Below are 53,976 nucleotides of genomic sequence, written 5' to 3' on the forward strand. Positions count from 1 at the left end.
GTTCTATCAATGTATGAACGTGGTACTTGAAGTAATATTAGATGAAGAACTAGAGCTTGAAGACTACCTGACTAACTTCCGCCGTATGTTTGGTGACACACGAATGGATGCGGTATTAGGTTCTGTCGACGGTAGCGTTCGTTTCTATGGTTTAACGCCAACAAGCATGAAACTAGAAGGGCTTGATCGCCATTTACGTCTAATTGAGAGTTATAAAAAATTGCATGCAGCTCGTGCTAAAGCGGTAGCGATGTAATTTAAGAAACTAAATAAAAAAGCCTATTTTTAAATAGGCTTTTTTTATAAAACAACTTGCTAGTTTAGGCAGAGGCTTTCGTGATCTCTATGGTTTCTTCCGTTATTGGATAGTCTGGTTGTTCATCCAAAGTGTGTTTAGCCGGAATATAAGACATTGCACGTTCTGCTAGAGCAGTAATGGTTAAACTTGGGTTTACACCTAAATTGGCACCCAACATAGAGCCATCTACAACATATAAATTTTTATAGTTAAACACACGATTTTTGCCATCGACTACACCTTGTTCTGGGCTAGATGCAATCGCGCAGCCTCCCATACAGTGAGCAGTAAAAGGCACATTAAATAAAATTTCGGTAATGGTCGTTATTGGATGACCATTAAACATTTTGGCGACTTTTTCAGTAAAGGTATTGGCTTGTGGAATATAAACAGGAAGCTTTTTTCCTTCACTCGACAAAACCTTGCCAAAAGGCCAGAACCAATTGCGTTTTAAACGCATGTTAATTGAAGCATCGGCAGTTTGCATTACTAAGAAAATTAAGGTTTGACGTGCAAAACCAACAGGGTTGCTCATACGTAAGAATATAAGTGGATGGCTAATGAGTACCCATAACCAATAAAAAATACGTGTCCAACCTGGTTTACCTTTTGCCATATACGTACACATGAGACCCATAGCATCGGAACCACTTTGGTAGCGTGTCGCTTCAATATGAGTATCATGGTCAATATAGATGCTTGAACCAATTGCAACGCCCTTACTCATATCGACATCTTTATCAAAGAAACGGACTCCTAAGATAGACTCCGCATTGGTACGTACCCGATTACCCAAATCATCAGAAATATTTGGTAGAGAACCAGATTGTTTTAAGCGGAATAGCATTTCTTGGGTGCCCAAAGAAGATGCCGAGAAAATTACGTTACGAACCCGCCAAGTACGACGTTGTTTGTTAAACCATGAGCTTGAGCATTCAGTCGTGACTTCATAACCATCACTACCATCGACTTTGCCATTGAGTGGTTTAACATCAACCACTTTGGTTTCTTCATAAACCTTGGCGCCATTTTTTTCGGCAAAGTACAAATAATTTTTATCTAGAGTATTTTTTGCATTGTGTTTACAACCTGTCATACAGCCACCACATGCTGTACAGGTGCCACGATCTGGTCCTTCACCGTTAAAATAAGGGTCTGGATAAGTCTTTCCACCTTCTTCGCCTTCGGGAGGAAAAAAGGTTGCAACACGAGTCGGTTTAAAGGTATGGCCTACACCTACCGCTTCACCCATTTTCTTTAACATGTGATCGGCAGGGCCAAGTATTTTATTGTCAGTCACTCCAAGCATACGTTCTGCTTCGGCATAGTGCTGCGGCATTTCATTTTTCCAGTCCGCAGCATCTGCCCAAGTGCCTTCATCCCAAATGTGTTCGGGTGGAACGAGCAGGGTATTGGCATAGGTAATTGAGCCACCGCCTACGGCATTACCGCAAATAATAGTGACATGGCGAAAAAAACGCATATTGAAATAACCAAAAAGTTTCATACCCGGACGCCAGATCCAGCGGCGTGTGTTCCAGTTATTTTTAGCAAAATCTTCAGCTTTCCAACGACGCCCCATTTCCATTACAGCAACTGAGTAGCCTTTTTCGGTGAGACGGCAGGCAGAAACACTACCGCCAAAGCCTGAACCAATGATGAGATAATCATAGTCATAATTGTTTGATGCCATGCCAAAGGCTCCTGTCTAGTGATATTTTTTATATTGACTGCATGTGTTTATCAATGAATTGTCCAATGCGCTTAATTGAGTCATCGGATTCTTTTAGTATACCTGCATGGAATTGAAAAACGTGCCCAACTTTGTCATAAATCTTAAATGTGGTCGGAATACCGCATTTCTCGGCTTGTTCTGCAAGACGTTTCGCATCATCTAATAAAACTTCTTCGGTACCAACATGGATCAGAACCGGTGGTAATCCGGTTAAGTCAGCATAAAGTGGGGAGCAGGTCGGATCGGTTGCCGATTTTTGGCCGCAATAGTTTTTTGCACACCAAACTAACCAGTCTTCTGAGAGCATTGCATCTTGAACAGCATGAGTTTTCAGCGTGCTTCCTGAAAGACTTAAGTCAACCCAAGGTGAAAGTAAAACTAATGCCGCTGGTAAAGGTAAACCTGCGTTCCTTAGCGCAATAACTGTACTTAAGCTCAGGCCGCCACCAGCGGAGTCACCAGCAATCACAAGTTTTTTGGGATCTTGTCCTTGAGCAAGTAAAGCCTTATAGACTGCAATGCTATCTTCAATAGCAGCAGGGCTTGGATGTTCTGGGGCTAAACGATATTCAGCTAACCAGACTTGTGCCTGAGCTGCATGTCCGATCTGAGCTGCAAGCTTCGTGTGACTTTTTGAGCTACCCACTACATAGCCACCGCCATGCAAATACAAAATGCCGAGCCCTGATTTGGTCGTTTTAGGCTGAATATGAACTGTCGGTACTTGAGCAATATTTTGCTTTTTAGTTTGATAACCACGTGGCCCAAGCACAATAGCACTGGCCGCATCGCTACAAAAACGTTGTAATTTCACTGGCGTTTTAGGAGATAAAGCTGGGCGTAGTGTGGTACGAATGGTCCATGCGAGAAGTTGCTTCATGATAAGCACTCATACTAAGCAGGTGAGATTAGTCAGCATCTCTGAAAATCAAGAGTATGCTGACCACTATTTTTATTTTGCTGACTTATTAAGTAGTCGAGTTTGCCAAGCAGTCGCGGTTGCAAAGATCTTTTGGTAGCCTTGCGGAAGAATACGCTGAATTACATCAACGGCTTTTGCATCGGCTCCAATAAGTAAACGGCGACGGTTCTTACGAACAGCCTCCAAAATTTGCTGAGCTGCATCATCAGCAGGAGTGCGAAGTAATTTATCGAAAGCGTCTTGGCTTTTTAGCGGGTCCATTCCTAAAGACTGGACGCTATTGTTCATACGTGCAGCTTTGGCAATATTGGTACGAATACCACCCGGATGCACACAAGTCGCGCTCACACCAGCATTTTGCATATCAAGTTCTTGGCGCAATGATTCAGTAAAACCACGAACGGCAAATTTACTGGCGTTATAAGCACTTTGGGTCGGTTGAGCTGTTAAGCCAAACATACTGGAAATATTAATAATATGCCCATCACCACTTTGCTTTAAGTAAGGCAAAAATTCTTTGGTGCCATAAACCACGCCCCAAAAATTAATACCAATGAGCCATTCAAGATCTTCATAGCTCACACCTTCCGCTGTACTACCAATCGCGACACCAGCATTATTAAAAATCAGGTTAACTTGGCCATGTTCATCTACAACTGCTTTTGCCCAAGTTGCAACGTCATCACGTTTAGCGACATCAACTTTTTGAGTGGTGACTTTGACAGAGTAGGGCGCTAACAGCTCGACTGTTTTGGCTAACCCAGCTTCACTAATATCAGAAAGTGCCAGGTGACAGCCTTGTTTAGCGAGTGCTATGGCAATTGCTTGTCCAATACCTGAACCCGCACCTGTCACAGCTGCGACTTTATTTTTAAAAGACTTCATAAAATTCTCCGTTTATTTTTCTCATTTCCTATGGCGAAGCTTATTTAAGAAATAGCCGACACCTGAGTGTAGTTTTCAATGTCAAAGCGACGAGTGCGTTGACGATATTCAAGAGTGAAACCCGGCCAGTTATTGGTATTTTTACCATCAGCAGTTTGGTACCAACTGGTACAGCCTTGCGCCCACACCGTTTTTTTCATTTTCTCTTGAATATCTTGATTAAATTCGTGTTGAATTTCGGCACGAATGTTGGTGAACAGCAGGTTATTTTTCAAAGTAGTGCGCAGCGCATCTAAAATATAATTTACTTGGCTTTCAATCATATAAACAATTGAGTTATGCCCGAGGTTGGTATTTGGCCCATACAGCATAAAGAAGTTAGGGAATCCGTTTACTGTCAGGCCTAAATAAGCTTCAGCACCATCTTTCCATGTTTCTTTTAAGGTGCGACCATCAAGTCCAGTAATTTGCATTGGCGCCATAAATTCAGTCGCCGTAAAACCTGTACCGTAAATAATGGCATCAACTTCACGTAGATTTCCTTCCGTGTCTAAAATGCCATGTTCGGTAATTTCTTGAATGCCTGTATCAATCACATCAACATGAGGTTGAGTCAGTGTTTCATACCAGTGGTTAGAAATTAAAATACGTTTACAACCAATTGGATAATCTGGCATTAAGCGGTGACGTAACTTTCCATCTTTAACAACTTTTCGAATGTGGCGCTGAAATAAATATTCCACCAAAGGCATTTCATTGAGTGAAGTTGTAAAAGCAAGTAGGCGAATTTCATGATGACCATATTGCAAGGCACGGTCTAGACTTTGCAAGATCGGCAGTTTACGGAAAGCTTTTTTCTCTAAAGGTTGATAAACCCGATCTGGTTTAGGAATGACATACGGTGCCGAGCGTTGATAAACGTCTAGGTGAGCCACTTGTTTTGCAATTTCAGGTACAAACTGAATCGCACTTGCGCCTGTACCAATGACTGCAACACGTTTGCCAGTTAAGTCATAGTCATGGTCCCAGCGTGCTGAGTGAAATGCCTTACCTTTGAAATTTTCAATGTCTTTAAGTTTTGGATAGGCAGGACGGTTGAGCTGGCCTACCGCGCCCACTAAAAATTCTGCTTCAAACTGTTCACCAGCCGTACTTTGGATATGCCATACGCCTTGCAAAGCATCAAATTCGGCGCTGGCTATTTCAGTATTAAATTTGATGTGCGGACGAAGATCATATTTATCGGCACAGTGACGCAAATATTGATAAATCTCTTGAGATGTCCCGTAGCGATTTTTCCAACCAAGTTCCTGTTCAAAAGAAAAAGAATAAAGATGCGACGGCACATCACATGCAGCACCCGGATAAGTATTGTCACGCCAGACACCACCTACATCGGCAGCTTTTTCAAATAGAGTAAATTGTTCAAAACCTGCTTGTTTGAGACGAATGGCAAGTCCTAGACCACCAAAGCCAGTGCCAATAATGGCGATGCGTACATTTTTATTTGAATTAGACGACGAATTAAACATAGGCTGCTCTAAAATCCTTAAAAACAGTGAGCGAAAAAAACGCAATTTCCTGTATGCAGAATAGACGTTTATTAACTTGATTTAGAGGATGGATGAGGACAAAATATTGTGATTCGAGGACATTCTGAGCGATACAGTGAAGTATGCATGGGCATTTGAACGCAGTGTACATAGTGTTCGGTTAATGGCTGATTTCGCGATGGAATCAGGCATTTCTTATCAGACGATTTTAAAAGGGACTGGACTTAGCCAACAACAATTACTTGATCCTAATATGGTGGTGACAGGCCATCAGGAATTACAGTTGATTCATAACTTGGTTGAGCAACTAGGAGACAGACCGACATTAGGCTTAGAAGTGGGCACACGCTATCATTTCACCACATTTGGGCCATTAGGCATGGCTCTGATGAGTAGCGCCAGCATTCGCGAAGCACTAGATTTGGCTTTAACCTATTTCACGTTAACTTTTGCTTTTACTCGCTTTGAGGTATCGGATACACCAGAAGGAATCCGTATCGAAATTGATGAGCAAGATATTCCCTTATCAGTTCGTCAATTCATTATTGAACGAGATGCGGCTGCGCTCATTACGGTACAGCGAGATTTGGTGCAGGATAATTTTTGCCAATATTTGGCTTTTTCTTTTCAACCTAAAGGCGATGTAGAGCCTTATCGGAATTTATTTGGGGTTATGCCGGAATTTGGCGCAGCCAAAAGTTTTGTGATTCTTGATCCGCAAAAAGTAGACCAGAAGCTACTTATGGCAAATGATCTAGTTTTACATACAGCCGAAGAACAATGTCGTCAAATATTAGAAAAACGCCAATCACAAAATAAATTTACAAACTTAGTGCAACAACAGCTAATGAGTACGCGTGGGGAAATGCCATCTATGGAAATAGTCGCTGATCGGCTGCATTTAAATACAAGAACCCTGCGCCGCCATTTGGCATTAGAGGGAATGACTTTTATCCAAATTCGTGAAGAGGTTAGACAGGTTTTAGCAGAGCAATATTTGGCGTTACCAAAAGCTTCGGTTGAGCAAATTGCCGAATGGTTAGGTTATGCAGAGCCTGCCAGCTTTATTCATGCTTATAAAAGATGGCATGGGAAAACACCTCATGCCATGCGGTTAAATAACCGATAACCCAAGTATCTTTATTTTTTTAAACGCAAATGCAATAAGCGCGTCGCTGATGTATGGCGTATATTGTCGGCACGCTTATAAAAATAACGTTCAGTAATAGCTTCACCAGACAAATCTTCAACCACTTCAAAGCCCATGTTTTTAACAGCATTGTGTAAATCTGAAGGTTTAAATTGGCCTAATAAAGGTTCTTTCAGTAAATGGGTAAACTGTGCAACACCGATACTCCCGAGTCGCTCAATGCCGTTTAGCTCCTGAAAATCGGTTGAATAGTCGAGTACTACTTCGCTACCGTTTGCAGCAAACTCAGCAATACTTTTTAAAGTTTGCAGTGTAGTATCCGGTTTTAAATAATGAGTAGTACCCAACCAAGAAAAGAAAGCCGGAGCTTTTCGTACATAGTGACTCCGGGCAAGCGCCTCAGAGATAGATTCTTTTTCAAAGTTAATAGCAACAAATTCAACAGTAGTAGGAATATTTCCTAGTTTTTTGAGTTTGGATTGTTTCGCAGCTTGAGTATCAGGATGGTCGACCTCAAAAATTTTTAAAGTTGGGTAATGTTGTGACTCACGTAATACAAAAGAGTCTAAACCCGCTCCAACCAAAACATATTGTTCAATATTGTGTTGAACAGCCTGATTAAGTAAGTCTTCAGCATAACGTGATCGGCACACAACCTGCCCACTCAATAAACCTAAGGTGCGGTTTAAAAGGGGAGAATTCATTAATTTAACAATGAGCGGAGTAGATAAAAGCTTTTTCCAACCCTTACTGGTCATTTCAAAAGCATAGGGGTCTGAAAATACAGGGTTTGTCGTATTTTTAAAGTGATTTGCGCGTAAGGCAGCGGCGGCTTCGGCAGTACGGCTTGATTGACCTTCTTTCATTTTTAACCTGTTCTTTTATTTCTTGAAGATATAATGAAAAAGGCAGTGTATTTTATCAAAAACAAAAATACACTGCCTATTACTTACAACTGATTTGGTCAAAATTACAAATTAATGTGTTTTTGACGTTTGATATATGACGTCATAATCTTTCAAATCTAGTTTTTTCAAGCGTTGTTTCAGCTTTTTCAATGACCACGGCCATGCTGCAAAGTTGCGACCGTTAGCATCAAGGTAATAACTCTTACAGCCACCACTATTAAATACAGTGGTTTGCAGATGCTTTTGTACCAAGTCGTTGTGCTTTTTAATCACATCAGACTTAACGTTTAGTTTGCTAATCCCTTTGTTTTTAATTTTTAGCAAGCCATCTACAATATAGTCGAGCTGTGCTTCTGCCAAGCCAATAAACGAGTCATAAACCAGTACGTTTGGTCCCAAAACTAAGAATGCATTTGGTACATTTTCAATGTTGGTTCCTAAGTAAGCTTCTGGTGAAGTGTTTTTCCATAAATCATTTAAACGTTGTCCTTTTTCATTAAACACACGTTTACCGATTGGCGGGTGAGATACTTCAAACCCGGTGCCCCAAATAATCACATCAACTTCGTGGCGTTCACCATTGGCAGCAATCACCGTATTTCCTTCAACCTTCACTAAACCATGTGGAATAAGCGTGGTATTCGGTGCTTGTAGTGCAGGGTAGTAATTGTTAGCAAACAAAATACGTTTACAACCAATATCAAAATTAGGCGTTACGTTTTTACGTAACTCAGGGTCTGCAATTTGAAGTTTAAGTAATTGCTTGCCGAGTACATTTACTGGTTTTAGCGCAAGTGGGTTACGTAAACCAAAGTTAATTGCATTCAACGTTAGCGCTACACTTTTACGCCAGCTTGCCTGAATCGCTGGATATTTGGCAATGACGGATTTACTCAACTCGCCCAAGTCGGTATCTGGTTTTGGCAGTACCCAAGGTGCTGTACGTTGGAACACAAATAGCTCTTTTGCTTTGGGTTGAATTTGTGGCACAAACTGAATAGCAGATGCACCAGTACCAATTACAGCAATGCGTTTTCCAGTTAAGTCATAGTCATGGTTCCATTTTGCCGAATGGAACATTTCACCAGTAAAGGTATCTAAACCTTCAAGACGTGGAATTTGTGCTTCGGTAATTGGACCTGTTGCAAAAATAACAGTTCGCGATAGATATTGACCACTAGTTGTATCAAGTACCCATAAATGGCGTGTTTCGTCCCAAGCAGCATTGAGCAGTTCGTTGTTAAACTCAATTTTAGACGTGATATTAAACTCGTTACTTACATCTTCTAAGTAACTTAAAATTTCCGGTTGGCGTGCAAATAAGTGACTCCATTTTGCACTTGGGGCAAACGAGTATGAATACAGAGCTGAAGGTACATCGCAGCCACAGCCCGGATACGTGTTTTCACGCCAAGTACCACCTACACGTGCTGCTTTTTCAATAATTTTGTAGTTGGTATAGCCCACTTGGTCGAGACGAATTGCTGCGGCAATACCGGAAATTCCGGCACCCACAATAAAGGTATCGTAAATATGGCTAGGCGAATTGACAGCTTTTTTTGCTGATGTATTTGTTTTCATTTGAGCAGTCATATGGGTACTACCTATAAAATTTCTTATTTAAATAATTTGTACGATGTACCAAGGAATTTGGTATACAAGCTTGGAGATGCACGTTTCATGAGCCAGAACAACTTCGCGTCGATTTGAGGAATGGTATAAAGCTCATCCTGATCAAGACGGTTAAGTGTGAGTTTGGCGACATCGTCACTTGTGGTGAGTGCGTAGTTCATGAGTGCATGGTCTGCAAGCTTGGAATAGCGGCCCGGAATACGACCATTTTTAATGATATTGGTGGGTACCAAAGTCGGGCAGAGCACATTGACTTTAATGTTAAATTTACGAAGTTCAGCCGAAAGTGTTTCAGACAGCGCACGAACACCCGCTTTCGTTACGTTATAAGCAGTCATTTCTGGAGCAGCCGTGTACGATGCCGCCGAAGCCACATTAATAATCGCGCCATAACCTAGTTTTTTGAACTTTGGCACAAATGCATGACAACCATGAATAACGCCCCAAAGGTTAATATTCATGACCCAGTTCCAGTCTTCTAGACTGAGTTCGTCAAACTTACCGCCTAATCCCACACCTGCATTATTAATGACAAGGGTCACAGGGTGACCAAGTAAAATTTCAGCAGTTTCAGCTAGGTGGTTCACTTGTTCTGCATTACCCACATCGCAGCGCATGGCAAAAGCTTTTGCGCCTTCTTGTTCAAGAAGCTTTACCGTTTCTTCTGCGGCTTCTAAATTAATATCTGCACACACTACGCTACCACCACGTTTTGCCAGTTCAAGTGCAAAACTCCGCCCAATTCCACTGCCTGCGCCAGTCACAACGGCATAAGCTTTTTGGCTTGGTTTAACTTTCTTTTTACCAAATAAAATCATGATTCATCCCGAAATAGATTTAAGGAAAACCAGCCATTGAGTGACTGGTTGCAAGCCAGTTAAGACAAGCGTACAGGCGGAGTAAATTCCTTCACAAAGTAAGGCGCAATTGCACCTCCTTCCTTCAGTAATTTGTCTTTGTAGTACTCTAGATATTCAGTGGTATCATGATCATTTGGGTGGAAGTCAGGGCGTAAGTAATCGAAAATCTGGCCAATCGTGCTACCGAATACGCCATCTTTTGGACCAAAGATAAGTCCGACACCACGGCGAGCGTCTTTCCAGAATTTTCTAGTCAGCATTTCCTGTGGTTTTCTTAAAACAGGAATAAACAAGGTAGTTGCTGGGATTAGACCTAAAATAGTAAAGAAAGCTAAGAAGAAGCCAGAAGCTCGTAGTGGGTAGCTACCATTGAGTAATTGATAAACATCATAGGCAATATCTTTATGCTCAGATTCTTCAAGCATATGCCACATCCATAGCGCACGGCTTTTGGCATCGTCTGAATAGTAGAAATTCTTCTCATGTTTCATCATGTATTCGGCAAGTACAGCCGTAAAATGCTCAATACCAGCCATCATTGATAATTTAAGCGGTTGCGGAAATTTCAAAAACACATATTTAAAGAAGTTCTCGCCCAAGAAACGGTATAAATCGACCGGATATTCAACATCTTTAAGTGCATCGTTATATTCATTATGCAACTTAGAGTGAATCGCTTCTTGACCAATAAGGGAAGTAACACGCTGTTTTAACACTGGGTCTTGAATAAATTCACGGTGGTGACGGGCAGTCTCGATCACCAAATCTTCACCATAGGTTAGAAATACTGAAAGCGTAGCAAAAAACAAGGTGGCAAATTGATTGTTCATATAGAATTCAACATCAATCTCTTTACCATCAAACCCGATATTTAAATGACGGATTGGAATAGATCCTTTACTGGCAAAATCTGGTAACTCGATTTCACGGTAAAATTTGAGTTTGTTTAGTGATTTTTTAACTGTGGTCGAGATCATGGCGACACCTTCAGATCAATCAGTGATAGTGCAGCTACGTCGAAAACCAAAAGCTTTGATTTCCAACAGGGCACTGTAAATTCCATTTTCAAAAAGCATTTTGTCTGCTTACTGACTACGGTGATGTTGCTCCGTTATTTGTTTGATTATTTGACTGAATAACGGAAAAAGAGGGGAACTTGATAAAATGAATCAACCTCTTTTTGGATTTTTTCATGTTAATCTGAGTTTATGTTCGGATTCAATTCGGGTAACTTTTTAAGTTTTATAAGCTCCCATCTAATGCATGAATAGAATAAAAAAATAGTTTTTTAATTTATTAATATATTGATTTTTATTTAAATAATTTAAATTTATTTAAAAATAATTACCTAATAATAAAAGAGCTCATAAGTATGTTTAGCCATGCTCCTATAAAAATTACTCTATGAAATTTGACAACTATTCGGATTTTGTTTTTTTATTAGGGTGGGGCTAAATTACATGCTAACCTGAGCTTATGTTCGGATTATTAATAAGAAAATATGTCTACGCGAAAACCCCGTCAGGCACGAGCCAAAGTCACGGTCGATACCATTATTGAAGCAGGTTTTATTGCCGTAGCTTTGCATGGACCAAGTGGTACCACCACACGTCATATTGCGGAAATTGCAGGGGTGAGTGTGGGGTCTCTCTATGAGTATTTTAAAAATAAAGAAGAAATTTATGATGCGATGAATCACTACTTTGTGAGTGAAATTCTCGACATGATTAAAGAGCTAACCCCTACAATTTTAGAGTTGGAATTAGAGCCTGTCATTGAAATGATTTTTTATACGTTCAGTGATTTATTAAAGAAAAATAATGACCGTTACTTAACCGTTTTACGTTACGCAGGTGAGTTGCAATACGACAAATATATTCCAAAAATTGAACAGGCTTTAATGGAAGTCATCATGAAATATATGATGCATAATCCTAAATATTTAAAAATTAATAATTTACCTGTAATTACCTATATTTGTATTAATAGCGGTATTTTTAACGTAGCAAGGCATCTTATTTTACCTAACCCATTTATTAGTTTTGATGAAATGGTGCAAGGGTTAACAACTATGATCATGAGTTATATCAACACTGAAATGGCACGCTCGGAAGACCATTCATAATTTTTCTTTTTAATAAACATAAAAAAACACCTGCGTATATTTCGCAGGTGTTTTTTGTTGATTATGGCATGGTTGGAATTTCTTCCGGACGCATATCAAAAATCAGAATTTCGGCGTTGTCACCATTAGTAAATGATAACTTGCCTCCATCACGAATTCGTGCAGCATCACCTGTATTAAAGGTTTTACCGTTTACATCAATACGGCCTTTTGCCACATGTAGGTAAACATAACGACCTTCTGGAATTGCAAATTCTGCTGTTTCTTCACCATCAAAAAGACCTGAATAAATATTAATATCTTGTTTGATGGATAAAGTTTTTTCGCCACCTTTTGGTGAAATCATCAAGTGCAATTTACCGCGTTTGTCTTCCTCGGAAATATGCAATTGTTGATAGCCTGGTGTTGTGTTCACTTCATTTGGAACCACCCAAATTTGCAAGAAGTGCACGTTTTCTTGAGCAGAGTGATTAAATTCACTATGTGCAACCCCACGGCCTGCGCTCATTAACTGAATATCACCAGGCACAATAACCGAACCTGTACCCATTGAATCTTTATGTTCTAACGCACCTTCAAGCACATAAGAAATAATTTCCATGTTACGGTGAGGGTGAGTACCAAAGCCTTTTGATGGAGCAACCGTATCGTCATTAATCACAAGCAAATCTGAAAAGCCGACTTGTTTCGGGTCCCAATAATTTGCAAATGAAAACGTGTGTTTTGACTGTAACCAGCCATGATGTGCTGCACCACGCTCATGAGATAAACGCATATCAAACATGATTTATTCTCCTCATCCAATTTTTTTCTCTGAATGCAGTTTATCGTTTTCATTTATGCAATAAAGCTCTAAAAACAGAAAGCTTAGTGTGATTTTTGGAACGCTGAAATTTTGATATGAGATGCGAGGAAGGGTAGGCATAATATTTCATTTTTTATCTTTTAAAGCCATATTTTTATCATTTTAGGACAAATGTATTTTATTTAAATAATTATGAATAAGAGTAGGTTATATAAGTTGTTTGAAATAATCAAAAAATATTTAAGTTGGCAAAAAGTTTCAAAGTAGGTTGGCTTTTTTTGTCCTTGTTCGAGTGGTACATCAAGCGCACTATTTAATCTGATTTGGTGAACTTAACAACACTTAGGTTCATAAAACATGGCAAGGCAGATGTATTCGAGCAAATTTTTGTTCTAGAGCAGTTAAAGATTGCAAGAAATAATCTAAAGACAACTTTACCTGTTTGATTCGACGCTGCCTTGTATTTAACAAATTTTATAGGGTGTCAAAAATGGTCGCTCAAGCTATCCGAAATATTATTTCTCCTAAATCAGTTATAGCTCAGTATCAAAAGATAGATTTCTCAAATAAAGGAACTATCCCAATTCGCCATTTAAATATCGGATTTGATGGTAAAGAAATTGATATCGAGTTTTACGTCAACAACCAGTTTGCAACATTGTTCTTTGCAACGCTTTCGGTTTTCTTGACCTATGGTGAAGATTTGGTGATTGAAACAGCTCGTCACCACCGTGAATTTATTCAAGACCCGATTTTAAAACAGCGAGTTACTTCCCTTATTGGTCAAGAAGCCATCCATTCAAAATTGCATAATGAGTTCAATGATGCAATTAAAGAGCTGGAATATCCGGTCGATTTTTATCGTTTCTTAGGTGAAAACTTCTTTAAATATGTGTTTTTAAAATTCCCACAGCCGTTAAAGCTTTCACTTATGGCGGGTATTGAGCACTTTACGGCAGTACTTGCCGAATACATGATGAAGCATGAAAAGAATTTCTATTATACCGACGATGCCAAAAGCCGTGCTTTATGGATGTGGCATATGCTTGAAGAATCTGAGCATAAAGATATTGCTTATGATGTCTATCAGGTTTTAAACGGTAATTATCCGTTACGTGCAACCGGCTTTTTAATGGCTTTCATCACTATTTTAGGACTTATTCCAACAGCAACTTTATTTGTACCCGTACTACGTAAACCACAAGAAATGCTAACTAAGAAATTCTGGAAAGATGCACGTCGTGGCGTCAACTTAATTTTTAGTCCAAAAGATGGTGTATTTGGTAGCACTATTGGCCAGATTTTTGATTACTTACGTCCTAACTTCCACCCAAATGATCATGACACGACCGAATACCTTGAGTACTACAAAAACAAATTACTTAACGAGGGCGGTGCTATAGCGCCTTACTTTGTGAAGGAATTTACACCACCAGTTCGTGCAGTTTCATAAGCGTATTAGTCATGGCAGTAATACGAAAATTACTGCCGTCTACCTAAAGTTTTTTAGGATTTACTATGATTTTATTTGGTAAGAAAGACCAGCCTAGCCGAAACGCATATGCGGTCGTAACTGGGGCAGGCAGTGGAATTGGTCGTAGCTTTGCAGTTGAACTAGCGAAGCGCGGTGGCAACGTAGTATGTGCAGATATTAATTTAGAAGCTGCAAAAGAAACTGTAAAGTTAATTGAACAGCTTGGACAAAAAGCATTTGCAGTCCAGTGTGATGTTGGGCAAGCAGAACAAGTACAGGCTTTGGCTGATCAAGCAGAACAGTTACTTGATCATCCAGTAACACTCATCATTAATAATGCCGGCGTAGGGCTAGGCGGCAAATTTGATGAAATGAGTTTGGAAGACTGGAAATGGTGTATGCATGTAAACCTATGGGGTGTTATTCATGGTTGTCATGCATTTGTGCCAAAGCTCAAAAAACTAGGTTACGGTGCAATTATTAATGTAGCTTCTGCGGCGTCTTATACCGCAGCACCAGAAATGAGTGTCTACAATGTAACGAAAGCCGGTGTATTGGCATTATCAGAAACCCTTTCAGCCGAGCTACGCAAATTCAATATTAAGGTCAATGTGCTGTGCCCAACTTTGGTACCTACCAATATCATTAAAAATGGTCGGATTCCGGGCCGTTATTCCAAGCTTGCAGACCATGCACTCATGAACTATGCCATGACAACCAGTGACGCAGTTGCGGCTTTAACATTGAATCGATTAGATCGAGGGCAGCTGTATACCACGCCACAGATCGACGCCAAATTATTCTGGCTTATGAAAAGAACGTCTCCAACCCTATATGCAAAGTTCCTTGGGCTTTCGTATCAGCTATTTAAATAAAATTTTGTATAGGCAGAAAAATTATGGTCACTAAACCTAGAACAAATACACGCACACGTAAAACCCAAGAAGTTGCACATGTTTATGACACTTTTATTGTCGGTGCAGGTATTTCTGGCTTAGCTGCAGCAATTAAGCTAAACGAAGCAGGCTTAACCAATTTTAAAATTATTGAAAAAGCCAGCCGCGTCGGTGGCACTTGGCGTGAAAATACCTATCCGGGCTGTGGTTGTGATGTACCGTCGTCACTTTATTCTTACTCCTTTGCCCCAAGTGCAAAATGGAGCCATTTATTTGCACGCCAACCGGAAATTTTAAGTTATTTAGAAGATGTTAGTCGTGAGTTTGATATTGAGTCCTTAATCGAATTCAATACCGAATTATTAAAAGCAGAGTGGGATAACCAAAAAAATATCTGGAAGCTAGAGACAAGCTCTGGTTTGTATATCGCTAAAACAGTTTTATTTGCTACAGGTCCAATTACCGAAGCACAAATTCCACGTCTTGAAGGTTTAGATACCTTTACTGGTGAAATGTTCCATTCGGCAAAATGGAACCATGACTATGACTTAACTGGAAAACGCATTGCTGTAATTGGTACTGGTGCATCTGCTATTCAGTTTGTGCCACAAATTCAACCTAAAGCCAAAGAGTTGTTTGTATTCCAACGTACAGCACCTTGGGTACTACCGAAGCCCGATACGGACTTGGGCGAGTTGAGTAAATCTGTCATTGCCAAATATCCAGCTATTCAAGCGACTTGGCGACAGACTGTGGCGGGTACTTTAAATGTCATTAATTTTGGCCTACGCAACCCAAAAGCTTTAAAGCCTGTCAATTTTGCTGCAAAACAATTGTTAAAGCTGCAAATCAAAGATCCAGTCTTGCGTAAAAACGTAACGCCTAATTTCGATATTGGCTGTAAGCGTATTTTGTTTGCCAATAACTATTATCCAGCGTTACAGGCACCTAACACTACGCTTATTCCACATGGTCTAGTTAAAGTCGAAGGCAATACGGTGATTGCAGCTAATGGTGAACGCCACGAAGTTGATGTGATTATTTGGGGTACTGGATTTGAAGTGTCTCATCCCCCTATTGGTAAACGTGTACATAACGAAAAAGGGGAATGTTTGGCTGAGCTTTGGAAAGACTCCTCACCAGAAGCTTATTTAGGAACCAATATTGAAAATGTACCTAATGCATTTCTTATGCTTGGGCCAAATGTTTTGGTCTATGACTCATTTATTGGTCTTGCCGAAGCACAACTGCAATATATTATAGATGGTTTGCTACAAATGAAGGCAAAAGGTATTGCTAAGCTTTCAGTGAAATCAGAAGTGATTAAAAAGCACAACGACTTGGTACAAAAACATCTACAAACCACAGTATTCAATAGCGGGGGATGTAAAAGTTACTATCTCGATGCAAATGGTCGCAACTTCGCGGCATGGCCATGGTCGTTAAAAAAGCTTAAACAGCGTTTACATCATTTAAAGTTAGAAGAATATGATGTGGTTTATGAAGCTGATTTGATAAAAGCAAAACCTAAAGCTGAAGAAGTTGCTGGTTAATGACTTTATAAAAGCCCATTTTAATTTATTGAAATGGGCTTTTTATTATTGAACGGATTGAACAATAATTTAATGAAGTTAAATTGAAAAATAAATTTAAATATACTTAAAAATAAAAGTAGGTGAATAAGGCTATATAAGTTTTTGTTAAAAAAATATAGTTATTTTTAAAAATGAATTTTTAAGTGAAAAGTATTATTTTTACTCTTTTTTAAAATTGCAAATTAGAAAACATTTTTTATATCAATAGATTGAGTGATTAATAATTATTGTAAATAAATGTGAAAATATTCACAAACTGGTTATTTTTTGTTAAGATCATTAACATTAAAAACATAGAGATAATAATAATGATCAATAAAGTATTAATAGTGTTGTGTGTGAGTATCGTGTTTGTACTAGGGTACTGGGCGTATTTAGATACCCAAAATAAAAGACATCAAGAGCTCATGAGGATTATTCAGGAAGCTGAAAAAAATTTGCAAACAATTGAGCGAAATCCTAATCGTATTAGTCATAGCAATTTAGCTTCATATAATTTGCAAAAATATATCAGCGATAAAAAAGTGTTTTTCTAAGCAAAGTAGTCATTATTATTTGATTTAAAAACTGTGCCATTGATCATATCTTTTCATAAATTTTGATCATGTTGCTTTTGAATCTGTTAAACTTATTGAACGTATAGTAAAAAAGCTGCATAGGGGTTATGCAGCTTTTTTGTGTTTCAAGAGGGGCTGTGGCTATTTTCTGTGTATGACAGCAGAAATCGAATGAGTGGCATATTTGTTGCTTCGTCTATTGAAGATTTTTGTCTAGAGATCTGATCAGAAAAACAAGATTGCTCAGATACCTACATAGAAGTACATATTCCACAGCTCAGATTTTGCATAGAGGCTACTTATGGCGGCGCCCAATTCTTCGGCAGGCTGGTTAGAGCGTTTATTTAAGTTAAGCGACAATAAAACCACGTTTCGAACAGAAGTTCTTGCTGGTGTAACTACGTTTTTAACGATGTGTTACATCATCATTGTCAATCCACTCATTTTATCTGAAACCGGCATGGATCATGGCGCCGTATTCGTTGCGACCTGTTTGGCAGCAGCAATCGGTTGTTTAGTGATGGGTATTATTGCCAATTATCCAATCGCCTTAGCACCGGGCATGGGGCTTAATGCTTATTTTACCTATTCGGTATGTATGGGTATGGGGGTGCCATGGCAGACAGCTTTAGCTGCTGTTTTTGTTTCAGGCGTTGTATTTCTTGCAATCAGCTTCTTTAAAGTTCGTGAAGCGATTGTTAATGCAATTCCAATGTCGCTTAAATTTGCGATAGGTGGTGGTATTGGCTTATTCCTGGCGCTTATTGCGCTAAAAAATGCCGGAATTATTGTTGCAAATAAAGCAACATTAGTGGGTTTGGGCGATATTAAACAACCTACTGTACTACTGGCTTTATTTGGCTTTTTACTTATTGTTGTTTTACATCAGCTTAAAGTCCGTGGTGCCATCATTATTAGTATTTTGGTGGTGACAGCAATTGCGACTGCTTTAGGTTTAAATGAATTTAAAGGTGTAGTAGGGCAGATTCCTTCAATTGCACCAACATTTATGCAAATGGACTTTAAAGGTCTGTTTACTGCAAGTATGGTGGGTGTGATCTTTGTATTCTTTATTGTTGACTTGTTTGACAGTACGGGTACTTTGGTAGGTGTTTCACACCGTGCGGGCCTTTTAAAAGATGGTAAATTGCCACGTTTGAAAAAAGCACTATTTGCTGACTCTACTGCAATTGTTGCTGGCGCAGCATTGGGTACATCATCAACTACGCCATATATTGAATCGGCTTCAGGTGTAGCAGCAGGTGGACGTACAGGTTTAACTGCAGTAGTGGTCGCTTTCTTATTTATTTGCTGTTTATTCTTGGCACCTCTTGCTCAATCTGTGCCAGGTTTTGCAACAGCTCCAGCTTTGTTGTTCATTGGTGTACTCATGATCCAAGGGATCACGCACATTGATTGGGATGATATTACAGAAGCTGTTCCAGCCTTTTTAACGATTGTATTTATGCCATTTGCGTACTCAATTGCAGATGGTATTGCTATGGGCTTCATCAGCTATGCATTAGTTAAATTATTCACAGGTAAGGCAAAAACTGTTCCATACATGGTATGGATTATTGCTGCTCTTTGGGTATTTAAATTTATCGCTTTTGGCGGTTAATATGATTTTTCATAATTTCCTTCTAGAACTATTTTATTGATAGAGATATAAGAAGGAAATTATAGAAGGGTGTGCTTACCACACCCTTTTTTCTTTAGATGTGGAGTTAATATGAATCAAGTCGAGCTGATTCAGGCCTTACCAAAAGCCGAGTTGCATGTGCATATTGAAGGGACGTTTGAACCTGAATTAATGTTTGCTATTGCACAGCGTAATCAGATTCAGATTCCTTACAAATCTGTTGAAGAAGTAAAGCAAGCTTATAACTTTCATAATCTTCAATCATTTTTAGATATTTACTATGCTGGTGCAAATGTTCTTGTTCATGAGCAAGATTTTTATGATTTAGCATGGGCATATTTTGAGAAATGTGCAGAAGATCGTGTCGTTCATACAGAAATGTTCTTCGACCCGCAAACTCATACCGACCGTGGTATTGCGTTTGCAACGGTGATCAATGGGCTTAAACGTGCATGTGCTGACGCAAAAACCAAATTTGGTATTAGCTCTCAGCTTATTATGTGTTTCTTGCGCCATTTAAGCGAAGAAGCTGCATTTGAAACGCTTGAGCAAGCTTTACCGTTTAAAGAAGACATTATTGCTGTTGGACTTGATTCAAGTGAAGTAGGCCATCCACCAGCTAAGTTTGAACGTGTTTTTGCTAAGGCACGTGAGGAAGGTTTCTTAATCGTGGCTCACGCAGGCGAAGAAGGCCCACCTGAATATGTATGGGAAGCTTTAGACTTGCTCAAAGTAAACCGTATTGATCACGGCGTGCGTTCTGAAGAAGACGAACAATTAATGGCTCGTCTAATTAATGAAAAAATGCCATTAACGGTTTGTCCTTTAAGTAACTTAAAGCTATGTGTCGTTAAGGATATGAAAGATCACAACATCCGCCGTCTTTTACAAAAAGGCGTACATGTGACTGTTAACTCGGATGATCCTTCATATTTTGGCGGTTATATGAATGATAACTTTATTGCTATTCAGCAGGCCTTAGATTTAAGTAATGATGAGTTGAAGCAACTCGCAATTAACTCTTTTGAAGCCTCTTTCATCTCAGATGAAGAGAAACAAAAGTGGATTTCAGAAATTCAGAAAATCTAAATAAAAAAACCGCCTGTGATAGGCGGTTTTTTTTAACATAGAATTTATTTAGGTTGTTTAGTCATACTATTTAAAACATTATCTTTATCCACAAAGTGATGTTTTAAAGCTGCCAGAACATGTCCAACAATAAGTAAACCTGCAAACCATGAAATATAGATATGCAATGGTTTAACAATCGCTAATATCTCGGGGTTATCTTGTACTAAACGTGGAATTTCAAATAAATATAAAACAGGGGCAGGATGACCAGCACTCCAGCTAAATAAACATCCTGTCACAGGTAAAGCCACTAAAATCACATAAAGCAATAAATGTCCGATGTGAGCTAGGGTTTTCATAGTGGGTGACATGGTGTCAGGCAGCTGTGGGGCTGGGTGGGTGTAACGCCAGAAAAGGCGAATAACTACTAGAAAAATAATGGTTGTGGCAATGTTTTTATGTAGTGTAATGACATCACCTTTAAAGCTACCATCAGCATCGTAACTTAAAAAGTTTCCACTATAAAAGCCAATCACCCAAGCGGTAATGAAAATGATTGCCATGACCCAATGCAGAATCTGTGCAGTACGGTTGTAGTATTGAGAGGATGAGGCAGGCATAAAAGACCCTATTTTTTTGTCATTTTAGTGCTAGATTTTATGAGAAAGGGTTGATTTTGAGAAATGTTGTTCTCGTAACGGAGCGTGCTATAAACAGAACGCTTTAATTGAAGAAACATAGTCAACTTGAGTTGGAAAATAACAGAGTTAGATTGCACAAATGCATCAATTTATTTGTTTCTTCTAAGCACAAGTTTAGGCAAAATACGCGCTGCTTACGTTCGATCAAAGGAAAAAATGATGAAAAAATTGATGCTTGCTATGGCACCAGTTGTTTTAGCTTTAACGGCATGTGCGACCACGCCTGGTGCAGGTTCTACAGAAACAGCAACTCAACAGTTAGGCATGACTGCATTAAAAGTGGCTGTAAACGCGAAATGTATTACAGAAATTAATAATGTTGCTGCATGGAAAACAGCAACCAAGCTTATGACTGCTGAACAACGTGATAGTATTCAAACTAATGTTTGTGGTTGCGTAAGTGAAAAGGCACCAAACAGTGTTACAGCAGTTGATTTGGCTACTGCTGCACTTGACCCTGCGGCACGTGCAACAGTTGTAAATCAGGTTGTCTCTAATACTGTAAACGCTTGTGTAGCAGAAGCTTTGCAAAAGTAATTAATAATTTGAGTTTCAAAGAAGGCTGACTCATATTGATCGGCCTCTTTTTTTATTGGAGTATACATGTTTGTTGCAGGCGTAGATGAGGCGGGGCGAGGCCCACTAGTGGGTTCAGTTGTTGCTGCAGCTGTTATTTTAGATCCGAACAATCCAATTTTAGGTTTGAATGATTCTAAAAAATTAACTGAAAAGAAACGTGAAAAGTTGTTTATCGAAATTCAGGAAAAAGCTTTGGCATGGTCAATAGCAGAAGCTACCCATGCAGAGATTGATGAGCTGAATATCTTGCAAGCAACTTTTTTGGCTATGCAACGTGCCGTGGATGGTCTAAAAACACAGCCTCAAAAAGTCATTGTAGATGGCAACCAAATTCCAAAAGGCATCATTATTCCTTGTGAAGCGATTGTCGGAGGGGATGCGAGCCATGCCGAGATTAGTGCAGCGAGTATCTTGGCAAAAGTCACACGTGATCGACAAATGGCAGAATTAGATCAGCAATATCCATTATTTGGTTTTGCCAAACATAAGGGTTATCCAACTAAAGCGCATTTTGAAGCGATTGCAGCTCACGGGGTAATCGATCAGCATCGTCGTAGTTATGCACCTGTAAAACGTGCATTAGGGCTATAAATTTATATACTCCCAAAAAATTTAAAGCGACTATAAAGTCGCTTTAATTAGGGAGAGAATAACTTCATACTAACGATTGAAGTTTTTCTGTGCATAATTATCATCTTCATATGAAACTTGATAATCTTGATCAAGATGTTGAAGGTGTTCATGCATTGCACGTTCATGTTGAATACGTTGATAAATTTCTTCGCGATGAACAGAAACCTCTTTTGGCGCATTCACACCAATTCGAACCTGGTTTCCTTTGACGCCAAGCACAGTAACACTGACTTGATCCCCAATCATTAATGTTTCCCCGACACGGCGGGTCAGAATCAGCATGTTTATCTCCTTGCTAAACGCTTAAAACTGCAATATTGGTACCCAAATAAAAAGCTCAACCTCAGTTTTCAGTCAGATTCTAACAGAAATATGAGAACAAAGTCATATTTTGATAATCTCTGCCAAAAAACTTTCCGTTTAATATAACAGAGCCGCTATAAAAAAAACTATAGCGGCTCTGTGTTTTCTTTGATTATTGTCGGACAAGTAAACATTTTTTAATGAATTCTTGACCGGTTGGTAAAATTAAGCGCGGGCGCTGCTTTCACCGTGTTCGCGATCTAAACCAAAAGCGGTATGTAGGCAACGAACTGCAAGTTCAAGATATTTCTCATCAATGATGACAGACACCTTAATTTCAGATGTTGAGATCATAAGGATATTAATACCTTCGTCTGCGAGGGCAGTAAACATCTTGCTTGCTACACCAGCGTGTGAGCGCATACCCACACCAACAATTGAAACTTTTACAATATCGTCACGTGTTGAAACTTCGCGTGCACCAATATTTTTGGCAGTTTCATTTAAGATTTTTTCAGCTTTCGCTAAATCAACACGGTTTACAGTAAACGTAAAATCTGTTGTGCCATCTTCTTCAACATTTTGGACTATCATGTCCACTTCAATGTTGGCATCACTTACTGGTGATAAAATTTTAGAAGCAATACCTGGTTCATCAGGTACACCTAAAATCGTTAATTTTGCTTCGTCACGGTTAAAAGCAATACCTGCAATGATTGGCTGTTCCATAGTGTCTTCTGCCTCAGTAGTAATGAGTGTACCTACATTTTCTTTAAATTCGTCGTCAAATGCGCCGTCGTCATCATTATCAAAGCTTGATAATACGCGTAAAGGAACTTGATATTTTCCGGCAAATTCTACTGAGCGAATTTGTAAAACTTTTGAACCTAATGATGCCATTTCTAGCATTTCTTCAAAAGAAATACGATCAATTTTCTTCGCTTTAGGAGCAACACGAGGATCTGTAGTGTAAACACCATCAACGTCAGTATAGATTTGGCATTCATCTGCTTTAAGTGCAGCAGCAATCGCAACACCAGAAGTATCTGAACCACCACGTCCTAGAGTAGTTGTGTTTCCATTAGCGTCAAAGCCTTGGAAGCCTGCAACTACAATAACACGGCCTGCATCTAGGTCATTGGTCATGACATCTGTGTCAATCGACTCAATACGCGCCTTGGTAAATGCACTGTCAGTTTTAATACCGACTTGACGTCCGGTATAGGATTTAGCTTCCACACCAATCGAATTAAGTGCCATAGCTAACATGGAAATCGTCACCTGTTCACCGGTTGAAACCATTTGGTCTAACTCGCGTGGGTCAGGTGTTTCGGTAATGGCTTTAGCGAGGGCAAGTAAGCGGTTTGTTTCACCACTCATTGCAGATACGACCACAACAACCTTGTGACCGTGATCATGCCAACGCTTCACACGACGAGCAACATTTAAAATGCGCTCGGGGGTACCCATAGAAGTACCGCCATATTTTTGAACGATTAATGCCATATCGCCTAAACCCTTATAATTAAACGGGAAAAGTATATTCTTGCTTCCTTGGTTTCATTATATGTACACCATTATGTACATAAATGAAATTGCTGAGTTTATCTAGCAAGCCGTGATTCGGCGGACAGTATATAGTAACGTAAATATGCTAACAATCATTGATCTGGACTAATTTCATCAAGTTTGCTGATTGTTAGCTTCGGTACAACTTATATAGCTTTTTTTAGTTGCTTCTTTTGCTGGCATTCTTCCTCCCACTTCATTACATCAGTAGCGAGGTATCTTTTCATTGTTCCGCCCTCAGAACTTAATGCCGGGGCTGGGAATGGAATCCCCCAAGGTGTGTTAATTTCCCACCGATTAAGTGTGCGTTTAGTAATATGAAACATCTCACACACATTGTTAGATGTCAGATATTTATCCACATTAGCCCTCCTTACTTTCCGCTTTAACTTCTTTCAGTGATTCAATTGACTTAATCCAACTTAAAATGTGTGGCTTAGTTATTTCATCCTGACCGTGAAACCAGTAGAACTTTTTTTCTTTTTCAAGAACGTAATAAGGTTCACCAGATCCATTAGGCACAAGAAAATAATGGGTAGCATCTTTGGGTGCTGATTCAAGTATTTCTAATTCACTCATCCCTCAGCTCCCGATTCAATATCCAACTTCATTGCACCTTCTTCTGGATATTCGGTCATCCAAAAGTAATAGCCTTTTCCACTGTGGCCATCTTCAAAGAATTTAATTGTTAGTTCAGTATCAAGTTGATCTAAATCTTTCTCACCATCTGGATTTACAAATTCGAGAAGGCTTTTTAGTTGATGACCGCTAAGTGTTATGCTCATTGTTCAGCTCCCGATACGTTTGGCACACTATGAAAATGCATCCAATGTGAAGGTGGATCATTTTGATAGTTTGCCCATACGCTATTTAAATCCTCATCAATAGTCATATAGTCTTGTTCTGGGGTGACATCAGGAGCATCTGCCCAACAAATAAGTACCATTATGTCAGTAGGTGGCAATTCATCATTCACGCTAATCCACGTTGGAACTTTGGATTTCATGAAATTCACGGCTTTTTTCCACATTGCCCAACCACTATTTACACGATGGTAAATATCAAAAAGGTCTTCTTCACTTAGATCAGTTTTGACGCCTTCAGCAATATCAAAACAACCAGCATTCATATCAAATTCGAGCACATCTAGATGTCCGGGAATCCAATATTTTTCTTTAAAGAAAGGTAATTGTTCAGACCAAAAAGCTTGTTTTGTTTTTAAATCAATCATTTCCTACGCCCTCAAATATTCTTCTTTAGTCCACTCAACAAACTCTTTATAAAGTTGCTGAGCAGGTTTATTTAATCGGTTGTGATAGTCGATCGTTATGCGGCGCCAAGCGACTGGTACCGCATAATGCTTGGTTAGAAACATTGCTTGATCCATGCCTTGCCGGACTATTACATAGCCCAGCAATTGCAAGTAGTACATAAAACCAAGCATGTGTTTTTGGCCCACTTTCTTGTACTGATCTTTCATGTTAGAAACCGTCCACTAATAAATAATCAGGGGTAGATTCTTGTTGAGTAGGTGTAGGATTCTCTAATTCATAGCGGCGTTTTCTCACATACCCCATTAGCTTCGGTTGAATCTGCGGATCTCGTGCAGCCACGTCTATTTCCAAAGCATCTAGCGTTGTAAGGTCTGGTGCAGTTTGGATTTGAACCATTAAAGAGGGTGGCTCATTAGCAGATGCCTTTTCTTTTTCTAGCTCTTCAAGACGTTTGTGAGTGGCGAGAAGGATAGGCTTCATTTGTTCGTCATCCCATGTGCGGGTATAACGATAAACCGCATTTACTTCTGCAGGTGTTTTTGACTCTTTTACACGCTGTAGAAGAGTATCTAGGGTTTGCTGATATTCTGGATCAACTTTAGGCTCGTTAGTTTCTGGAACCAATAGATCCTCGGATGATGAAACATAAGGCCCCTCAGTAACAACAATTGCACTATCGAGATCCTCTTTTAAATCTTTAGTAGGCTCTTCAATTACTGTTTTTTCAGTATTAACCTGAGGTGATTTCTCAACTTCATTTTCTAAAGGCTTTTCTTCTTCAACTTCATCAGTTGGCTTGTTCAGAAGTTTGAGCATATCTTCAGCAAACTCACCACCACTGACTTTAATAATTGCGCAGCAATGAGCAAAAGCATTATCAAAACTTGAGTGGACTTGGCCATGCTGAAGCATGCGTAATTGTCCTTTTGAACCATTCCACTTAAACTGCTGCACACCTAATTCAACAGTTGGACTTGGGTAAGAGCAAGTAGAACCTTTAGCAGGCGCTTCTTTTAATGGTTCAGGTACCTCAAATTCGCCAATAAAAATAGTTCTAGGCTTTAATTGAAATTCGAATTTATCAAAAACATCAAAGCCAAAGTCATAAGGGTTAAATGGTTCCCAGCCATTACGCTCAGTATTATTTACTAAAAGTAATTCACCGTTGGCCCAAGCAAGTTTAGCTTCAACTTTATTTAGTATTTTCATGCTGTCATCCCCGTTTTAGCTAATGTTTCAATGTCTTGTTTAACTGCTGGTAGTTTTGCTGCTTCAATTTGGATAAGGGCATCTATGCCGAAGTGTTCACAAACTGTTTTCACATCGAGGCCACGTTCAGCAATAAAGTTTTGAAGTTCATCTCTTTGTTGATCTGAGATACCGTTAAATTCAGGTGGACTAATCCAAGTGCCACGTTGCTTATCAAACGTGCAATTCAATGCTTTAGCTCTCATTAACATTGCTTGGCGCATGTTCTGGTAATACATGTGTTCTTTATCAAGCGACTCAGTTAATTGATTAAGGTCACCTGCATGCTCTGCTTCCTCACAGCTTTGTTTCCAGTTTTCTAGCTCTTCTTGGGCTTTAGCTGCTGCAAGTTGTGCAGGCGTTAAGGTGTTAATGTGATCTTTAGCTTGAGTAATCAGGTCAGCCAAGAAAGTAGGGTGTGCTTTAAGATCAGGTACCCATACTTCACCGGTTTCACCGCCTAAAGCACCTGAGTTTTTCGCATGATGTGTAGGCGAAGGTTTGAAATTAATAACGCGGGCATTTTTACCTTCACCAGTAGTAACAGTTGTTAGATAACCCATGACATCTGCGATACGGTAAAGCTCGTTACGGTTTTTACCACCTAGATCTGGGCGGTAAATAATTTGATCACCGTTTTGATCTTCTGATGCGTGTGCAATGAAAACAACGTCTTTACCTAAACTGATCAAAGTATTGATGTATTGCTTGAACGTTTGGTTCGCTAAACCTTGAGCCTTTAACTTTAAAGAACCATCTTTTTGACGGTTATTTGCCGTAAGTAACAGGTGGGTTTTAATGCATTCAAGCATTGCACCCACGGTATCAATGACAACGGTTTTATATGGTGCTAAGTCCTGCGGCGTAAGGTTTGCAACATCACTCCATTGTTGAACCTGTACAACCGCACCACGACGTAATTCACCAGTACGGTGAGCACCACGGTCAAAGTCAAAAGAAATTGCTTTTTCCGCAGTAAAGCCCATCGATGATTTACCTAAACCCGGATCAGCGTATAGGTACACAATAATTGCTTGAACCAATAAAGTTTGGTCAGCAGTAATAATCGGTAGAGCCATTATTCTTATCCTTATCTTGAGCCAGTGAAGCCGCGAGAACGCTTATAGTTTTTGCGGTCATAAGTAGGGATATTTGTTTCACGCAGTTTTATAGCGAGCTGCTTTCTGCGCTGAAAATCGATTTCTTGCGTGAGTTCATTCCAAACTTTTGGATAAGAAGTTTGGAACCTGAACACATTTAAAGGCGTCTTAACTCCGTCTTTAACTTTGTAAAGAACTGAGCCATTAGCATTAGATGCGTACACTTGCCAGCCAATGCGAACAGAGTAGAGGCCCTTATCATCACGGCCTAAAAATGACTTGTAGCCGTCAGGGTGCTTTTTGAAATTAGACATGTTCAGCCTCCACCAACTTGTTACGTTCGATGAAGCCTTTTAGAAGGCCATTGATGTTTCGGATGTCTTCAAATTCGGTGAAATCGTTATATGACTTACCGTTAATGTCAGTGATTTCATTTACTGTGAGTTGAGTAATATCAACAGCGGTGAATTCAGAACCTGGAACGCCGTAGCTGTCTGGATAGGCTTCAAAATCAAAGCTAACGTTTAAACGGAAGCTATCTAATTTGATGACAGCAACGCCAGAATGTTTACCTGTGATTTTCGCGGTTAACACACCGTAAGTACTTGGTTGTGTTTTAGGGGTAAAAAGAGTAGGTGCTTCTTTTGTTTGGAAAGCTGGTTGTAGCTGGCAAGCAACTAAAGAACCACCAGAGATTGCAAGAGCAGCCATGCTGACAAATGCAAAGGAGTTGAAAGGGGTAGCTTTTACGTTCATAATTGATCTCGCAGTTTGCAAAAGCACATCGGACCTGGGGAGGGCGGTGTGCTTTTTTGTTCTCTGTGAGATAAATATTAGGTAAACCTAATTATTAAGTCAATAGGTGTTCCTAATAAAATTAGAAATACCTAATTTTTGTGTTTTAATAGACAAAAGAAAACCCACCACTGGGGTGGGTTATGGAAACAAAATGAAATTATAATTTTGCTTTAAATTTCTCAATTTCTTGTAATAGGTTTGATTTCAATGCTGGATTATCTAAGGACTGTGTAAGTATTTCAATCATTTCAAGCAGGGAAGCTGTAGGCATTATAAGAGTTAATTTTTCATTTAATTGCTGGAGATGTGGCTCTTCTAAGCCGAAAGTTAAACGAGCTACATTCGCACCCATTGCCAAACTACTCATTTTATCAGCATAGATTGTTTGATGATCTATACCTTTTTTATGCTGAAGATTTTCTACTTTTTCAAGTTTTATGTTTTTACTGGACACGAGAATATACCTCTACAATACTTTTGTTTGTTAGTACATCAAAATTAATTGCAATACTATTAAATTCATTAATACCACTTAGAGTAACGATAGGTTCAGTTACTGATTCGCTTTCCGGGAATCGAATAAGGCTAGTTGAAATTGCAGGTTGCTTAGATGGTAACAAAGTAATATTTCTAGCATTAGCTAAATCCCTTATCCCGCTCGGATTAGAGCGTGCTAATCGTAACGCGGAATCCATTGGAATACTTTGCATCAAGTCATCATTCTCATACTTGGAAAATGCGACAGGGCCTCCACCAAAAATTGCACCAGCATCTTTTATTGAAAGACCGAGCAACAAACGAATTCGCTTAACCTCTATAGAACTCAGTAAACCATCTACTTCTTTTTGAAATTTAATCATTGCACGTTTATTTTGACGAAGCTGATGACTTGTAGCGGTTTGAGAAAAACAAACGTCACATTCTGAATAACAAAGATCAAGCTCTGCTGAAGTGTGCTTATAAGTGTGAAGCTCTTTCTCAACTTTAGTCTTGAGAGTACCCATTTCACATATTGGGCATACCATTTTTCTATTTGTCATTTACGTGTACCTAGTAGCTTAAGTGACATGAAAAAGTACATATTAGTTTCCCAGCTTTATTTATACAGAACTTCAAGAAGTAATATACATCCAGATCCTTGTAAGAGGATTCATTATATTCTTTCCGGTTAAGCTCATAACTATCACATGCGAACCATGGGCTCTCAGGGCTAGTTTCACACCATTCAGAGTCAATATATCTACCTTTTTGTAAGGTATCCATAATCAAAACTTTCAAATCTTGGTCATCAAAACCTAAACGCTGGAGATCAGCGATACTCTTACGAGTCATCGTTTTAGGTAAACTGCGTTTTAAAACCTCAAGCACTTCATCCGGTGGATTCAAAGGTCCTTGGGTTTGAATTTTCCTGCTTGATGATGAGTCACTTGGAGGTGAATCACCATATTTGCTTAATACAATTCTTACCATAATGGTAACTTACCCATAAGATAACATTAATTTTGATTTAAGATAACTATTTTTTGTATTCCATTTTTCAAGGAAATTCTATAAAAATAGAAACTTATGATTTATTTCACTTTAATTTATATATTTCTATACAAACTAACAACCTTACCCAAGCCGCATATAGCGGCTTTAAGTCACTGGTGACTTACTATTTTAAATTTCCGATACAGTCCCATAAATTTTAAAAGACTGCATCGGGTTCGCAGTTTTAATAACCCAAAACTACCGATATTATTGCTATTAGAGCAGGAACGGCTTGTATGAATATGATTTTTCGACTTGCTGTGATTGAACCGTACACACCAGCAACCAAAACACAGCCAAGAAAAAAATAGGCTAAACTCTGATGAAGTTCGGCCGGAGCAATAGCAGCCCACAATAGGCCAGCAGCTAAAAAACCATTATAGAGACCCATATTTTGTGCGAGTGGTTTAGTTATTTGAGCCTTTTCCGGCGTATTACCAAAGGCTTTCAATCCTTTGGGTGTCTGCCAAAAAAACATTTCCAAAATCAAAATGTAAACATGTAGTAGTGCAATCAAAAGAATTAGTATTTTTGAAATCATTGCTTGTCATCCACTTTGTAATACTGCTTATATAAACAACTATGTTCAGGTTATTGCTACTTATCCAAGAAGCTGAATTCGTTTAAATTTCTTGTTCGTTTCAATATGGCTTTTATAAAATTTGTCTTTGTCTGCTGAATCAACAAAACCCCTGAAGGTACTTGCCTCCAAAAGCTTGTAAATAAACCTTTCACCTGTCCTAAGTACTACTGTTAATAAGAAGTGTTGATAAAGAACGTGGCTGATATTACGGGAATTAATTTCAATTTTTTGCATCCCCTGAATTCCCTTTCATTTGTAAAGCTTTCTATAATCAATGCGAATAAGGATGTTCTTGTCTGTGCTGACTTGGCGGCACGATATCTGTAATAGCGGTAATACTTTCAACCTCGTCCATTTCAAAGAAAAATCGCTCACCACCATTCACAGAAAGCAAACTTAAAACCCCACCATTAATGCCGACAAATTCTTTAATTGTGCATCTTCCATCCTTCAAGCACACCTGAACAAACTCATTCGGCACAAGATCTGCATCAGGGTCGCATACAACATACCAGCCATTACGAATTGCTGGAAACATTGAGTCGCCAGTGCCTTTAATGCCATAGGCTCTTGGTCCTGCTGAGTGAGTTGGAACATACCCATCTCCAGCATTGCCTTCATAACCCATATCTGTGAAATAGCCATCCATGCCCATCTTGGAGTAAGCCTTAACAGGAACCCAACGCTTAGATGATGGGATAAACGGTTTTTCGATAATTGTTGAAAATAAAAGAGCTTCATCACTATCACTAATATTGTATTTCTTTTTAAATTCCTCGATATCAAGTTGCTTAAATTTATCCTTAGTGCTTGTTTGAATCTCTCCTGTTCCAGATGCTAGCCATGAAGGATTAACATTCAAAAATTTTGAAGCACGTAATAAATTTTCTCCTTCCATTTTTTTGGATTTACCAGATAGCCAATCACTCACAGAAGGAGGTTTTACTCCGACTGCACGAGCAAGTTCGACACCTTTGATCTTTTTAGGTGGCAATACTTCCATGGCATATCTAAGTCGTTCAGCAAGAGTGTTCATACAACTATCCTCACAATGTTAGGAAATCCTAACATAAATAAAATTAGGTATTCCTATTGATTTAATATAAGGAATACCTAATAATTAAAGAAAAATTAGGAGCACGTTATGAATGACGCACAACTTATAGACAAGCTAGGTGGTGTCACAGCGGTAGCAAGACTTCTGGGGATTGCTCCGTCATCAGTTAGTGGATGGAAAGCTATTCCCCTTGATAGAAAAATCAGGCTAGCAGTTATTGCTGAAGATCTTGGTTTAACAACGCGAAAAGAGCTTTTCCCTGATAACTATCAAGATATTTGGATTGAACTTCGTCCCCAGACGACAAAAAGCAAAAACCTTGGATCATTAATCGCTTAGGACCTTAACCGTGAGCAAAGTATTAAATGAATTGCCTGCAAGCGCTAGCAATAACGAATCTCTCATATTGCAAGCACTTAACGCTAGCAACCAAAGACAAGTAGCAGAAATGATAAATGTCGATGCGAGCATCCTTTCACGGATGAAAACAGAAAAGAAATCAAATGGATGGACTGAGATTGAGTTTATTAGCTTTTTGTTGACAGCCATTGGTTTGAAGGTTGTGCAAGAAAGTGATGTGTATTGCTCACCTGAAATTGCAGAAGCAACGCGAGTTTATTTAGCACATGCATTCACTTCACCTGAATACATGCGGATTTTATTCAAATAAAAAACCACTACCTGCGCGAACAGGAGTGGTTAGGCATTCAATTGAGGTGGATCAAATGAACACAAACAATTTATCAGAACAACCAATCGAACTCAACTCACCAGATTTTTTAATAGGTGACGTTGTAGTGCTTACTAAAGAGTGCCGTACTTTCAAATCAAATGATTTGTTTGAAGTTAAAAACAAAACTTTGACTAGTTTATGGACCATCAAATCAGAGAAACATTTGATTCTAGTTTCTTCAAAAGAAATCCGCACAGCAACAGTTGCAGAACTTAACGCTAAACGCCGACTAACAAGCGCTGAGCAAGCATTAGCGGAGGTGTCATGAGCAGCTTTACACAGCAAATCAAAGATTCTCGTCAGCAAAGTGAAATCCAATCTTTTTATGAGCCTGCATTGCGAGTGCTTGGGCACCTATTTGAGGTGAAAAAGCAAAATTTACGTAACAAAGGTTATGACGAAAATAATGCGGCGGTAACCAAAGTTGAATTTTCAGAGGCTATGGCTCGTCAATTTCGCATAACGCAGTGGTTAGCACAACAGATTGTAACTAGCTTAACCAAGGCGTATTTGGTTGATTCTTTTGGAGGCTATGTTAAGCCAAAGGATGGTGAAAAGTGAGATATGCAGCAAGAAGAAAACAGGATATTTCCGTTTCCACCACACCGCTAGAGGTGGTAATTCCACTGGAACAACCAGTAAAGATCTATTCGGCTAAAGAATTAGCAGCTATGCCACTTTCAGTTATGAATGCCGCAATTGAGGCTCAGGAAAGATTTTATCAACTTGAAGAATTAACCCATATGGGGGGGCAGGCTATAGCAGTTCGCCGTCTCATGGAGGATGGGCACAAACTAATTCAGGTGAAAGAAAAGTCTCGTATTCGCTACAAAATCAACAACGAATTTATTCCTCCAAGAATTATTCGTCAGTTGGAAATGCGCGGTCTTGTAAAATTAGGAGCAGTCACTGATGTATAAATATCTCCACCATATCAGCGACTTTATGGTTGCTACAGCGCACCTTAGCCCAGTTGAAGAGTGCTTTTATCGCCGTGCTCTCGATTTTTATTATTTGAATGAAAAACCATTACCCAAAGAAACCCAGTCGGTTTTTCGTCGGTTACGTGCAAATACCCAAGAAGAAAGGGATGCAGTATTAATTGTGCTGCAAGAGTTTTTTGTGGAAGAGGAAGACGGGTTTCACAACAAACGTTGTGATTCAGAAATCGCCGCTTATCAAAAAGTAGGGGATAAAAATCGTGAAAATGGTAAGAAAGGTGGGCGTCCACGTAAGGAAAAACCAAAAGAAAACCAAAGTGAAGGCGACTCGGTTAATTATGAAAACCCACAAAAACCCAGTGGGTTAATTTTGGGTTCTGAAAGTGAAAGCCAAAAAAACCTTAACCATAAACCGTTAACCGATAACCAATATATAGATAGTAGTAGTAATGCGCGTGAAGAAAATTCGCAATTAACCCCAATTCAATTTGCTCAGTATCAGATCGATGATCACAAGCGTTACTCAATGCGTGAATTCATTTCTGAATACTCAGAGTTTCAATACGATTTCATCTCACTTGCTCAACAAAGATTTGTTTCTGTACCTGAAATCGACTTGAGAACCATGATTCAAAATTTCGGTGACTGGTACTTTGCAAACGAATCAAGTTCGTTGAATACACCAAGCATCTGGTTGGTTAAGTGGTTCTCTTGGGTTCAAAACAACGAGAAACAAGTTGCTGCAAACCGCAAGAAACAAGAGCAAATCACTTCAACCGGTCAAAAACCACAAGAGTCGGGTTACTTCGCTAATCTTTTTGAAGAACAGAGCGAATCTCAAATCGTGGATGTAACCCCAGCAAAAAAGTTTCCAATGATTGAGGAGGTAGGTCATGCATGAGATTACCTTGAACGAAGTGCGTCAATTAATCGCTTCTCTTCGCACTGTTTACGCTGCTCAGTTCAATAAGCAATTTCCAGCAACAGGCGAAAGTGCAATTCCTCTGTCAGTGGTTGAGCAAATCGCACTTAAAACACTGGTTGGCGTTCAACAAAACCAATTTAACAACGCACTTGCTCGATTACTTACAGCAGGTGGACGCTTTATGCCGTCATTTGCCGAGTTTCGCACCTGGTGTATCGGTGAAAGTTGGATGTCTCCAGAAGAAGCTTGGTCTCGCGCATGTAAGTTTACAACTGACCGTTCCGTGGTTATTACCCAAATCACTAAGTACGCCTTAGACGAGGTTATGTATTTGATCGAAGCCGGCCAAATGCGAGCAGCTCAAGATAATTTCTTTGGTACATACAATGTCATGGTGGCGAAAGCGCAGTTAAAGGGCCGTCAGCAAGAGTTTTACACCCCACCGCTACAACTAGAACACAAAGAACCTAAACACGTTCCTGTGAGCAATGACGAAGCGCAAAAGCATCTCAAATCTTTGATGGAACGATTAAAGATTAATGGCCGTAAAACTGCACCAGTACAAAAACTTGAGGCAAAAGAAAAAGAGCCTGAATTTGCAAAAGAATTAGGGCCAGATCCTTTTGACAATCCACATGAATATGCAGAGATGTGCCGCCGTGAAGGTATGCCAATTCCTAAAAATATTCAGCGGTTAATTGATGGAGCTAACGCATGAAAAGTGAAATAGCTTTGATGCTTGGTGACTGTCTTGAACGCATGAATGAAATTGAAGCAGGTACTGTGGATATGATTCTTTGTGATTTGCCATATGGAACGACTTGCTGCAGTTGGGATGCAGTTATTCCATTCAAGCCACTTTGGGAACAATACGAACGTGTAATTAAAGAGAATGGAGCAATTGTTTTATTTGCAGCTCAACCATTCACAGCAGTACTTGCAACATCAAACCTAAAACTATTCCGCTATGAGTGGATATGGGAAAAGCCTATAGCTACTGGGTTCTTTAATGCTAATTTTCAACCACTACGTGCCCATGAAAATATCTTGGTTTTTTATAAGTCAAAGCCAACTTTTAACCCAATTAAGACCTTTGGGCATCCACGGAAAACAGCAAAGCGTAAGGATATTTGGTCCGAACATTACGGTAAGCAGGTAAACATAAAAGCTTATGACTCAACTGAGCGGTACCCACGTTCAGTCCAGCTAATCAGTAGAGATAAGCAGAAATCAAACTTTCACCCTACACAAAAGCCTGTAGCTCTCTGTGAGTACTTGATTCGCACCTACACAAATGAGGACGAAACAGTACTCGACAACACAATGGGAAGCGGTACCACAGGTGTTGCTTGTGTAAATACAGGTCGTTCATTTATCGGTATTGAGCAAGAGCAAAAGTACTTTGAAATTGCACAAGAACGTATTGCTAAGGCAGTTAAAGAGAAAGACATGCAGCCGGATCTATTTGGAGAAATAGCATGAATAAATTCGAAATTATAGGTTGGGGCTTACTCATTTCATTTTTTACAGCTGCTCTTAGCGGTGCAGTGGTTTTGTGGTGGTTGGCGCGTAAAGAACATGATGAGGTGAAATGATGATTAAGGCTGAAGTTGTTGTTGATGGCGACTGGTTGAAAATTGGTAATCGCAGTATCCGTATGAACCAATATCTTGATTGGGTTGTTCTATTAGACGGGGTAGCAGAAAAACAATTTCGCTTACTTGAAGACGCTATCAAACATTGTTTGGAACAAAAATATGATTGGTCTGTAATTCCTGCACACGTCAACTTTATGGCAACAGATGAGGATGGGATGGCATGTGGTTGGTTGGTTGAGCCTCATATTGTTGGTAATGCATGGCGAAACCAATCTCATCTTTCAGCGTTTTTTAACTTAACGAAACGCCAAAACCCCTTCAGAGGTGATTGGAAAGACTCACTTGAGAAACGTCCTGAATATGTAGAGCCAGTGCTTAAGGATGGTGAAAAATGAGTCATTTTCATGATGTGCAAACTATTCAGGTTGATAAAGACAAGCAGGTTATTCAATTCACACGCAAGCGTGAAATTAGTGAATGTGATCATGGCCATATCCAAATTTCTGAAGAAGACAGTGAAGTTTTATGCACTGACTGCAACACGAAATTAAACCCTGTTTTATGGATTGCCAAATATTTAGACCAATTGAATCAAGTCACCCAACGTAATAACAGAATGCTGGCAGAGGTCCGTGAAATACAGGCAAAGCTTGAAAAGAAAAATAAGTTTATGTGCAAACACTGCCATGAAGTAAACACTATTGATTTTAAGAAGCTTCCTTCACAAGCAGCTGTAGTGCGCGGTATGGCCGTAATTGATCAAGAGTTTGACGGTATGAAAGTGGAGCATAGCCGATGAAGTTAACTAAACAGCAACGTGCTGAGCTAAAACAAAAGTTTGGTGGACATTGCGCTTACTGTGGTGAGTTGCTTGGCGATAAGTGGCATGCAGACCATATCGAAGCAGTGAAGCGAGATTTAATTCATGTGGGTGGTGGAAAGTTAATTACGGGTGAAATGACTAGACCGCAAAACGACACTTTAGAAAACATGAACCCTGCATGTGTTCCTTGCAATACAAACAAATCGTCTATGCCGCTGGAAGGGTGGCGAAAAATGCTGACTCATTATCGGGATGTGCAGCTACTACGCGATAGCACACATGCTCGTCATTTGCTTCGTTTTGGGCTGATTGAAATCAAATCTGAACCAGTGAAGTTTTTCTTTGAGAGTTATAAAGAGGGCCAGTCATGAATAAACCATTAGAAACTTTTGATATAGACGCAGCAAAGGCTCGCTACGAAAAATTACGAGGCCGATATAACCGGAGTGGGCTATCTAATACTGATTACAACGAGCTACTTCAATTAGAGAAGGCACTTGACCAAGCGAAGAAGTTTAATGCGGAGGGCGCAAATAATGGACAGTAGATGGATTGAAGCGCAACGCCGTGAAATGGAAAAGCTTATTTCACCAGAGCTAATCAAGTCGAGAGATTTAGCACGTCAAAGTTACTTCGATCAGATGGAAAAAGAAATGGCTGACCACGTATCACGCTCAATTGAACCACTCAGCGGTAAAAAGCAAAGCACTCTGGTTGAACTAAGTGAGTCAATTGAAAAACTGGCTCAGAAGTATAAACAAGATGCTCATTCATCCAGCCTTTTAGGTGATCAGGATAAAGCGCGAGTTTATAACTGCTTTGCTAATCAATTGGACCATTTGCTGAAAGGTGGTGCTTGATGTCATCAGTCAGCATTGCTGAATACCGTAAGTTATTTCCTATTAAGAAAAATAAAAAGCGGCGTTCAGCAAAGCAAATTGCCAGACAACCAAGTGTGGGTGAAATGGTTCTGGCAACGCATTTAAGAGCATGCAAGATCGGTTTTGAACAGGAATATAAGTTCCATCCAAAACGCAAATGGAGAGCTGATTTTCTGATTACTGGTACAAAAATTTTGATTGAGGTTGAAGGCGGGATCTGGAGTGGAGGCCGCCATACAAGGGGCAAAGGCTATATAGGGGATATGGAGAAATACAACTCCGCAGCAATGATGGGTTTTACAGTTTTACGGTTCAGCACAGAGCAAGTTAAGTCCGGTATGGCATTAAAGCAAATTGAATTATTAGACCTCTTGCGAAAGTAAAAACCACCTCAATCTAAATTTCATGAGATATCAGAAATTAAATCGTTTTTCAGATTCTGAATTCCAGCGCTTGGTTGGTGTACCTCGACCAGTTTTTAGTGAAATGATCGAAGTTTTAAAAGAAGTAGAATCACTTAAAAAGAAATCTGGGCGTCCTCATACTTTAGCTATAGAGGATCAATTATTATTAACACTCAATTACTTACGGAATTACAGCACTCAATTGGAGTTGGCTGCAAATTACCATATCGCTGAAAGTAATGTGAATCGAACCATTAAAAAGGTTGAAGATGCATTGATGAAATCAAGACGGTTTACTCTGCCAAAACGAAGCATTACCACAGCAGACGAACAGTTTAACTGGGTCATTATTGATGCGACAGAATGTTCAATAGAACGTCCGAAAAAAAAATCAGAGTAAGTTCTACAGTGGTAAAAAGAAGAAACATACGCTAAAAGCACAAGTGATCTATCATCCGAACAGCAAACAAATCATAGGGCTAGATATATCGAATGGCAGTCAGCATGACATTAAATTGGCAAGAAGAACGGTTAAAAAATTCAAACATTGTAAATATGTTATGACCGATTTAGGGTACTACGGATTAGAGCAAGATGGCTTTAAATTATTGATGCCAATAAAGAAAAAGAAGAATTTACCCTTATTTGATGTTGAGAAAAAGTACAATAAAATGATTGGAAAAATACGAGTTGTGATCGAACATATTAATAGTCAATTGAAAACATTTAGAATATTAAGTGAACGCTATCGAAATAGACGGAAAAGATTCGGTTTACGCATTAACTTAATCGCTGCACTGGTAAATCGGATGAACTTGCAATAACGACTTTCGCAAGAGGTCTATTAATTAAGGGTAAATAGGAAGGCGATTATGTTGGTTGAAAAGTTTGATTTTATTGAGTTACTTCGCCTTGCTATTGCTCAAGGCAAAGCTGAAGGTAAGAAAATTTCTAAAGATGTTGTTTTAGGTGAATTAGCACTTTTATCACCAGCTGCAAAGCTTTGGGCCACTGTCTTGATTGAAAAGGTTGATTTTGAGCGAATCGCAATAATTACCCCAGCACAAAAACAGACTGAAACTTTTTACAGTAAGTATGATTTTAATTTTCAAACCGAGCGCCGTATTGAAGATATACCGGGTAAAGTCGAGTTTGTTCGTGGTGAGATTAAATCCGGTGATTTTTTCCGTGCGCGAAATAAATTAGCGGTAAAGATTCATGAAGAAATGGTAAAGAAAAAATTTACCCCTACTAATGCCCAAGGTGATCTTACTAATCTTGCAAAAGGAATTGCTGAGGTTGTTTTACGTGGCCATGTTTTTGTTAAGGCTATGTGTGGAGGATGCCAAGGAATAGGAAAACTCGAAACTTTTAATTCAAAAGGTTTTTCTGAAGGGGCAAAGTTTTGCGAAAAATGTAATGGAACTGGCAAGCGTCCATATACATTAAATGAAAAAATGAAAATTGCAGGAATTGTTGCCACTAAGACTGCTTACATAAAAAGCTATCAAAAGTTTGAGTTATTTGGAGAATCTATTGTTGCAGAATGGGAAAATGAAATTAGATCGCGTATTTCTCGTTCATTTCGTTTTGAACTTCCTGATACTCAAGAAACTTGTGCTTGACAGTTGGGTATACACTTGAGTATAAAGATTTCTAAAATGGGCGAAATGTAAAGTAATCGCCAGAATGAATTTAAGAGCTCGCCAATCGGTGAGCTTTTTTATTTTGTGCTATAGTCCAGTCTAATTAAAATCTGGTACTTAAAATGAATATCTGTGTTGGTGGTGAATTGGATGGGCAAAAGATAGAAAAAGAAGGAAGATTGCTTAAAGCTTCAGATATCGACCCATCTTTTAAAACTGAGTACTACAAGCAAGTTTTTAACCGCGACAATACGGTGTTCCATTTCTGGCTGCCAATTGGATCTGACTTACATGATATGTCTGAGAAAGTTCTAAATATCCTTAGAGCACCTAAAAACTAGTTTTATCGTTTGCCGGACGTATTACGGCGCAAATGGCCTCGCTAAATATCGATTATTGGCGGGGCTTTTTCTTTTTGGAGTATGTATGACTGAATTTCAAAAAATTACGAATGAGATTAGACAGCTTCAAATAGAGCTAAACCATTTGGGAAGTTGCAATACAAAAGGTTTAAATACAGAACAGATCGCTCACCTAGATGAGCGATTTTTTTTGGCCATAGCAAAGCAACATAAATTAATTGCTCGTCTCAACAGTAAGCCAGAGGGCTTTTTATAAGAGGCTAGAGGTATGGATGATAAAGAGTACTTTTGGCTTACACAAAAAAAAGAGCTCAAAACGAAACCCAAATCCAGACCACTGCCTAAAGCTAAAGAAAAATATCTCGAGGCCGAAGAAACCTTATTTCAAGAACTAGAAGAGCATCGAATTGGTTATAGAAGAAAATTTCAATTTGAATCAACAAAAAATTGGCGGTTCGATTTTTATATTGTGAAGTTGAATCTTCTTATAGAAATTGCTGGCAGTCCGTGGGCAGTTGGCCGAGGTGGCACAAAGATAGCAAATTCATTTAATAAGTATGATCTAGCACTAGACCGAGGTTATGTATTTGAGCGTCTTGAGCCTCACCAAATTGAATCAGGTTATGCAATCAACTGGATTAAAAGCGAATTAGCGAGAATTGAAGATGGAACAGATCAGACCATTCCCACCAACTGATTTTATTGACCAGGCCGAAGAAGAGGAAGCAATTCGTTTAATACCGGCTCCAGACCTAAAGAAATGGGTTGTGGCTAATTACTTAACTATAGGTGGACCACTTCATAACCCTGATCATAACCATATTGCTGAGTTGCTTCATGATAATGAAGAGTTCCTAGCATTTGCTTGGGCTTCTTCTGCATATAAAAGCAAGCAAGCTATGGTGTTAGGCCAGTGCGAAAAAGTCATGTTCAATGTTGGTGGCTGGCGTAAAGCTAGACAAGAGCAACAGATGCGTGACTGGTTCGGCTTTGTGCCAACTTACTTAATAACTGTCGACGCTTCTTTCTGTGAGCGTGCAAACGATACAGAGTTCTGTTACTTGCTTGAACATGAGCTTTATCACATTGGTGTGATGAAGGACGAAGACGGCGAAATCATTTATAGCGATAGTTCTGGTCTTCCTAAGCACTATCTTGCAGGTCATGACGTTGAAGAGTTTATTGGCGTAGTTAAACGTTATGGACCAAGCAAAAATGTTAAGCGACTTATTGAAGTCGCAAAAAATCCGCCGTTTGTTTCGAATCTTGATATTTCAAGATGCTGCGGAAATTGTGTAATCAATTGAGCCTTTTGGCTCTTTTTTTTGTCCTGTTTGCTGTACGTAGCTGTACGAAGGGGAATTTATGGCAGCACTAAAAGAGCCTGTGAAAATATTTATTGTTCAAGCTCTTGCATGCCGTGATACCCCTCAAGAAGTGGTTGAACAGGTCAAGCAAGAGTTTGGAGTTGATATTAGTCGTAGCCAATGTGAATGCTATGATCCAACAAAATATTCGGGCAGAAACTTAAGCAAGAAATTTGTTGAGCTTTTTGAATCAACCAGAGAGAAATTTGATGAAGGCTTAATTGATATTCCTATTGCTAATAAGTACTACCGTCTGAAGCAATACCAAAGACAGCTTGATAGAACTAGAAACGTTAAAACAGCGCTAAAAATTCTAGAACAAGCTGCAAAAGATATTGGTGGACAATTTACTAATCGCCAAGAAATTACAGGCAAAGACGGCGGACCAGTCCAAACAGTTAATTCAGAAATTCCAGTTCCAATGGAAGATTACTTAAAAGCGCGGAGGGAAGTCTTAGATGAGTACTGATGCGGCTCGGGATAAAGCCATCCGGATCGAGGCGCAAGAAGATTTATATTTCTTCACAAGGTACATGTTTAAGGAGCGCCGTGGTTATAAATGGATGCAAAATTGGCACCACTTAGAAATCTGCGAAGCTTTAATGAAAGTTTATCGCGGAGAGATAAAGCGGTTAATTATTAACGTTCCACCACGATATTCTAAAACTGAAATTGCTGTAATTAACTTCATGGCTTGGTGTTTTGGTAAGAATCCAGACTGTGAGTTTATTCATATCAGTTACTCGGCAATGCTTGCCGCAAATAATGCCTTCCAAATACGAACCCTTGTGCAAGAAGAGGCGTATAGAAAAGTCTTTCCCGAGCTTACATTGCGTGATGATAGTAAGGCTAAAGACTTCTGGAGAACTTCCCAAGGTGGTGTCTGCTATGCGACTGGTACAGGCGGCACGATTACCGGTTTTGGTGCAGGAAAACTTCGTAAAGGCTTTGGCGGCTGCATTATTATTGATGACCCGCACAAAGCACATGAAGCTTCATCAAAAACTATTCGAGAAGGGGTAATTGATTGGTTTCAGAACACACTCGAATCGCGTACTAACTCGCCAGATACGCCGATCATTGTGATTATGCAGCGACTTCATGAAGATGATTTAGCTGGATGGTTGCTAGGTGATAGAAAAGACGGCATTCCTGTAGCTGGTGGTAACGGTGAAGTGTGGGAGCATCTATGTCTTTCAGCTATTCAGGAAGATGGATCCGCACTGTGGCCAGCAAAACACAATATCCAAAAATTGAGGCTAATGGAGCAAGCCGCACCATATGTATTTGCCGGGCAGTACCGACAAATGCCATCACCGCCAGCAGGCGGTTTTTTTAAGCCCGACAATATTCAAATTGTTGATGCTTTGCCTGCGGATGTATTGAAACAAGTTAGGGCTTGGGATTTTGGGGCTACCGAAAATGAGGGCGACTTTACAGTAGGTGTGCGAGAAGCTCTAGGCGCAGATGGTTTTACTTACATTGTCGATGTAACTAAAGGACAGCTTGGACCTGACAATGTGAATAAGCGCTTAGAACAAACAGCAAAAATAGATGGGAAAAAAGTTTCTGTGCGTCTACCACAAGATCCTGGTCAAGCTGGTAAATCGCAAGCTAGTTCATTTGTGAAGCTTCTTGCGGGTTATAGCGTGATAGCTAAGCCAATTTCAGGTGACAAGCTTACACGGGCACAACCATTTGCGGCCCAAGTTAACGTGGGAAATGTACGTATGCTCAAAGGTGAATGGAATAAGGACTTTATTGATGAGCTTCGTCATTTTCCTAACGGTACACATGACGACCAAGTGGATGCAGCTTCAGATGCGTTTAATGAATTACATGAAGGATTTGAAACCTTCTTCGCTGATATGGGATTTGCACGATGAGTGATGTAACTTTTCAACATCCTGAATATGTTAAAAACTTGCCATACTGGCAAAAACTTGATGATGTTTGTGAAGGTGAGGATGCAGTTAAGGCTAAAGGTGAAAAATATTTGCCGATGCCAAATGCACATGATAAGTCACCTGCAAATAAAAGTGCTTATGAGGCTTATCTTACCCGTGCAGTCTTTTATGAAGTAACAGGGACGACATCAAATAGTTTAGTTGGAGCAGCTTTTGCAACAGATCCAAGTTTTAAATTTCCTCCCGAGCTTGCTCATTTAGAGCGTAATGCGAATGGAGCAGGCATTAGTGCTTATCAATTGGCTCAAAATGGAATTCGCCATTTATTGAAGCATTATCGTTGCGCTTTATATGTTGATTATCCTGATGTGCCACCAGCTCGTAATCTAGCGGAATTTAAAGCACAAAAAGCCTATCCGATGATTCATTTACTAAATGCCCTTGATGTAGTGAATTGGGATTCAGTAATGATCGATAACCAGAAAAAGCTTTGCTTAGTGGTTATACGTGAATTTAAGTCTGAGCGCGGTGCTGATGGATTTAGTAAAACCGAACAAGAGCAATATCGTGTACTTCGTTTAGAGCAAGAGGGAAATGGGGAATATATTTATTCCGTTCAGGTGTACACAAAGGGTGAAAAGGGTAACTGGGTTGGCGGAGAGAAGAAGTTTCCAACAGATTACAACGGGAATTTCTGGACCTATATACCTTTTACATTTGTAGGTGCAATTGATAATTCAGAAGAGATTAAAAAGCCACCATTACTTCCTTTGGCTAATCTCAATTTAGCCCATTACAGAGACAGTGCGGACTTTCAAGAGTCCGTTTTTTATATGGGGCAACCTCAATATTATGCGAAGGGTGTTAATTGGGAGTGGTATGACCAAGCCAAGAAACGTGGCATCTACATTGGAGCGAAAGTACTTTTGCCTTTACCTGAAAATGGTGGTTTAGGAATTGTACAAGCCGACCCTAATACTCTTGCCCGGGAAGCGATGAAAGATAAGTGGGAAAAAATGAAGGAGATGGGGGCGCGTTTAATTGAGAAGGGCTCGGGAAGTAAAAAGACCGCTACCGAAGCGAATAGTGATGACGCCGTTCAGCATTCAGTTCTTTCGCTCTGTGTCGTTAATATGAATGAAGCCTTGTCAGCAGCATTACGATGGGCTGCTAAGTTTGTAACGCCTAATGTGGATGTTCTAACTAAAGATGATTTGATGTTCGAAATCAGCCAAGAATTTAACAAACAGGGTTATTTAGCTGAGTTAGCTCGACAGTTATTTGAAGCAGCTCTACAAGGCCGATCTTCATTTAAATCATGGTGGGAATACAACCAAACAGGTATGTTCCCTAAACAAAAATATGAAGAAGAGCTTCAGAATGTTGAAGCAGAGCAAGATGGGACTTTAAATCAAAAGGTAGAGTGAGATGGCAACAGATATCAAAAAACTATTTGAAGCACTCACTCAGCACCAGGCCTATCTTTATCGTGCTTCATCAAAAACGGTAAATGAGTTATTGGCTTTATTCAATGATGATACGAGCAAGATGCTATCTAAGCTTCGGGATTTATTGGATGAGCTTAATGAGTCGGAGAAAGTTGCTTTAGCTGGTGGTAAATATACAACTTCAAATTTAAGGGAAATTAGGGATTTGATTGCCCAATGGTTTGCCAGTGTTAATTTAGCATTACCTGAAGCTTTTGCCGTTTCTGCTACGGCGCTGGCTGTTTATGAGGCCAATTACGTAGCTAAGCTCTATGGAGCAAAAATTAATAAGCCTGATGGGGAAAAACTATTTTTATCCGCTAAAAAAGTTCCGTTGGCAGGTGGCGCTCTTGTAGATGATCTTCTATCCAGAATTGCTGAAAGTGCCCGTCAAAAGGTTGAGTATGCAATTCGAGATGGTATTAATTCAGGCAAAACTAACCAAGAAATTGTTCAGCGCATTCGTGGTACCAAACGGCTGAATTATGAGGATGGCATTTTAAACGTTACCAAGACGGATATTGAACGTACCGTAAGAACTGTACGGAGCCATGTAGCCAATCAAGCCTATCTAAATAGCTTCAACCAAATTGGCTTTGAATATGTCCGATTTGTTAGCGTTTTAGATGGACGAACTTCTAAGCTTTGCGCTTCATTAGATGGTTCAGTGTGGGAAATAAATGATCCGGCAAAGCGGGTACCGCCGTTGCATCCTAATTGTCGAAGTATCTTGGTACCAGTCGAAAAAGATGGTCAACTTGTCGGTGAACGTCCATTTGTGATGGACGAACGTCGAGTTAAAGACATTCCAAAAGAAGAGCGGAGCCAGTTAATAGGTCAATTGGATGCCAACACCACTTTTAGAGAGTTCTTCAAAAAGACAGATGACTTTTTCCAAAAAGAGTGGCTTGGGCCAAAGCGATATAAGCTCTATAAAGAAGGGAAATTTGATTTTGATAAGTTCTTTGACCCTGAAGGGCGACTTTATACATTGGACCAACTACGAAAGTTGGATGAACAAACGTTTAAGGAGTTGGGAATATGATAGTTGATTTAAAAGGCGAAGGTTCATTACAGCTTTCAAAACTTTCAACTCGTAGTAAATTCAGATTGCGCCGATGGCTTAGAAGAATTAACAAACCGACCAAATTAATTAAACCATAGCACCTTCGGGTGCTTTTTTTGCGAGAAGAAAATGCCAAGCCCTATTATCCAATATTTCCAATATGAACATTTACCTGAACATTTGCAGCAAGTTAGTAAGCCAATTGGTGATTTAGCTCGGCAAATGGATGAGCAACTTCCTGACGGGCCTGAAAAATCCACAGGATTAAGAAAGCTACTTGAAGCAAAAGATGCATTTGTACGCCAAGCTTTAAGTAAATAATCATTTATAGAAATGAAGCGTCCTAAAGGGCGCTTTTTTATTGCCTGCCGAAAGCGGATGCTAACGGCGAATCCGGGCGGATGCCCATTTTGTATATATAGGTTGGATGACCAATGAAACTTAAAACAGTAACAATCGACGGTAAAGTTTATGCAGAAGTAGACGGAGATAAGCCGATCTATATCCATGATGATGGCAAAGAAATGCCACACGATGCTGCACACTCTGTGGCGACAATTGCTCGATTAAATGGTGAAGCTAAAACACATCGTGAAGCCAAAGAAGCAGCCGAAAAAGCATTAAAAGCTTTTGAAGGAATTGAAGACCCAGCGGCAGCTAAAAAGGCATTACAAACAATCCAAAATCTCGACGATAAAAAGCTGGTGGATGCCGGTGAAGTTGAGAAAGTGAAAGCTGAAGCTATCAAGGCAGTTGAAGAAAAATATGCTCCGATTGTTGAGCAACGTGATGCTCTTGAGGCCTCATTGCATAAAGAGCTTATCGGCGGTGGTTTTGCTCGTTCTAAGTACATTCAAGACAATATTGCAGTACCTGTGGATATGGTGCAAGCGACCTTTGGTCATCACTTCAAAATCGAAGAGGGCAAGGTGGTTGCATATGATCCGAACGGCGAAAAGATTTATTCACGTGTTCGCCCTGGTGAACTTGCAAATGTTGATGAAGCTTTAGAGTCATTGGTTGGTGGATACCAGCATAAAGACTTAATTCTTAAAGGTGGTAAAGGAACTGGTGGCGGTTTTCAAGGTGGGGGCAAAGGTGGAGCGCCTGCAGGAATGAAACGCAGTGAAATGTCTGTTTCTCAGAAAGCTGACTACATCAAAGAACATGGCAATGATGCCTTCCTAAAACTGCCGAACTAATCATTAAAAATTTGGAGATAAGTCGTTATGACTACAACAGTTAACTCAGACATGATCATCTACAACCAATTGGCACAAACTGCTTATTTAGAGCGTTTGCAAGACAATTTGAATGTATTTAACCAAGCCTCTAATGGTGCAATTGTTTATCGTAATGAGATCATTGAAGGTGATTTCAACAAAGAAGCATTCTACAAAGTGGGCGGTAGCATCAAACATCGTGATGTGAATTCAATCGCCAAAGTAGTTCCAGAGAAAATTGGTTCTGGTGAATCTGTAGGCGTAAAAGTCCCGTATAAATATGGTCCTTATGCTTCTACTGAAGAGGCATTCAAACGCCGTGCACGTACACCTGAAGAGTTTGCCATGATTCTTGGTTATGATTTAGCAGGTGCATTGGTTGCTGGTCGTTTACAGTACAGTTTAGCTTCTTTAAAAGCTGCTATTTCTAGTAACCCGGATATGGTTGCTAAAGGCAGTATTGCTGTAGATGGGCGTAAAGCATTAACACGTGGTATGCGTAAGTTTGGCGATAAGTTTGGACGTATTAGTTTATGGGTAATGAACTCAGATACCTACTTCGATATTGTTGATGATGCAATCACTAAGCAGATTTATGGCGAATCTGAAATTGTTATCTATGGCGGTTTACCGGGTACCTTAGGTAAGCCAGTCTTGGTTACAGATGCCGTAGGTGATGATGATGCATTTGGTTTACAAATGGGAGCTGTTACTGTTACAGAATCACAAGTACCAGGCTTCCGGGCGTATGACATCAATGATGAAGAAAACTTAGGTATTGGTATGCGTGCTGAAGGCGCGTTCAACTTAGATATTCTTGGTTATAGCTGGGATACATCAAAAGGCGAAAACCCTGACCTTACTTTACTTGGTTCAAGTGCCAACTGGAAAAAACATGCTACTAGCAACAAAATGACAGCAGGCACATTACTTGACTTGTCTGGCGCAACAACTGGTTAACTCGTAAACATCTCACCATTAGAGGGCTATTAAGCCCTCTTTTTACTTTTAAGAGAAATGCATCATGAAGCTAATTTATACACGTATTGCTGCTGCAGCTGCGTTAGAGGTTGGAACTATTGCCAATCCTGATTATTACGAACATCCGAATCGAAGTGCTGAAGAAGTAATTATTTTCGGTGATTATCCGAAAATCCAAAATGATTACGAAGCTTTGGATATTCCAGTTGAAGTTCGCAAATTGGAAGAGCCTGCAAAAACGACTTTGGCCACAGTAAATGTCGCTGTGGGAATTACCCCAGAGCTGCAAGAGGTCATTGATGAAACAAAAGCTGAGTGTATTAAAGTGACGGAAGAAAACACTCAACTTAAACAGAAAATCGAAATCTTAGAACAAGCTAGTGGTGATAGTTCGGAGTTAATTTCTGAAAATTCACGTTTAAAAGTTGCTGTGGTACAGGCAGGCAATGCGACCAAGGCAGCTGAAGGACAAGTGGTAAGCATCCAAGCTGAATTTGATGCATTTAAAAATAACGTTCCAGCAATGCAAGCTCGAATCGCTGAAATTGAAGCGGGTGATTCTGTTATGGCTCAAGCAAATGAAACAACAACCAATGATTATGAAAATTGGTCTAATGATCAATTAAAAGAGTATTTAGCTAGTAAAAATATTGGCTATAAACCATCCGCAACTAAAGCAGAACTTCTTAAATTAATGCCGAAGGATTAATGATATGAGCTTTATCACTGTAGATGATGCAAATTCAATTTTGGGCAGCGATTTTGCACCAGACAGTGATAAAGCTCGTCTGGTCAAACTAGCCAATGTGTGGATGAAAAAAAGAATAGGATTTGTTCCAGATCCGATTGATTCACTTCTTAAAGATGCTGCTTGTGAAATTGTTAAGGGTATTGTTGCTAAGGTTGTTTATAACGGCAAGGAGCAGCAACTAAAACGAAAGAAAGTTAAAGCTGATTCGGTAGAGTCTGAAAAGGAATACCAGGACGGTTCCGTTGCCATTTCTAGCTATGAACAAATTGCAATTGATTATATTGATTCGCTGGATTTGAAAGATCCAAATGCAAGCTTTAATGGGTTTGGCATTCCACTATATAGGGCATAAATAATGGGCTTACGTGAAGAAATTCAGACTGATATTACTGAAGCATTTAATGAAGATTTGACTGACGCTATTTATCCATTTTCTTGTGACAGGGTTATAAGTACAAAGTGGAACCCTAAAACTAATACTTCTGACAAGGTAATTGAACATTACGAAGGTCGTGGTGTCCTATTTGGTTCATATAACCAATATGAAATTCTGACACTGGGCGTACTTGCAACTGATAAGAAGGCTATTGTGCTACAGAATGAAGTTACCAAAGAGCCAAAGATAGATGATGAATGGATAACGGTGCAGGGTACCTTTCGAATTATGCATATTAAGCAGGACCCAATTTGCGCAACTTGGAAATGCCAGTTGAGGAAGGTTTAAAGTCTAATAAATTTAAATCTACTTAAAAACAAAAGTAATTAGGACAGAATATTTAGTAGAGAAAAAATGATTAAATGTTTTATTAGCTAAAAGTATATATATAAATTAATCATATTTTTACCACATTCTATTGAATGTTTTAGTCAATAACCGTTATTTTATATTTATGTAAAGAGCGGAAATTATAAATGTTAGTAAGAGGTAGTTATAAAATTGTTCCTATAGAAGATATGGGGGGCGGATCTTTCGGTTTTGTACAAAAGGTTGAACTTTATAATCAGAAAGACCATCTATGCGGCTTATTTGCAATGAAGACAATGAAGTCAAACGCAAGAGAAATAGAATCTTTTAGAAAGAGGTTTGTTAGAGAAGGACATCTACAAGCTAAATGTAGTCATCCAAATATTGTTCAAATTTATATTTGTGATCTAGAGAGCGTAGAGCCTTGGTTTGTAATGGAACTGGGCGAAATTGATGTAGAAAAATTAATAATAAATGGTAAATTTCCAAATAAAGAAAGATTAAAATGTATTTTAGATTTACTTTTGGGAATGATTCATATTCATCAACAAAAACTTTTACATAGAGACATTAAGCCCTCAAACATGGTAAAAGTTGGTGATAAATATAAAATTGCTGACTTTGGTTTAGTTAAAGATACTGTTTCTAGCCCAGAGACAACACCATTGACTGCTATTGGTCAAGGAATGGGTACTCCAGGTTTCCTTGCGCCTGAAGCAGTTTTTGGGCATTTTAGTGATCAATCAGATATCTATGCTATTGGTACATTCTTAGAGTACATGTGCTACTTAGATGATGAGTTAGCTCGAAAGTTAGCTCCAATTATTAACAAGTGTAGAGCACATGTACCTTCTGACAGATACCAGTCAGTTAATCAAATATTGAAAATATTTTTACCAATTTATGAGGAGGGGATGAATGCTTGAACTAACTAATGTAGCTGCTTTCACGCACTCTAAATCTTCAAATAAAACAAATGAAGACTCTATTCTTCTCCCATTGAAGCTAAATGGCGGATATATTTTTGCTATTGCTGATGGTGTTGGTTCATATCCTGGTGCAAAATTGGCTTCAGAGTTAGCTATTGAATATATTTCTAAAATAGAAAAAATACCTACAGAGAGTGAAATAGAACATTTATTATTAAAAATTAAAAATAAATTAAGTGGGCTTGAATTAATTAATCCAGAGTATTTTCAGGCAGCGACAACTTTAACAGTTGGAGTGGTTGAAGAAAGCGGTGTACATATTATTCATGTTGGTGATAGTCGGCTCTATATAAAATCTGAACAGAAATTAACTTGTCATACGAAAGACCATACTCAACATCAGAAGCTATTAGAGGCTGGGCTATACACTGAGCGTCAGCTAAAAAAAATGCCAGGTAAAAATATACTGGTAACGGCCTTATCAAAGAGTATTAATTTAGAATATCAATATTCATTTCATATGATGAAAGATATTATTGATGAGCAAGGAAATTTAGTTATAAATATTATGTCTGATGGAGCTTATGAATTTTGGGAAAAAAGACCAAAATTTTCCTTGAATACGATGAATAATCCAACAGCCTTTAGTACTAGTTTGCTTAAACGGATAGAAAAAAATGGGCCAATTGATGATTACTCTTTAATTTCTACAAAATTTAAAATTGGTATTTAAACATATTATTTAATTTAACAAACCACCTTTCGAGGTGGTTTTTTTATGCCTAATTATAGGAATCTTTATGATAAGCACAGATTATGTCCCTTTATGGCACATCTCACCATTTCAACATGTGCATTACACATTAGCTCGAAATCAATTGCATATGGATTTGCTATTCGAGGACATGAATAACGTTGATAAGTTCTTGTCTGTTGAAGGCGCAGCGGCACAAGTTGATTTCTATTCTGATGGTACTTATGCAGTTGTTCAACTTGGTGATACTTCAGAAAGGAATTTAATTGAAGTGTACGGATTGCTTTTACATGAAGCAGTTCATGTTTGGCAGAAGGTTAAGAAGTTGATGGGAGAAAAAGAGCCCAGTTCAGAATTTGAGGCTTATTCAATTCAATCGATTGCTCAAGACCTTTTTAAAATGTATGAAGAAAGCGAGAAGTAAAATGTTCCATAGCGTGAATGATGGTAAAGGCAATCGCAGAATATATGTGAATAACAATGAAATTAAACATGTTCTTTGGGCGAATGAGGAACAGGGTTTGGTTTGTTGCTTCCAGTATCCATACAAGGTTAATAAGCGCAAAGATGGGCTTTGCACAAGAATATTGCGTGGCAAAGTTAAAGTGGAGATGATCAATGGGGTGGACTGGAGTAAAGCCGACCAGCTTTAGTTTTGAAGTTGCGAAACAGGCAGATGAACATGTGAAGAAAATCACCATGGATACACTGCAATCACTTGTTGTTTCTAGTCCAGTGGATACTGGAGCTTATCGGGCTTCTCACATTGTTTCTGTTGGATCTGGCGATTACGGAGTGCGAGAGCCATCTACAAATGCTGTGCAAGATGCAGCGATTCAAGCTGTGAAATTTAAACTTGGTAGTTTGATCTATATTCAAAACAACCAGCCCTATGCTGAGCGCTTAGAGAATGGTTGGTCCGATCAGGCGCCATTAGGCATCTATAGCACAACGTTTACTTATATTACTCAAAAGTACGGTGGCTAAAATGGCAATGACATTAGAGCAGGCTCGGCAAGCAATAGTCGATCGTATGATTAGCTTCACAGGAATTTCTCAAGACAGAATCCAATATCCAAATGCTCCAGGCTTCATAGTGCCAACGAAAGGCTTATGGTGCCGATTAACAATCAAATGGGGACCAAGTTTCATAGCTGGGCTAGCAGATACACCAAGTACTCGCCGTACAGGAAATATCTTGATTCAATGCTTTGCAAGACCGAATACTGGGGACCAGGAAATAACTGTATTAAGTGTGGAATTACTTTCCCATTTTGAATATTTCAGAATCGAACATTTAGAATGTTTTCAAGGTCAATCGATTGATGCAGGTAAAGATAATGATTTTGTGCAGTACAATGTGACAATTGGATTTACGGTGAACTGAGATGAGCGAAGATTACTTACGTTATATGACTGAAAGACAGGAGTTAATCAACAACATTAAATTACTAAGTGCTGAGCCATCAAATTTACAGAATTTAGAAAGTAAAACGATTTCTGAATTGATGCGCATTTATTACGCAGGTTTCGATAATCATTGTCCACGCTGTGGAGACAAAATAAAGATTCTCCCATTTAAGTCAATATATAGATCGAACTCCTCATAAAGTTCTTTAAATAAAACATACCGCCGAAAGGCGGTTTTTTTTCGCCAGTAATTTAACGGCCACCTTCGGGTGGCTTTTTTTATGCCTATAAGGAGTAAAAGCCATGTCGAGTGGTGCACGTCAGCTGACACAAATCGCAAGAGAAACAACGGTAGGTGTAACACCGACACCGTTTGCTCGAACAACCTTTGAATTTACAGACAATGGCTTAGATGCCACTGTTTCTAAAGAAGAATCAAAGTCTATTACTAGCGGGCGCATTGCTCGGTCATCAATGATTACAGGCGCAGAATATGCCGGTGACTTAAAGTGTGAGGCAAAATATAGCCAACTTGTACAAGACTTAATGGCTGCTGCAGCTTTTAATAGTTGGTCATCCAATGTCCTTACTTTTGGTGGGGCACTACGCCAAACATTCTCAGTACTTCGAGGTTTTGAAGATGTTAATGATTACCACGTGTTCCGAGGTTGTCATGTAAATACATTCAGTATTGAAGTTCCTGAAGCTGGATTTATTACGATGGCTTTTGGCCTAATGGCTTTAGGTCGAACTAACTTTTCAGCGCCTCCAGCTGGAACAGTAACTCCAGCAGATAATAACCCTAAGCTATCTAATGTATCTGTGGGTGAAATCTTGATTGATGGTGTTTCTCAAGCTGGTATCTCTTGCTTGACTGCATTCTCATTCAAATGGGATAACACAATGAAGTTACAGAAATGCTTAGGTGAAGGAATCAATGCCCGAGCTATTTTAGAGACACTTGCTGCTGGTACTGGTTCTTTCACTGTTGCATGGTCACGAAATACTTCAGACATGTACGAAAAGCAATTCACCAATGCAACAATTTCATTGAATGTCCCAATTACCGATACTTTAGGTAATTCTTATGAAATTTTTATTCCTAAAGCAGAAATTACTGCGACTTTGCCAAGTGGTGGAAACAGCGATATTTTGAACTCCTCGTTTGAATATAAAGTTGCTGATGAAGAGCCGACAATTACCCGTATTCCAGCACCGGCACCTAATCCAAATCCTTAATTTAATTTGACTGATAGCAGCCTTCATGGCTGCTTTTTTTGGGAGTTCAATATGGCTTTAAAAGTAACTATTCAAACAAGCAAAACAGTCAGCAAATGGCGAGAATATACGGACACGGAAGGAAATGTTTTAGCAGAGTTTAAAATACGTGGATCTGGATATAAACCATATCAAGTTGCACTTGAGCGTGCGAATAATCAGATTAACTCAAAAGGTTTTGATGTCAGTAAGGCTGGAAAAGATGACAAGCTTTACCACGAATTACTTCTCGAAGCTGCTGCATGTCATCTAATTGAAGACTGGAAAGGCGTAGTTTTT

77 protein-coding genes (2 of these 77 running past the window's edge) are annotated in these 53,976 nt (G+C 39.2%); 50 read left to right on the forward strand and 27 right to left on the reverse strand.

Annotated features, from left to right (window positions below; genetic code table 11):
- Positions 1-256, forward strand: partial view of an OsmC domain/YcaO domain-containing protein gene (locus CSB87_RS15370; RefSeq protein ID WP_004888074.1) — the 3' portion only. It extends 1,943 nt beyond the left edge of the window; 256 of the gene's 2,199 nt are visible here — the last part of the coding sequence; its start codon lies beyond the left edge, outside the window; the stop codon is at positions 254-256.
- A gap of 64 nt (positions 257-320) precedes the next feature.
- Here CSB87_RS15370 and CSB87_RS15375 read toward each other — a convergent pair whose 3' ends face one another.
- The 4 genes from CSB87_RS15375 to CSB87_RS15390 form a co-directional block, all read right to left on the reverse strand.
- Complete coding sequence (locus CSB87_RS15375; protein WP_004888072.1) at positions 321-1,991, reverse strand: GMC family oxidoreductase; 1,671 nt, start codon at positions 1,989-1,991, stop codon at positions 321-323.
- Positions 1,992-2,019: 28 nt separating this feature from the next.
- Positions 2,020-2,913 carry an alpha/beta hydrolase gene (locus CSB87_RS15380; protein WP_004888070.1) on the reverse strand — a complete coding sequence of 298 codons (894 nt, stop codon included), beginning with the start codon at positions 2,911-2,913 and terminating at the stop codon, positions 2,020-2,022.
- 72 nt (positions 2,914-2,985) lie between these two features.
- The gene (locus CSB87_RS15385; protein ID WP_004888069.1) at positions 2,986-3,840 is read right to left on the reverse strand and encodes an SDR family NAD(P)-dependent oxidoreductase; all 855 of its coding nucleotides are present in this window, start codon (positions 3,838-3,840) and stop codon (positions 2,986-2,988) included.
- A gap of 44 nt (positions 3,841-3,884) precedes the next feature.
- Entirely contained in the window at positions 3,885-5,372 is a 1,488-nt protein-coding gene (locus tag CSB87_RS15390; RefSeq protein ID WP_004888067.1) for a flavin-containing monooxygenase, read from the reverse strand.
- Between the two features lie 136 nt (positions 5,373-5,508).
- Between CSB87_RS15390 and CSB87_RS15395 the strand changes: the two genes are divergently transcribed.
- Entirely contained in the window at positions 5,509-6,522 is a 1,014-nt protein-coding gene (locus CSB87_RS15395; protein WP_004888064.1) for an AraC family transcriptional regulator, read from the forward strand.
- A gap of 11 nt (positions 6,523-6,533) precedes the next feature.
- Here the strand turns inward: CSB87_RS15395 and CSB87_RS15400 are convergent, their stop codons facing one another.
- The 4 genes from CSB87_RS15400 to CSB87_RS15415 all read right to left on the reverse strand — a co-directional run bounded on the left by CSB87_RS15400 (position 6,534) and on the right by CSB87_RS15415 (position 10,920).
- The gene (locus CSB87_RS15400; RefSeq protein WP_004888062.1) at positions 6,534-7,409 is read right to left on the reverse strand and encodes a class I SAM-dependent methyltransferase; all 876 of its coding nucleotides are present in this window, start codon (positions 7,407-7,409) and stop codon (positions 6,534-6,536) included.
- Positions 7,410-7,520: 111 nt separating this feature from the next.
- Positions 7,521-9,044, reverse strand: coding sequence for a flavin-containing monooxygenase (locus CSB87_RS15405; RefSeq protein WP_004888060.1), 1,524 nt, complete (start codon positions 9,042-9,044; stop codon positions 7,521-7,523).
- Positions 9,045-9,067: 23 nt separating this feature from the next.
- Complete coding sequence (locus CSB87_RS15410) at positions 9,068-9,901, reverse strand: SDR family NAD(P)-dependent oxidoreductase (protein WP_002156874.1); 834 nt, start codon at positions 9,899-9,901, stop codon at positions 9,068-9,070.
- Between the two features lie 59 nt (positions 9,902-9,960).
- Positions 9,961-10,920, reverse strand: coding sequence for a metal-dependent hydrolase (locus CSB87_RS15415; RefSeq protein WP_004888059.1), 960 nt, complete (start codon positions 10,918-10,920; stop codon positions 9,961-9,963).
- A gap of 524 nt (positions 10,921-11,444) precedes the next feature.
- Here CSB87_RS15415 and CSB87_RS15420 point away from each other — a divergent pair.
- Positions 11,445-12,068 (forward strand): TetR/AcrR family transcriptional regulator, encoded by a 624-nt coding sequence (locus CSB87_RS15420; RefSeq protein WP_002156858.1) that lies wholly within the window; start codon positions 11,445-11,447, stop codon positions 12,066-12,068.
- 61 nt (positions 12,069-12,129) lie between these two features.
- Here the strand turns inward: CSB87_RS15420 and CSB87_RS15425 are convergent, their stop codons facing one another.
- Complete coding sequence (locus CSB87_RS15425; RefSeq protein ID WP_000459994.1) at positions 12,130-12,852, reverse strand: pirin family protein; 723 nt, start codon at positions 12,850-12,852, stop codon at positions 12,130-12,132.
- Between the two features lie 511 nt (positions 12,853-13,363).
- Between CSB87_RS15425 and CSB87_RS15430 the strand changes: the two genes are divergently transcribed.
- The 6 genes from CSB87_RS15430 (at position 13,364) to CSB87_RS15455 (ending at position 20,126) form a co-directional block, all read left to right on the forward strand.
- Complete coding sequence (locus CSB87_RS15430) at positions 13,364-14,326, forward strand: metal-dependent hydrolase (protein WP_004709868.1); 963 nt, start codon at positions 13,364-13,366, stop codon at positions 14,324-14,326.
- A 65-nt stretch (positions 14,327-14,391) separates the two neighbouring features.
- The gene (locus CSB87_RS15435; RefSeq protein ID WP_004709866.1) at positions 14,392-15,222 is read left to right on the forward strand and encodes an SDR family NAD(P)-dependent oxidoreductase; all 831 of its coding nucleotides are present in this window, start codon (positions 14,392-14,394) and stop codon (positions 15,220-15,222) included.
- A gap of 23 nt (positions 15,223-15,245) precedes the next feature.
- On the forward strand, positions 15,246-16,796 hold the full coding sequence (locus tag CSB87_RS15440) for a flavin-containing monooxygenase (RefSeq protein ID WP_004888056.1): 1,551 nt from the start codon (positions 15,246-15,248) through the stop codon (positions 16,794-16,796).
- A 350-nt stretch (positions 16,797-17,146) separates the two neighbouring features.
- Positions 17,147-17,374, forward strand: a complete 228-nt coding sequence (locus CSB87_RS15445) for a hypothetical protein (RefSeq protein ID WP_004709863.1) — start codon at positions 17,147-17,149, stop codon at positions 17,372-17,374.
- Between the two features lie 322 nt (positions 17,375-17,696).
- Positions 17,697-19,016 (forward strand): NCS2 family permease, encoded by a 1,320-nt coding sequence (locus CSB87_RS15450; protein ID WP_004888055.1) that lies wholly within the window; start codon positions 17,697-17,699, stop codon positions 19,014-19,016.
- A 111-nt stretch (positions 19,017-19,127) separates the two neighbouring features.
- Positions 19,128-20,126, forward strand: coding sequence for an adenosine deaminase (locus CSB87_RS15455; protein WP_002156878.1), 999 nt, complete (start codon positions 19,128-19,130; stop codon positions 20,124-20,126).
- Between the two features lie 44 nt (positions 20,127-20,170).
- Here CSB87_RS15455 and CSB87_RS15460 read toward each other — a convergent pair whose 3' ends face one another.
- Positions 20,171-20,728, reverse strand: a complete 558-nt coding sequence (locus CSB87_RS15460; protein ID WP_004888054.1) for a cytochrome b — start codon at positions 20,726-20,728, stop codon at positions 20,171-20,173.
- 240 nt (positions 20,729-20,968) lie between these two features.
- Here CSB87_RS15460 and CSB87_RS15465 point away from each other — a divergent pair, with 240 nt between their 5' ends.
- Both CSB87_RS15465 and rnhB read left to right on the forward strand, forming a co-directional pair.
- A complete protein-coding gene (locus CSB87_RS15465) occupies positions 20,969-21,346 on the forward strand; it encodes a hypothetical protein (RefSeq protein WP_002156817.1) in 378 nt (125 codons plus the stop codon).
- A gap of 66 nt (positions 21,347-21,412) precedes the next feature.
- The gene (gene rnhB, locus CSB87_RS15470) at positions 21,413-21,979 is read left to right on the forward strand and encodes a ribonuclease HII (RefSeq protein ID WP_000495832.1); all 567 of its coding nucleotides are present in this window, start codon (positions 21,413-21,415) and stop codon (positions 21,977-21,979) included.
- Between the two features lie 69 nt (positions 21,980-22,048).
- Here rnhB and csrA read toward each other — a convergent pair whose 3' ends face one another.
- From csrA to CSB87_RS15555, 17 genes are all read right to left on the reverse strand, one after another.
- A complete protein-coding gene (gene csrA, locus CSB87_RS15475) occupies positions 22,049-22,303 on the reverse strand; it encodes a carbon storage regulator CsrA (protein WP_000906487.1) in 255 nt (84 codons plus the stop codon).
- Between the two features lie 246 nt (positions 22,304-22,549).
- Entirely contained in the window at positions 22,550-23,830 is a 1,281-nt protein-coding gene (locus CSB87_RS15480; RefSeq protein WP_001185176.1) for an aspartate kinase, read from the reverse strand.
- A gap of 209 nt (positions 23,831-24,039) precedes the next feature.
- A complete protein-coding gene (locus CSB87_RS15485) occupies positions 24,040-24,255 on the reverse strand; it encodes a hypothetical protein (RefSeq protein WP_000362184.1) in 216 nt (71 codons plus the stop codon).
- Position 24,256: 1 nt separating this feature from the next.
- Complete coding sequence (locus tag CSB87_RS15490; RefSeq protein WP_001292076.1) at positions 24,257-24,472, reverse strand: hypothetical protein; 216 nt, start codon at positions 24,470-24,472, stop codon at positions 24,257-24,259.
- On the reverse strand, positions 24,469-24,678 hold the full coding sequence (locus CSB87_RS15495) for a hypothetical protein (RefSeq protein WP_000028957.1): 210 nt from the start codon (positions 24,676-24,678) through the stop codon (positions 24,469-24,471). Before CSB87_RS15495 ends, CSB87_RS15490 begins: the two co-directional genes overlap by 4 nt.
- Positions 24,675-25,124, reverse strand: a complete 450-nt coding sequence (locus tag CSB87_RS15500; RefSeq protein ID WP_000566261.1) for a DUF551 domain-containing protein — start codon at positions 25,122-25,124, stop codon at positions 24,675-24,677. Before CSB87_RS15500 ends, CSB87_RS15495 begins: the two co-directional genes overlap by 4 nt.
- A 3-nt stretch (positions 25,125-25,127) precedes the next feature.
- Positions 25,128-25,373: a hypothetical protein gene (locus CSB87_RS15505; RefSeq protein WP_106105086.1), complete on the reverse strand. Its 246-nt coding sequence runs from the start codon at positions 25,371-25,373 to the stop codon at positions 25,128-25,130.
- Position 25,374: 1 nt separating this feature from the next.
- A complete protein-coding gene (locus CSB87_RS15510) occupies positions 25,375-26,376 on the reverse strand; it encodes a hypothetical protein (protein WP_002055500.1) in 1,002 nt (333 codons plus the stop codon).
- Complete coding sequence (locus CSB87_RS15515) at positions 26,373-27,494, reverse strand: ATP-binding protein (RefSeq protein WP_001207471.1); 1,122 nt, start codon at positions 27,492-27,494, stop codon at positions 26,373-26,375. The genes CSB87_RS15510 and CSB87_RS15515 overlap by 4 nt, the downstream gene beginning before the upstream one ends.
- 11 nt (positions 27,495-27,505) lie before the next feature.
- Positions 27,506-27,829: a hypothetical protein gene (locus tag CSB87_RS15520; protein WP_106105087.1), complete on the reverse strand. Its 324-nt coding sequence runs from the start codon at positions 27,827-27,829 to the stop codon at positions 27,506-27,508.
- Complete coding sequence (locus CSB87_RS15525) at positions 27,822-28,271, reverse strand: hypothetical protein (RefSeq protein WP_106105088.1); 450 nt, start codon at positions 28,269-28,271, stop codon at positions 27,822-27,824. Before CSB87_RS15525 ends, CSB87_RS15520 begins: the two co-directional genes overlap by 8 nt.
- A 199-nt stretch (positions 28,272-28,470) precedes the next feature.
- Entirely contained in the window at positions 28,471-28,767 is a 297-nt protein-coding gene (locus CSB87_RS15530; RefSeq protein ID WP_106105089.1) for a hypothetical protein, read from the reverse strand.
- Entirely contained in the window at positions 28,757-29,353 is a 597-nt protein-coding gene (locus tag CSB87_RS15535) for a type II toxin-antitoxin system MqsA family antitoxin (RefSeq protein WP_106105090.1), read from the reverse strand. Before CSB87_RS15535 ends, CSB87_RS15530 begins: the two co-directional genes overlap by 11 nt.
- Positions 29,354-29,363: 10 nt before the next feature.
- Positions 29,364-29,783: a hypothetical protein gene (locus CSB87_RS19970; RefSeq protein ID WP_213065516.1), complete on the reverse strand. Its 420-nt coding sequence runs from the start codon at positions 29,781-29,783 to the stop codon at positions 29,364-29,366.
- 247 nt (positions 29,784-30,030) lie between these two features.
- Positions 30,031-30,387 carry a DUF1304 domain-containing protein gene (locus CSB87_RS15545; protein ID WP_106105091.1) on the reverse strand — a complete coding sequence of 119 codons (357 nt, stop codon included), beginning with the start codon at positions 30,385-30,387 and terminating at the stop codon, positions 30,031-30,033.
- Between the two features lie 60 nt (positions 30,388-30,447).
- Complete coding sequence (locus CSB87_RS15550; protein ID WP_106105092.1) at positions 30,448-30,663, reverse strand: KTSC domain-containing protein; 216 nt, start codon at positions 30,661-30,663, stop codon at positions 30,448-30,450.
- Positions 30,664-30,700: 37 nt separating this feature from the next.
- Positions 30,701-31,465, reverse strand: coding sequence for a LexA family transcriptional regulator (locus CSB87_RS15555; RefSeq protein WP_032023420.1), 765 nt, complete (start codon positions 31,463-31,465; stop codon positions 30,701-30,703).
- Positions 31,466-31,573: 108 nt separating this feature from the next.
- Here CSB87_RS15555 and CSB87_RS15560 point away from each other — a divergent pair, with 108 nt between their 5' ends.
- The 39 genes from CSB87_RS15560 to CSB87_RS15750 form a co-directional block, all read left to right on the forward strand.
- On the forward strand, positions 31,574-31,825 hold the full coding sequence (locus CSB87_RS15560) for a Cro/CI family transcriptional regulator (protein ID WP_002053093.1): 252 nt from the start codon (positions 31,574-31,576) through the stop codon (positions 31,823-31,825).
- A 10-nt stretch (positions 31,826-31,835) separates the two neighbouring features.
- Positions 31,836-32,156 carry a hypothetical protein gene (locus CSB87_RS15565; protein ID WP_000048916.1) on the forward strand — a complete coding sequence of 107 codons (321 nt, stop codon included), beginning with the start codon at positions 31,836-31,838 and terminating at the stop codon, positions 32,154-32,156.
- Positions 32,157-32,211: 55 nt separating this feature from the next.
- Positions 32,212-32,487, forward strand: coding sequence for a hypothetical protein (locus CSB87_RS15570; protein ID WP_024435837.1), 276 nt, complete (start codon positions 32,212-32,214; stop codon positions 32,485-32,487).
- The gene (locus CSB87_RS15575; RefSeq protein WP_043962959.1) at positions 32,484-32,780 is read left to right on the forward strand and encodes a hypothetical protein; all 297 of its coding nucleotides are present in this window, start codon (positions 32,484-32,486) and stop codon (positions 32,778-32,780) included. The genes CSB87_RS15570 and CSB87_RS15575 overlap by 4 nt, the downstream gene beginning before the upstream one ends.
- Complete coding sequence (locus CSB87_RS15580) at positions 32,777-33,139, forward strand: hypothetical protein (protein WP_001267985.1); 363 nt, start codon at positions 32,777-32,779, stop codon at positions 33,137-33,139. Before CSB87_RS15575 ends, CSB87_RS15580 begins: the two co-directional genes overlap by 4 nt.
- Positions 33,132-34,061, forward strand: a complete 930-nt coding sequence (locus tag CSB87_RS15585; RefSeq protein ID WP_103270761.1) for a YdaU family protein — start codon at positions 33,132-33,134, stop codon at positions 34,059-34,061. Before CSB87_RS15580 ends, CSB87_RS15585 begins: the two co-directional genes overlap by 8 nt.
- Positions 34,054-34,803, forward strand: a complete 750-nt coding sequence (locus CSB87_RS15590; RefSeq protein WP_085080070.1) for a hypothetical protein — start codon at positions 34,054-34,056, stop codon at positions 34,801-34,803. The genes CSB87_RS15585 and CSB87_RS15590 overlap by 8 nt, the downstream gene beginning before the upstream one ends.
- Positions 34,800-35,567, forward strand: a complete 768-nt coding sequence (locus tag CSB87_RS15595; protein WP_085080067.1) for a DNA-methyltransferase — start codon at positions 34,800-34,802, stop codon at positions 35,565-35,567. The genes CSB87_RS15590 and CSB87_RS15595 overlap by 4 nt, the downstream gene beginning before the upstream one ends.
- The gene (locus CSB87_RS15600) at positions 35,564-35,680 is read left to right on the forward strand and encodes a putative phage replication protein (RefSeq protein ID WP_106105093.1); all 117 of its coding nucleotides are present in this window, start codon (positions 35,564-35,566) and stop codon (positions 35,678-35,680) included. The genes CSB87_RS15595 and CSB87_RS15600 overlap by 4 nt, the downstream gene beginning before the upstream one ends.
- Positions 35,677-36,078, forward strand: a complete 402-nt coding sequence (locus CSB87_RS15605) for a hypothetical protein (RefSeq protein WP_000972783.1) — start codon at positions 35,677-35,679, stop codon at positions 36,076-36,078. Before CSB87_RS15600 ends, CSB87_RS15605 begins: the two co-directional genes overlap by 4 nt.
- Entirely contained in the window at positions 36,075-36,482 is a 408-nt protein-coding gene (locus tag CSB87_RS15610; RefSeq protein ID WP_032050715.1) for a hypothetical protein, read from the forward strand. Before CSB87_RS15605 ends, CSB87_RS15610 begins: the two co-directional genes overlap by 4 nt.
- Positions 36,479-36,877, forward strand: a complete 399-nt coding sequence (locus CSB87_RS15615; protein ID WP_106105094.1) for an HNH endonuclease — start codon at positions 36,479-36,481, stop codon at positions 36,875-36,877. The genes CSB87_RS15610 and CSB87_RS15615 overlap by 4 nt, the downstream gene beginning before the upstream one ends.
- Positions 36,874-37,053, forward strand: coding sequence for a hypothetical protein (locus CSB87_RS15620; protein ID WP_019767557.1), 180 nt, complete (start codon positions 36,874-36,876; stop codon positions 37,051-37,053). Before CSB87_RS15615 ends, CSB87_RS15620 begins: the two co-directional genes overlap by 4 nt.
- Positions 37,043-37,366: a hypothetical protein gene (locus CSB87_RS15625; protein ID WP_000378367.1), complete on the forward strand. Its 324-nt coding sequence runs from the start codon at positions 37,043-37,045 to the stop codon at positions 37,364-37,366. Before CSB87_RS15620 ends, CSB87_RS15625 begins: the two co-directional genes overlap by 11 nt.
- Entirely contained in the window at positions 37,366-37,770 is a 405-nt protein-coding gene (locus CSB87_RS15630) for a DUF559 domain-containing protein (protein ID WP_106105095.1), read from the forward strand. The genes CSB87_RS15625 and CSB87_RS15630 overlap by 1 nt, the downstream gene beginning before the upstream one ends.
- A 22-nt stretch (positions 37,771-37,792) precedes the next feature.
- A protein-coding gene (locus tag CSB87_RS15635; protein WP_076611894.1) for an IS5-like element ISAba27 family transposase occupies positions 37,793-38,615 on the forward strand; the annotation gives its coding sequence in 2 pieces (ribosomal slippage) (positions 37,793-38,173 and positions 38,175-38,615; 822 coding nt in all).
- A 48-nt stretch (positions 38,616-38,663) separates the two neighbouring features.
- Positions 38,664-39,416, forward strand: coding sequence for a hypothetical protein (locus CSB87_RS15640; RefSeq protein WP_031959500.1), 753 nt, complete (start codon positions 38,664-38,666; stop codon positions 39,414-39,416).
- Between the two features lie 143 nt (positions 39,417-39,559).
- Positions 39,560-39,778 (forward strand): hypothetical protein, encoded by a 219-nt coding sequence (locus CSB87_RS15645; RefSeq protein WP_001017703.1) that lies wholly within the window; start codon positions 39,560-39,562, stop codon positions 39,776-39,778.
- Between the two features lie 85 nt (positions 39,779-39,863).
- Positions 39,864-40,055 carry a hypothetical protein gene (locus tag CSB87_RS15650; protein WP_000134363.1) on the forward strand — a complete coding sequence of 64 codons (192 nt, stop codon included), beginning with the start codon at positions 39,864-39,866 and terminating at the stop codon, positions 40,053-40,055.
- A 12-nt stretch (positions 40,056-40,067) separates the two neighbouring features.
- Positions 40,068-40,496: a hypothetical protein gene (locus tag CSB87_RS15655; RefSeq protein WP_031959501.1), complete on the forward strand. Its 429-nt coding sequence runs from the start codon at positions 40,068-40,070 to the stop codon at positions 40,494-40,496.
- Positions 40,465-41,106 (forward strand): putative metallopeptidase, encoded by a 642-nt coding sequence (locus CSB87_RS15660; RefSeq protein ID WP_031959502.1) that lies wholly within the window; start codon positions 40,465-40,467, stop codon positions 41,104-41,106. The genes CSB87_RS15655 and CSB87_RS15660 overlap by 32 nt, the downstream gene beginning before the upstream one ends.
- Positions 41,107-41,164: 58 nt before the next feature.
- The gene (locus CSB87_RS15665) at positions 41,165-41,635 is read left to right on the forward strand and encodes a DUF2280 domain-containing protein (RefSeq protein WP_002067420.1); all 471 of its coding nucleotides are present in this window, start codon (positions 41,165-41,167) and stop codon (positions 41,633-41,635) included.
- Positions 41,625-43,052, forward strand: coding sequence for a phage terminase large subunit (terL, locus tag CSB87_RS15670; protein WP_023188261.1), 1,428 nt, complete (start codon positions 41,625-41,627; stop codon positions 43,050-43,052). Before CSB87_RS15665 ends, terL begins: the two co-directional genes overlap by 11 nt.
- On the forward strand, positions 43,049-44,500 hold the full coding sequence (locus CSB87_RS15675) for a DUF4055 domain-containing protein (protein WP_023188262.1): 1,452 nt from the start codon (positions 43,049-43,051) through the stop codon (positions 44,498-44,500). The genes terL and CSB87_RS15675 overlap by 4 nt, the downstream gene beginning before the upstream one ends.
- Before the next feature lies 1 nt (position 44,501).
- Positions 44,502-45,605 carry a minor capsid protein gene (locus CSB87_RS15680; RefSeq protein ID WP_023188263.1) on the forward strand — a complete coding sequence of 368 codons (1,104 nt, stop codon included), beginning with the start codon at positions 44,502-44,504 and terminating at the stop codon, positions 45,603-45,605.
- A complete protein-coding gene (locus CSB87_RS20165) occupies positions 45,602-45,724 on the forward strand; it encodes a hypothetical protein (RefSeq protein WP_001983225.1) in 123 nt (40 codons plus the stop codon). Before CSB87_RS15680 ends, CSB87_RS20165 begins: the two co-directional genes overlap by 4 nt.
- 31 nt (positions 45,725-45,755) lie before the next feature.
- Positions 45,756-45,947 (forward strand): hypothetical protein, encoded by a 192-nt coding sequence (locus CSB87_RS15685; RefSeq protein WP_001139861.1) that lies wholly within the window; start codon positions 45,756-45,758, stop codon positions 45,945-45,947.
- A 113-nt stretch (positions 45,948-46,060) separates the two neighbouring features.
- Positions 46,061-46,828 (forward strand): DUF6651 domain-containing protein, encoded by a 768-nt coding sequence (locus CSB87_RS15690; protein WP_023188264.1) that lies wholly within the window; start codon positions 46,061-46,063, stop codon positions 46,826-46,828.
- A gap of 27 nt (positions 46,829-46,855) precedes the next feature.
- Entirely contained in the window at positions 46,856-47,809 is a 954-nt protein-coding gene (locus tag CSB87_RS15695; protein ID WP_106105096.1) for a major capsid protein, read from the forward strand.
- Positions 47,810-47,873: 64 nt separating this feature from the next.
- Positions 47,874-48,539 (forward strand): Ish1 domain-containing protein, encoded by a 666-nt coding sequence (locus CSB87_RS15700; protein ID WP_057689716.1) that lies wholly within the window; start codon positions 47,874-47,876, stop codon positions 48,537-48,539.
- 4 nt (positions 48,540-48,543) lie between these two features.
- Entirely contained in the window at positions 48,544-48,933 is a 390-nt protein-coding gene (locus tag CSB87_RS15705; protein WP_057689715.1) for a hypothetical protein, read from the forward strand.
- A gap of 3 nt (positions 48,934-48,936) precedes the next feature.
- Positions 48,937-49,305 (forward strand): hypothetical protein, encoded by a 369-nt coding sequence (locus tag CSB87_RS15710; RefSeq protein ID WP_057689714.1) that lies wholly within the window; start codon positions 48,937-48,939, stop codon positions 49,303-49,305.
- 188 nt (positions 49,306-49,493) lie between these two features.
- On the forward strand, positions 49,494-50,252 hold the full coding sequence (locus CSB87_RS15715; protein WP_057689713.1) for a serine/threonine-protein kinase: 759 nt from the start codon (positions 49,494-49,496) through the stop codon (positions 50,250-50,252).
- The gene (locus CSB87_RS15720; protein WP_057689712.1) at positions 50,245-50,988 is read left to right on the forward strand and encodes a PP2C family protein-serine/threonine phosphatase; all 744 of its coding nucleotides are present in this window, start codon (positions 50,245-50,247) and stop codon (positions 50,986-50,988) included. The genes CSB87_RS15715 and CSB87_RS15720 overlap by 8 nt, the downstream gene beginning before the upstream one ends.
- 67 nt (positions 50,989-51,055) lie before the next feature.
- Complete coding sequence (locus CSB87_RS15725; RefSeq protein WP_106105097.1) at positions 51,056-51,433, forward strand: hypothetical protein; 378 nt, start codon at positions 51,056-51,058, stop codon at positions 51,431-51,433.
- Between the two features lie 194 nt (positions 51,434-51,627).
- Positions 51,628-51,996 carry a hypothetical protein gene (locus CSB87_RS15735; protein ID WP_032041500.1) on the forward strand — a complete coding sequence of 123 codons (369 nt, stop codon included), beginning with the start codon at positions 51,628-51,630 and terminating at the stop codon, positions 51,994-51,996.
- A gap of 1 nt (position 51,997) precedes the next feature.
- On the forward strand, positions 51,998-52,396 hold the full coding sequence (locus tag CSB87_RS15740) for a hypothetical protein (protein WP_032041501.1): 399 nt from the start codon (positions 51,998-52,000) through the stop codon (positions 52,394-52,396).
- A gap of 326 nt (positions 52,397-52,722) precedes the next feature.
- Positions 52,723-53,658 carry a phage tail tube protein gene (locus tag CSB87_RS15745; protein WP_032041502.1) on the forward strand — a complete coding sequence of 312 codons (936 nt, stop codon included), beginning with the start codon at positions 52,723-52,725 and terminating at the stop codon, positions 53,656-53,658.
- 51 nt (positions 53,659-53,709) lie between these two features.
- On the forward strand, positions 53,710-53,976 hold the 5' portion of the coding sequence (locus tag CSB87_RS15750) for a hypothetical protein (RefSeq protein WP_106105098.1). It continues 267 nt past the right edge of the window; only the first 267 of its 534 coding nucleotides appear in the window; its start codon is at positions 53,710-53,712; its stop codon lies beyond the right edge, outside the window.

Origin of the sequence: Acinetobacter sp. AR_0276 (assembly GCF_003000705.1) — a bacterium.
Taxonomy (GTDB): domain Bacteria; phylum Pseudomonadota; class Gammaproteobacteria; order Pseudomonadales; family Moraxellaceae; genus Acinetobacter; species Acinetobacter nosocomialis.

Bases quoted from the DNA above. Each gene is read 5' to 3' on its own strand.
- CSB87_RS15375 (WP_004888072.1), bottom strand. From the start codon at position 1,991: ATGGCATCAAACAATTATGACTATGATTATCTCATCATTGGTTCAGGC.
- CSB87_RS15380 (WP_004888070.1), bottom strand. From the start codon at position 2,913: ATGAAGCAACTTCTCGCATGGACCATTCGTACCACACTACGCCCAGCT.
- CSB87_RS15385 (WP_004888069.1), bottom strand. From the start codon at position 3,840: ATGAAGTCTTTTAAAAATAAAGTCGCAGCTGTGACAGGTGCGGGTTCA.
- CSB87_RS15390 (WP_004888067.1), bottom strand. From the start codon at position 5,372: ATGTTTAATTCGTCGTCTAATTCAAATAAAAATGTACGCATCGCCATT.
- CSB87_RS15400 (WP_004888062.1), bottom strand. From the start codon at position 7,409: ATGAAAGAAGGTCAATCAAGCCGTACTGCCGAAGCCGCCGCTGCCTTA.
- CSB87_RS15405 (WP_004888060.1), bottom strand. From the start codon at position 9,044: ATGACTGCTCAAATGAAAACAAATACATCAGCAAAAAAAGCTGTCAAT.
- CSB87_RS15410 (WP_002156874.1), bottom strand. From the start codon at position 9,901: ATGATTTTATTTGGTAAAAAGAAAGTTAAACCAAGCCAAAAAGCTTAT.
- CSB87_RS15415 (WP_004888059.1), bottom strand. From the start codon at position 10,920: ATGATCTCGACCACAGTTAAAAAATCACTAAACAAACTCAAATTTTAC.
- CSB87_RS15420 (WP_002156858.1), top strand. From the start codon at position 11,445: ATGTCTACGCGAAAACCCCGTCAGGCACGAGCCAAAGTCACGGTCGAT.
- CSB87_RS15425 (WP_000459994.1), bottom strand. From the start codon at position 12,852: ATGTTTGATATGCGTTTATCTCATGAGCGTGGTGCAGCACATCATGGC.
- CSB87_RS15430 (WP_004709868.1), top strand. From the start codon at position 13,364: ATGGTCGCTCAAGCTATCCGAAATATTATTTCTCCTAAATCAGTTATA.
- CSB87_RS15435 (WP_004709866.1), top strand. From the start codon at position 14,392: ATGATTTTATTTGGTAAGAAAGACCAGCCTAGCCGAAACGCATATGCG.
- CSB87_RS15440 (WP_004888056.1), top strand. From the start codon at position 15,246: ATGGTCACTAAACCTAGAACAAATACACGCACACGTAAAACCCAAGAA.
- CSB87_RS15445 (WP_004709863.1), top strand. From the start codon at position 17,147: ATGATCAATAAAGTATTAATAGTGTTGTGTGTGAGTATCGTGTTTGTA.
- CSB87_RS15450 (WP_004888055.1), top strand. From the start codon at position 17,697: ATGGCGGCGCCCAATTCTTCGGCAGGCTGGTTAGAGCGTTTATTTAAG.
- CSB87_RS15455 (WP_002156878.1), top strand. From the start codon at position 19,128: ATGAATCAAGTCGAGCTGATTCAGGCCTTACCAAAAGCCGAGTTGCAT.
- CSB87_RS15460 (WP_004888054.1), bottom strand. From the start codon at position 20,728: ATGCCTGCCTCATCCTCTCAATACTACAACCGTACTGCACAGATTCTG.
- CSB87_RS15465 (WP_002156817.1), top strand. From the start codon at position 20,969: ATGAAAAAATTGATGCTTGCTATGGCACCAGTTGTTTTAGCTTTAACG.
- rnhB (WP_000495832.1), top strand. From the start codon at position 21,413: ATGTTTGTTGCAGGCGTAGATGAGGCGGGGCGAGGCCCACTAGTGGGT.
- csrA (WP_000906487.1), bottom strand. From the start codon at position 22,303: ATGCTGATTCTGACCCGCCGTGTCGGGGAAACATTAATGATTGGGGAT.
- CSB87_RS15480 (WP_001185176.1), bottom strand. From the start codon at position 23,830: ATGGCATTAATCGTTCAAAAATATGGCGGTACTTCTATGGGTACCCCC.
- CSB87_RS15490 (WP_001292076.1), bottom strand. From the start codon at position 24,472: ATGAGTGAATTAGAAATACTTGAATCAGCACCCAAAGATGCTACCCAT.
- CSB87_RS15495 (WP_000028957.1), bottom strand. From the start codon at position 24,678: ATGAGCATAACACTTAGCGGTCATCAACTAAAAAGCCTTCTCGAATTT.
- CSB87_RS15500 (WP_000566261.1), bottom strand. From the start codon at position 25,124: ATGATTGATTTAAAAACAAAACAAGCTTTTTGGTCTGAACAATTACCT.
- CSB87_RS15505 (WP_106105086.1), bottom strand. From the start codon at position 25,373: ATGAAAGATCAGTACAAGAAAGTGGGCCAAAAACACATGCTTGGTTTT.
- CSB87_RS15510 (WP_002055500.1), bottom strand. From the start codon at position 26,376: ATGAAAATACTAAATAAAGTTGAAGCTAAACTTGCTTGGGCCAACGGT.
- CSB87_RS15515 (WP_001207471.1), bottom strand. From the start codon at position 27,494: ATGGCTCTACCGATTATTACTGCTGACCAAACTTTATTGGTTCAAGCA.
- CSB87_RS15520 (WP_106105087.1), bottom strand. From the start codon at position 27,829: ATGTCTAATTTCAAAAAGCACCCTGACGGCTACAAGTCATTTTTAGGC.
- CSB87_RS15525 (WP_106105088.1), bottom strand. From the start codon at position 28,271: ATGAACGTAAAAGCTACCCCTTTCAACTCCTTTGCATTTGTCAGCATG.
- CSB87_RS15535 (WP_106105090.1), bottom strand. From the start codon at position 29,353: ATGACAAATAGAAAAATGGTATGCCCAATATGTGAAATGGGTACTCTC.
- CSB87_RS19970 (WP_213065516.1), bottom strand. From the start codon at position 29,783: ATGGTAAGAATTGTATTAAGCAAATATGGTGATTCACCTCCAAGTGAC.
- CSB87_RS15545 (WP_106105091.1), bottom strand. From the start codon at position 30,387: ATGATTTCAAAAATACTAATTCTTTTGATTGCACTACTACATGTTTAC.
- CSB87_RS15550 (WP_106105092.1), bottom strand. From the start codon at position 30,663: ATGCAAAAAATTGAAATTAATTCCCGTAATATCAGCCACGTTCTTTAT.
- CSB87_RS15555 (WP_032023420.1), bottom strand. From the start codon at position 31,465: ATGAACACTCTTGCTGAACGACTTAGATATGCCATGGAAGTATTGCCA.
- CSB87_RS15560 (WP_002053093.1), top strand. From the start codon at position 31,574: ATGAATGACGCACAACTTATAGACAAGCTAGGTGGTGTCACAGCGGTA.
- CSB87_RS15570 (WP_024435837.1), top strand. From the start codon at position 32,212: ATGAACACAAACAATTTATCAGAACAACCAATCGAACTCAACTCACCA.
- CSB87_RS15575 (WP_043962959.1), top strand. From the start codon at position 32,484: ATGAGCAGCTTTACACAGCAAATCAAAGATTCTCGTCAGCAAAGTGAA.
- CSB87_RS15585 (WP_103270761.1), top strand. From the start codon at position 33,132: ATGTATAAATATCTCCACCATATCAGCGACTTTATGGTTGCTACAGCG.
- CSB87_RS15590 (WP_085080070.1), top strand. From the start codon at position 34,054: ATGCATGAGATTACCTTGAACGAAGTGCGTCAATTAATCGCTTCTCTT.
- CSB87_RS15595 (WP_085080067.1), top strand. From the start codon at position 34,800: ATGAAAAGTGAAATAGCTTTGATGCTTGGTGACTGTCTTGAACGCATG.
- CSB87_RS15600 (WP_106105093.1), top strand. From the start codon at position 35,564: ATGAATAAATTCGAAATTATAGGTTGGGGCTTACTCATTTCATTTTTT.
- CSB87_RS15605 (WP_000972783.1), top strand. From the start codon at position 35,677: ATGATGATTAAGGCTGAAGTTGTTGTTGATGGCGACTGGTTGAAAATT.
- CSB87_RS15610 (WP_032050715.1), top strand. From the start codon at position 36,075: ATGAGTCATTTTCATGATGTGCAAACTATTCAGGTTGATAAAGACAAG.
- CSB87_RS15615 (WP_106105094.1), top strand. From the start codon at position 36,479: ATGAAGTTAACTAAACAGCAACGTGCTGAGCTAAAACAAAAGTTTGGT.
- CSB87_RS15620 (WP_019767557.1), top strand. From the start codon at position 36,874: ATGAATAAACCATTAGAAACTTTTGATATAGACGCAGCAAAGGCTCGC.
- CSB87_RS15625 (WP_000378367.1), top strand. From the start codon at position 37,043: ATGGACAGTAGATGGATTGAAGCGCAACGCCGTGAAATGGAAAAGCTT.
- CSB87_RS15630 (WP_106105095.1), top strand. From the start codon at position 37,366: ATGTCATCAGTCAGCATTGCTGAATACCGTAAGTTATTTCCTATTAAG.
- CSB87_RS15640 (WP_031959500.1), top strand. From the start codon at position 38,664: ATGTTGGTTGAAAAGTTTGATTTTATTGAGTTACTTCGCCTTGCTATT.
- CSB87_RS15645 (WP_001017703.1), top strand. From the start codon at position 39,560: ATGAATATCTGTGTTGGTGGTGAATTGGATGGGCAAAAGATAGAAAAA.
- CSB87_RS15650 (WP_000134363.1), top strand. From the start codon at position 39,864: ATGACTGAATTTCAAAAAATTACGAATGAGATTAGACAGCTTCAAATA.
- CSB87_RS15655 (WP_031959501.1), top strand. From the start codon at position 40,068: ATGGATGATAAAGAGTACTTTTGGCTTACACAAAAAAAAGAGCTCAAA.
- CSB87_RS15660 (WP_031959502.1), top strand. From the start codon at position 40,465: ATGGAACAGATCAGACCATTCCCACCAACTGATTTTATTGACCAGGCC.
- CSB87_RS15665 (WP_002067420.1), top strand. From the start codon at position 41,165: ATGGCAGCACTAAAAGAGCCTGTGAAAATATTTATTGTTCAAGCTCTT.
- terL (WP_023188261.1), top strand. From the start codon at position 41,625: ATGAGTACTGATGCGGCTCGGGATAAAGCCATCCGGATCGAGGCGCAA.
- CSB87_RS15675 (WP_023188262.1), top strand. From the start codon at position 43,049: ATGAGTGATGTAACTTTTCAACATCCTGAATATGTTAAAAACTTGCCA.
- CSB87_RS15680 (WP_023188263.1), top strand. From the start codon at position 44,502: ATGGCAACAGATATCAAAAAACTATTTGAAGCACTCACTCAGCACCAG.
- CSB87_RS20165 (WP_001983225.1), top strand. From the start codon at position 45,602: ATGATAGTTGATTTAAAAGGCGAAGGTTCATTACAGCTTTCAAAACTT.
- CSB87_RS15685 (WP_001139861.1), top strand. From the start codon at position 45,756: ATGCCAAGCCCTATTATCCAATATTTCCAATATGAACATTTACCTGAA.
- CSB87_RS15690 (WP_023188264.1), top strand. From the start codon at position 46,061: ATGAAACTTAAAACAGTAACAATCGACGGTAAAGTTTATGCAGAAGTA.
- CSB87_RS15695 (WP_106105096.1), top strand. From the start codon at position 46,856: ATGACTACAACAGTTAACTCAGACATGATCATCTACAACCAATTGGCA.
- CSB87_RS15700 (WP_057689716.1), top strand. From the start codon at position 47,874: ATGAAGCTAATTTATACACGTATTGCTGCTGCAGCTGCGTTAGAGGTT.
- CSB87_RS15705 (WP_057689715.1), top strand. From the start codon at position 48,544: ATGAGCTTTATCACTGTAGATGATGCAAATTCAATTTTGGGCAGCGAT.
- CSB87_RS15710 (WP_057689714.1), top strand. From the start codon at position 48,937: ATGGGCTTACGTGAAGAAATTCAGACTGATATTACTGAAGCATTTAAT.
- CSB87_RS15715 (WP_057689713.1), top strand. From the start codon at position 49,494: ATGTTAGTAAGAGGTAGTTATAAAATTGTTCCTATAGAAGATATGGGG.
- CSB87_RS15720 (WP_057689712.1), top strand. From the start codon at position 50,245: ATGCTTGAACTAACTAATGTAGCTGCTTTCACGCACTCTAAATCTTCA.
- CSB87_RS15725 (WP_106105097.1), top strand. From the start codon at position 51,056: ATGATAAGCACAGATTATGTCCCTTTATGGCACATCTCACCATTTCAA.
- CSB87_RS15735 (WP_032041500.1), top strand. From the start codon at position 51,628: ATGGGGTGGACTGGAGTAAAGCCGACCAGCTTTAGTTTTGAAGTTGCG.
- CSB87_RS15740 (WP_032041501.1), top strand. From the start codon at position 51,998: ATGGCAATGACATTAGAGCAGGCTCGGCAAGCAATAGTCGATCGTATG.
- CSB87_RS15745 (WP_032041502.1), top strand. From the start codon at position 52,723: ATGTCGAGTGGTGCACGTCAGCTGACACAAATCGCAAGAGAAACAACG.